This is a genomic window from Pseudophaeobacter sp. C1-32P7 (assembly GCF_041008775.1).
In the GTDB taxonomy this organism is placed as follows: domain Bacteria; phylum Pseudomonadota; class Alphaproteobacteria; order Rhodobacterales; family Rhodobacteraceae; genus Phycobacter; species Phycobacter gallaeciensis_A.
This window is the reverse complement of the sequence record NZ_JAXGFR010000010.1, coordinates 112,953-170,623: the sequence shown is the minus strand read 5'-3', so window position 1 is coordinate 170,623 and position 57,671 is coordinate 112,953. Positions and strand designations below refer to the sequence as shown.

At 60.5% G+C, this 57,671-nt stretch carries 48 protein-coding genes, 2 tRNA genes, 2 pseudogenes and 1 riboswitch (2 of these 53 cut by a window edge); of the genes and pseudogenes, 22 read left to right on the top strand and 30 right to left on the bottom strand.

What is annotated here, in order from left to right; translation table 11 throughout:
* The 3 genes from SM763_RS15575 to SM763_RS15565 all read right to left on the bottom strand — a co-directional run.
* Positions 1-624, bottom strand: partial view of a prephenate dehydrogenase/arogenate dehydrogenase family protein gene (locus SM763_RS15575; RefSeq protein WP_368999098.1) — the 5' portion only. 132 nt of this gene lie to the left of the window's left edge; 624 of the gene's 756 nt are visible here — the first part of the coding sequence; its start codon is at positions 622-624; the stop codon falls past the left edge of the window.
* Positions 625-833: 209 nt separating this feature from the next.
* Complete coding sequence (locus SM763_RS15570; RefSeq protein WP_368999097.1) at positions 834-1,328, bottom strand: DUF2244 domain-containing protein; 495 nt, start codon at positions 1,326-1,328, stop codon at positions 834-836.
* 160 nt (positions 1,329-1,488) lie between these two features.
* Positions 1,489-3,192, bottom strand: a complete 1,704-nt coding sequence (locus SM763_RS15565; protein WP_065271198.1) for a cytochrome c oxidase subunit I — start codon at positions 3,190-3,192, stop codon at positions 1,489-1,491.
* A gap of 241 nt (positions 3,193-3,433) precedes the next feature.
* On the opposite strand from SM763_RS15565, the gene SM763_RS15560 reads away from it, so the two are divergent.
* Complete coding sequence (locus tag SM763_RS15560; RefSeq protein WP_274829652.1) at positions 3,434-3,856, top strand: HIT family protein; 423 nt, start codon at positions 3,434-3,436, stop codon at positions 3,854-3,856.
* Positions 3,857-4,221: 365 nt separating this feature from the next.
* Here SM763_RS15560 and lipB read toward each other — a convergent pair whose 3' ends face one another.
* A complete protein-coding gene (gene lipB / locus SM763_RS15555) occupies positions 4,222-4,905 on the bottom strand; it encodes a lipoyl(octanoyl) transferase LipB (RefSeq protein ID WP_368999096.1) in 684 nt (227 codons plus the stop codon).
* A gap of 133 nt (positions 4,906-5,038) precedes the next feature.
* Between lipB and SM763_RS15550 the strand changes: the two genes are divergently transcribed.
* The 4 genes from SM763_RS15550 (at position 5,039) to SM763_RS15535 (ending at position 9,916) form a co-directional block, all read left to right on the top strand.
* Entirely contained in the window at positions 5,039-6,670 is a 1,632-nt protein-coding gene (locus SM763_RS15550) for a peptidoglycan-binding domain-containing protein (protein WP_368999095.1), read from the top strand.
* A 170-nt stretch (positions 6,671-6,840) separates the two neighbouring features.
* Positions 6,841-6,927 (top strand) — tRNA-Leu (locus SM763_RS15545).
* Positions 6,928-7,225: 298 nt separating this feature from the next.
* The gene (locus SM763_RS15540; protein ID WP_368999094.1) at positions 7,226-8,203 is read left to right on the top strand and encodes an ABC transporter substrate-binding protein; all 978 of its coding nucleotides are present in this window, start codon (positions 7,226-7,228) and stop codon (positions 8,201-8,203) included.
* 3 nt (positions 8,204-8,206) lie between these two features.
* Positions 8,207-9,916: an ABC transporter permease gene (locus SM763_RS15535; RefSeq protein WP_368999093.1), complete on the top strand. Its 1,710-nt coding sequence runs from the start codon at positions 8,207-8,209 to the stop codon at positions 9,914-9,916.
* Positions 9,917-9,929: 13 nt separating this feature from the next.
* Here SM763_RS15535 and SM763_RS15530 read toward each other — a convergent pair whose 3' ends face one another.
* From SM763_RS15530 to SM763_RS15520, 3 genes are all read right to left on the bottom strand, one after another.
* On the bottom strand, positions 9,930-10,448 hold the full coding sequence (locus SM763_RS15530; RefSeq protein WP_368999092.1) for an HD domain-containing protein: 519 nt from the start codon (positions 10,446-10,448) through the stop codon (positions 9,930-9,932).
* On the bottom strand, positions 10,435-11,508 hold the full coding sequence (locus tag SM763_RS15525) for an ABC transporter ATP-binding protein (protein WP_368999091.1): 1,074 nt from the start codon (positions 11,506-11,508) through the stop codon (positions 10,435-10,437). The genes SM763_RS15530 and SM763_RS15525 overlap by 14 nt, the downstream gene beginning before the upstream one ends.
* A 106-nt stretch (positions 11,509-11,614) precedes the next feature.
* Positions 11,615-12,325, bottom strand: a complete 711-nt coding sequence (locus tag SM763_RS15520; RefSeq protein ID WP_368999090.1) for a GntR family transcriptional regulator — start codon at positions 12,323-12,325, stop codon at positions 11,615-11,617.
* 237 nt (positions 12,326-12,562) lie between these two features.
* On the opposite strand from SM763_RS15520, the gene SM763_RS15515 reads away from it, so the two are divergent.
* The 5 genes from SM763_RS15515 to SM763_RS15495 all read left to right on the top strand — a co-directional run bounded on the left by SM763_RS15515 (position 12,563) and on the right by SM763_RS15495 (position 17,271).
* Positions 12,563-13,546: an ABC transporter ATP-binding protein gene (locus SM763_RS15515; protein WP_368999089.1), complete on the top strand. Its 984-nt coding sequence runs from the start codon at positions 12,563-12,565 to the stop codon at positions 13,544-13,546.
* A 57-nt stretch (positions 13,547-13,603) separates the two neighbouring features.
* Positions 13,604-14,869 carry an ABC transporter substrate-binding protein gene (locus tag SM763_RS15510; protein ID WP_368999110.1) on the top strand — a complete coding sequence of 422 codons (1,266 nt, stop codon included), beginning with the start codon at positions 13,604-13,606 and terminating at the stop codon, positions 14,867-14,869.
* A 71-nt stretch (positions 14,870-14,940) separates the two neighbouring features.
* On the top strand, positions 14,941-15,789 hold the full coding sequence (locus SM763_RS15505; protein WP_065271181.1) for an ABC transporter permease: 849 nt from the start codon (positions 14,941-14,943) through the stop codon (positions 15,787-15,789).
* 3 nt (positions 15,790-15,792) lie between these two features.
* Complete coding sequence (locus SM763_RS15500; RefSeq protein WP_347510299.1) at positions 15,793-16,629, top strand: ABC transporter permease; 837 nt, start codon at positions 15,793-15,795, stop codon at positions 16,627-16,629.
* A 3-nt stretch (positions 16,630-16,632) separates the two neighbouring features.
* Complete coding sequence (locus SM763_RS15495) at positions 16,633-17,271, top strand: aspartate/glutamate racemase family protein (RefSeq protein ID WP_368999088.1); 639 nt, start codon at positions 16,633-16,635, stop codon at positions 17,269-17,271.
* Positions 17,272-18,079: 808 nt separating this feature from the next.
* Here the strand turns inward: SM763_RS15495 and SM763_RS15490 are convergent.
* Both SM763_RS15490 and SM763_RS15485 read right to left on the bottom strand, forming a co-directional pair.
* On the bottom strand, positions 18,080-21,193 hold the full coding sequence (locus SM763_RS15490) for an efflux RND transporter permease subunit (protein WP_368999087.1): 3,114 nt from the start codon (positions 21,191-21,193) through the stop codon (positions 18,080-18,082).
* A 12-nt stretch (positions 21,194-21,205) separates the two neighbouring features.
* On the bottom strand, positions 21,206-22,354 hold the full coding sequence (locus SM763_RS15485) for an efflux RND transporter periplasmic adaptor subunit (protein WP_368999086.1): 1,149 nt from the start codon (positions 22,352-22,354) through the stop codon (positions 21,206-21,208).
* Between the two features lie 1,079 nt (positions 22,355-23,433).
* On the opposite strand from SM763_RS15485, the gene SM763_RS15480 reads away from it, so the two are divergent.
* From SM763_RS15480 to SM763_RS15470, 3 genes are read left to right on the top strand one after another with little or no spacing between them, the layout of a single operon-like run.
* On the top strand, positions 23,434-24,780 hold the full coding sequence (locus SM763_RS15480; protein ID WP_368999085.1) for an efflux RND transporter periplasmic adaptor subunit: 1,347 nt from the start codon (positions 23,434-23,436) through the stop codon (positions 24,778-24,780).
* Positions 24,777-25,511 carry an ABC transporter ATP-binding protein gene (locus SM763_RS15475; protein WP_274832757.1) on the top strand — a complete coding sequence of 245 codons (735 nt, stop codon included), beginning with the start codon at positions 24,777-24,779 and terminating at the stop codon, positions 25,509-25,511. The genes SM763_RS15480 and SM763_RS15475 overlap by 4 nt, the downstream gene beginning before the upstream one ends.
* Positions 25,508-26,743, top strand: a complete 1,236-nt coding sequence (locus tag SM763_RS15470) for an ABC transporter permease (protein WP_368999084.1) — start codon at positions 25,508-25,510, stop codon at positions 26,741-26,743. Before SM763_RS15475 ends, SM763_RS15470 begins: the two co-directional genes overlap by 4 nt.
* A gap of 122 nt (positions 26,744-26,865) precedes the next feature.
* Here the strand turns inward: SM763_RS15470 and SM763_RS15465 are convergent, their stop codons facing one another.
* From SM763_RS15465 to SM763_RS15455, 3 genes and pseudogenes are all read right to left on the bottom strand, one after another.
* On the bottom strand, positions 26,866-27,129 hold the full coding sequence (locus SM763_RS15465; RefSeq protein WP_065271174.1) for a hypothetical protein: 264 nt from the start codon (positions 27,127-27,129) through the stop codon (positions 26,866-26,868).
* 233 nt (positions 27,130-27,362) lie between these two features.
* Positions 27,363-27,956: a helix-turn-helix transcriptional regulator gene (locus SM763_RS15460; protein WP_197492340.1), complete on the bottom strand. Its 594-nt coding sequence runs from the start codon at positions 27,954-27,956 to the stop codon at positions 27,363-27,365.
* Positions 27,957-28,297: 341 nt separating this feature from the next.
* Positions 28,298-28,522 (bottom strand): annotated as a pseudogene (locus SM763_RS15455) (IS3 family transposase); the annotation flags it as partial.
* Positions 28,523-28,634: 112 nt separating this feature from the next.
* Between SM763_RS15455 and SM763_RS15450 the strand changes: the two are divergent.
* Positions 28,635-28,796, top strand: a complete 162-nt coding sequence (locus SM763_RS15450) for a hypothetical protein (RefSeq protein WP_274834793.1) — start codon at positions 28,635-28,637, stop codon at positions 28,794-28,796.
* A 137-nt stretch (positions 28,797-28,933) separates the two neighbouring features.
* Here SM763_RS15450 and SM763_RS15445 read toward each other — a convergent pair whose 3' ends face one another.
* The 10 genes and pseudogenes from SM763_RS15445 to SM763_RS15400 all read right to left on the bottom strand — a co-directional run.
* Positions 28,934-30,232 (bottom strand): O-antigen ligase family protein, encoded by a 1,299-nt coding sequence (locus tag SM763_RS15445; protein WP_368999083.1) that lies wholly within the window; start codon positions 30,230-30,232, stop codon positions 28,934-28,936.
* 91 nt (positions 30,233-30,323) lie between these two features.
* The gene (locus SM763_RS15440; protein ID WP_368999082.1) at positions 30,324-31,832 is read right to left on the bottom strand and encodes a GumC family protein; all 1,509 of its coding nucleotides are present in this window, start codon (positions 31,830-31,832) and stop codon (positions 30,324-30,326) included.
* Positions 31,829-33,097 carry a polysaccharide biosynthesis/export family protein gene (locus tag SM763_RS15435; protein WP_368999081.1) on the bottom strand — a complete coding sequence of 423 codons (1,269 nt, stop codon included), beginning with the start codon at positions 33,095-33,097 and terminating at the stop codon, positions 31,829-31,831. Before SM763_RS15435 ends, SM763_RS15440 begins: the two co-directional genes overlap by 4 nt.
* Complete coding sequence (locus tag SM763_RS15430; protein ID WP_368999080.1) at positions 33,097-34,638, bottom strand: nucleoside/nucleotide kinase family protein; 1,542 nt, start codon at positions 34,636-34,638, stop codon at positions 33,097-33,099. Before SM763_RS15430 ends, SM763_RS15435 begins: the two co-directional genes overlap by 1 nt.
* Positions 34,638-36,155, bottom strand: coding sequence for a lipopolysaccharide biosynthesis protein (locus tag SM763_RS15425; protein ID WP_368999079.1), 1,518 nt, complete (start codon positions 36,153-36,155; stop codon positions 34,638-34,640). The genes SM763_RS15430 and SM763_RS15425 overlap by 1 nt, the downstream gene beginning before the upstream one ends.
* A gap of 90 nt (positions 36,156-36,245) precedes the next feature.
* Positions 36,246-38,480, bottom strand: a complete 2,235-nt coding sequence (locus tag SM763_RS15420) for a DNRLRE domain-containing protein (protein ID WP_368999078.1) — start codon at positions 38,478-38,480, stop codon at positions 36,246-36,248.
* A gap of 184 nt (positions 38,481-38,664) precedes the next feature.
* Positions 38,665-39,486, bottom strand: a complete 822-nt coding sequence (locus tag SM763_RS15415; RefSeq protein WP_368999077.1) for an AAA family ATPase — start codon at positions 39,484-39,486, stop codon at positions 38,665-38,667.
* Entirely contained in the window at positions 39,483-40,649 is a 1,167-nt protein-coding gene (locus SM763_RS15410; RefSeq protein WP_368999076.1) for a glycosyltransferase, read from the bottom strand. The genes SM763_RS15415 and SM763_RS15410 overlap by 4 nt, the downstream gene beginning before the upstream one ends.
* A gap of 40 nt (positions 40,650-40,689) precedes the next feature.
* Entirely contained in the window at positions 40,690-41,409 is a 720-nt protein-coding gene (locus SM763_RS15405) for a sugar transferase (protein ID WP_368999075.1), read from the bottom strand.
* 550 nt (positions 41,410-41,959) lie between these two features.
* A pseudogene (locus SM763_RS15400) lies at positions 41,960-42,339 on the bottom strand (transposase); the annotation flags it as partial.
* A 597-nt stretch (positions 42,340-42,936) separates the two neighbouring features.
* Here SM763_RS15400 and SM763_RS15395 point away from each other — a divergent pair.
* A complete protein-coding gene (locus SM763_RS15395) occupies positions 42,937-44,460 on the top strand; it encodes a fasciclin domain-containing protein (protein WP_368999074.1) in 1,524 nt (507 codons plus the stop codon).
* Between the two features lie 92 nt (positions 44,461-44,552).
* On the top strand, positions 44,553-44,879 hold the full coding sequence (locus SM763_RS15390; RefSeq protein ID WP_368999073.1) for a hypothetical protein: 327 nt from the start codon (positions 44,553-44,555) through the stop codon (positions 44,877-44,879).
* 51 nt (positions 44,880-44,930) lie between these two features.
* Here SM763_RS15390 and SM763_RS15385 read toward each other — a convergent pair.
* Positions 44,931-45,016: transfer RNA gene (locus SM763_RS15385), tRNA-Leu, on the bottom strand.
* Between the two features lie 336 nt (positions 45,017-45,352).
* On the opposite strand from SM763_RS15385, the gene SM763_RS15380 reads away from it, so the two are divergent.
* The 6 genes from SM763_RS15380 to SM763_RS15355 all read left to right on the top strand — a co-directional run bounded on the left by SM763_RS15380 (position 45,353) and on the right by SM763_RS15355 (position 51,489).
* Complete coding sequence (locus SM763_RS15380) at positions 45,353-46,123, top strand: helix-turn-helix transcriptional regulator (protein ID WP_368999072.1); 771 nt, start codon at positions 45,353-45,355, stop codon at positions 46,121-46,123.
* A 118-nt stretch (positions 46,124-46,241) separates the two neighbouring features.
* Positions 46,242-47,303 (top strand): ABC transporter ATP-binding protein, encoded by a 1,062-nt coding sequence (locus tag SM763_RS15375; protein ID WP_368999071.1) that lies wholly within the window; start codon positions 46,242-46,244, stop codon positions 47,301-47,303.
* An 11-nt stretch (positions 47,304-47,314) separates the two neighbouring features.
* Positions 47,315-48,256 (top strand): ABC transporter permease, encoded by a 942-nt coding sequence (locus SM763_RS15370; RefSeq protein WP_368999070.1) that lies wholly within the window; start codon positions 47,315-47,317, stop codon positions 48,254-48,256.
* 22 nt (positions 48,257-48,278) lie between these two features.
* Complete coding sequence (locus tag SM763_RS15365; RefSeq protein ID WP_368999109.1) at positions 48,279-49,091, top strand: ABC transporter permease; 813 nt, start codon at positions 48,279-48,281, stop codon at positions 49,089-49,091.
* Positions 49,092-49,140: 49 nt separating this feature from the next.
* The gene (locus tag SM763_RS15360) at positions 49,141-50,172 is read left to right on the top strand and encodes an extracellular solute-binding protein (RefSeq protein WP_368999069.1); all 1,032 of its coding nucleotides are present in this window, start codon (positions 49,141-49,143) and stop codon (positions 50,170-50,172) included.
* 93 nt (positions 50,173-50,265) lie between these two features.
* Positions 50,266-51,489: a serine hydrolase domain-containing protein gene (locus SM763_RS15355; RefSeq protein WP_368999068.1), complete on the top strand. Its 1,224-nt coding sequence runs from the start codon at positions 50,266-50,268 to the stop codon at positions 51,487-51,489.
* A gap of 9 nt (positions 51,490-51,498) precedes the next feature.
* Here the strand turns inward: SM763_RS15355 and cobF are convergent, their stop codons facing one another.
* The 7 genes from cobF to cbiE all read right to left on the bottom strand — a co-directional run.
* Positions 51,499-52,260, bottom strand: a complete 762-nt coding sequence (gene cobF / locus SM763_RS15350; protein ID WP_368999067.1) for a precorrin-6A synthase (deacetylating) — start codon at positions 52,258-52,260, stop codon at positions 51,499-51,501.
* Positions 52,261-52,337: 77 nt separating this feature from the next.
* On the bottom strand, positions 52,338-53,015 hold the full coding sequence (locus tag SM763_RS15345; protein WP_065271157.1) for an energy-coupling factor ABC transporter permease: 678 nt from the start codon (positions 53,013-53,015) through the stop codon (positions 52,338-52,340).
* Between the two features lie 58 nt (positions 53,016-53,073).
* A riboswitch (cobalamin riboswitch) is annotated at positions 53,074-53,289 on the bottom strand.
* Positions 53,290-53,358: 69 nt separating this feature from the next.
* Positions 53,359-54,090, bottom strand: a complete 732-nt coding sequence (gene cobA / locus SM763_RS15340; protein ID WP_368999066.1) for a uroporphyrinogen-III C-methyltransferase — start codon at positions 54,088-54,090, stop codon at positions 53,359-53,361.
* The gene (locus SM763_RS15335; RefSeq protein ID WP_368999065.1) at positions 54,087-55,421 is read right to left on the bottom strand and encodes a cobyrinic acid a,c-diamide synthase CobB; all 1,335 of its coding nucleotides are present in this window, start codon (positions 55,419-55,421) and stop codon (positions 54,087-54,089) included. Before SM763_RS15335 ends, cobA begins: the two co-directional genes overlap by 4 nt.
* Positions 55,414-56,208 (bottom strand): precorrin-4 C(11)-methyltransferase, encoded by a 795-nt coding sequence (gene cobM / locus SM763_RS15330; RefSeq protein ID WP_368999064.1) that lies wholly within the window; start codon positions 56,206-56,208, stop codon positions 55,414-55,416. The genes SM763_RS15335 and cobM overlap by 8 nt, the downstream gene beginning before the upstream one ends.
* Entirely contained in the window at positions 56,205-56,582 is a 378-nt protein-coding gene (locus tag SM763_RS15325; protein WP_368999063.1) for a cobalamin biosynthesis protein, read from the bottom strand. Before SM763_RS15325 ends, cobM begins: the two co-directional genes overlap by 4 nt.
* A protein-coding gene (gene cbiE / locus SM763_RS15320; protein ID WP_368999062.1) for a precorrin-6y C5,15-methyltransferase (decarboxylating) subunit CbiE crosses the window boundary here: on the bottom strand, positions 56,579-57,671 show its 3' portion. The gene runs 107 nt beyond the window's last position; only the last 1,093 of its 1,200 coding nucleotides appear in the window; the start codon falls outside the window, past its right edge — the gene reads right to left on this strand; its stop codon occupies positions 56,579-56,581. Before cbiE ends, SM763_RS15325 begins: the two co-directional genes overlap by 4 nt.

Genomic DNA, 57,671 nt, shown 5'->3' with positions numbered 1-57,671 from the left:
CTGCACCGCTTCGACCAGTCGGTCAAAGCTGGCAGTCGTCATCCGGGCGGGCAGGGGGCCCATGTCGGACAGGGTCCGGGCAATTAGGTGCGTTAGCCCCTGAACGGTGGCGGCCTCAATATCGTGCTGCTCGGCCGTGGTCAGAATCACCTGTAGGCCCAACACCGTTCTGAGAAAGGCCGCCAGGGGCAGGTGAGACCTGCCGCGTATGTTGCAAAGGGCAATCTTGTGACCAGCGAGGCCAGCGCGGGCGCTTTGCGGGCCAAAAAGAGGGTGGGTGCCCACGAGGTCAACATGATCCGGCAGGCGGCTTTGCATGATTTGTACCGGCTCCAGCTTGACCGAGCCGACATCCGCGACAATGGCGCCGGGCTGAAGGTATGTGCGGATCTCACTACATACGCTCCCGATGGCATGAACCGGCACCGCGAGGATCACCAACGGGCAACCAGCGGCCGTGGCCAGATCGCCGGAGCGCTGGTTCGGTCCTGAGATGGCGTCCGGTGGCAGGGCTGGATCGCAAATCACGAGCGGTACATGCGGCGACAGGTGGCGGGCGATCAGCTTACCGAATTGGCCAAAGCCGATCAGGCCAACCGTGTGGATATGAGGCATTGAAGTCATCGAAACGCTCCGGTGTGCCACGATACCGGAGGAGTGTCTGATGCTGCTGCTGACCGCCGGATCGCGGCGGGTGAACATCAAAACAGGTGTATGCGGCCGCCGTTATTGAAACAGCGGATAATAAACGGTGCTGAAAAGAGGCGTCGTTTTACACATGCAGGCTGAGTAGCCCGCGGACCGGGGAAAGTCAAAACCCGATTTCAGCAGGCTCAGCCCCGCAGTGCCGATTGCAGGTCGTCATAGAGTGCCTTGCGCTCATCCTCGGACAGGAAGGCGCCGATCTCGACCTCCCGGCCTCCGCCGCGCAGGGTCACGTAATTGGGCACTGGTCCATCATGGGCGTGCAGTTGGACGGTGGTCCAATGGCGGTTGCAATGCCAGCTTTGATGTCCGCCGCGGGGGCCGGTGCGCTCCAGCCGGGCCTCTTCTGGGCCCAGCGTCAGGACCTCCAGGATCTGCCGGTCGCGTCGGCTGCGGTCCAGCGCCCATTTCATGCCGAAGAGGGTGATCAAAAGAAACGGCAAAAGCCCCCAAAGAACGAAGGATCCAAGCAGCGGCAGCAGGGGCACCGAAATCAGAACGGCAGTCAGGGCCAGAAACCGCACGTAGCCTTCTACGGGCAGGGATTGATGCGGCCACAGGTGCAACTCACGAGGGGCACCGCCATCTGCGGCGCTGTCGGTGGGGGTCCAGTTGTAGGGCATGAGACGAGCAGGATGTAGGGATTGGATAGAGCTTTGAAGTATGGTCCCGGCGGGCAGGTTTTCAAGGCGCGCTTTGTCGCAAAAGAGAAGATTGAATCTACGAAAAAAGGCCCCGGAGCAGATGCTCCGGGGCCTTTTGTTTTACTGTGTCATCCACCTTTTAGTGGGAGTGGGAACGATCCCAGTCTTCCTGTTTGGGCAGGATTTCAAAGGTGTGCTCGGGCGGCGGCGAGGGCAGCGTCCACTCAAGCGTATCGGCATATTCGTTCCAGTAGTTGTTCTGGGTGATACGTGCGCCGCGCAGCAGCGAGTAGATCACGACACCGAAGAAGAACACGAAGGATGCGAAGGACAGGAACGCGCCGTAGGACGAGATCTTGTTCCAGTAGGCGAAGCCTTCGGGATAGTCGATGTAACGACGCGGCATGCCCTGACGGCCCAGGAAGTGCTGGGGGAAGAAGGTCAGGTTTGCACCGATGAAGAACATCCAGAAGTGAATCTGAGCGCCGATCTCGGAGTACTGCTTGCCGGTCATCTTGCCGAAGTAGAAGTAGATGCCTGCGAAGATCGCGAAGACAGCACCCAGCGACATCACGTAGTGGAAGTGAGCAACCACATAGTAAGTGTCGTGATAGGCACGGTCCACGGCGGCCTGCGACAGAACCACACCGGTCACACCACCAACGGTGAACAGGAACAGGAAGCCAAAAGCGAACATCATGGGCGCTTTGAACTCGATGGAGCCGCCCCACATGGTTGCGATCCAGGAGAAGACCTTAACCCCGGTGGGAACCGCGATGACCATCGTCGCCAGCATGAAGTAGGCCTGCTGGTTCAGCGACATACCGACGGTATACATGTGGTGCGCCCAGACGACGAAGCCCAGAACACCGATCGCAATGATCGCCCAGACCATCGGCAGGTAACCGAAGACCGGCTTCTTCGAGAAGGTCGCGATCACGTGGGAAATGATACCAAAGCCCGGCAGGATCACGATGTACACTTCCGGGTGGCCGAAGAACCACAGGATGTGCTGGTACAGGATCGGGTCACCACCGCCTGCGGGATCAAAGAAGGTAAAGCCGAAGTTACGGTCCATCAGCAGCATGGTGATGGCGCCGGCCAGAACCGGCAGCGACAGAAGGATCAGCCAGGAGGTAACGAAGATCGACCAGGAGAACAGCGGCACCTTGAACAGGGTCATGCCGGGGGCACGCATGTTCAGGAAGGTGGTGATCATGTTGATCGCGCCGAGGATCGACGAAGCACCCGAAACGTGGACGGCGAAGATCGCCAGGTCCATCGAGAAACCGCCTTCATTGACCGACAGCGGCGGGTAGAGAACCCAGCCCACGCCAGACCCCATCTGGTCGTTGCCGCCCGGTGCCAGCACCGAGGCAACTGCCAGCGAGGTACCAGCCACGTAGAGCCAGAAGCTGAGGTTGTTCATCCGCGGGAACGCCATGTCCGGCGCGCCGATCTGCAGCGGCATGAAGTAGTTGCCGAAACCGCCGAACAGTGCCGGGATGACCACGAAGAACATCATCAGGATGCCGTGCGCGGTGATTAGAACGTTCCAGAGGTGTCCGTTCGGGGTACATTCACCCGGAACAGATGCCGCCATCGTGCTCAAGAAGCCGCTGATGAGACCTTTGTCCAGGTGCTCCATGCACATGTACTGAACGCCGGGGTCCATCAGCTCAAGCCGCATGAACACGGTGAACGCGACGGAAATGAAACCTGCAAGCGCCGAAACGATCAGGTAGAGAATGCCGATATCCTTATGGTTCGTGCTCATGAACCAGCGGGTGAAAAAACCGCGCTCGTCTTCGTGGCCGTGACCATGAATGGCTGCGTCTGCCATTTAAGGTGCCTCCTGTTGCAAAACTTAAGGCCACTGGGAGGGTTTCCGGGCGGCCTAGACTCGATGTTGGTTTTAGAGCGCCCTTAAAGGGCCTTCAATGGCGGAGTTTGATCTGGATCAAGAATAATTGTCGCGGGGGGGGGCTTTTCTGGGGGGCATTCCTATCGCGGATCGGCAATGTTAGACCTGCGCCAGCCCGGCGCGCAAAACCGGGAGACCGCTAAGGATGGAGAGACAGCCGATGCCCGCCTATGATTCTGACAATATCTTTGCAAAATTGCTGCGCGGGGAAATCCCCTCGGCGCGGGTTTATGAAGATGATGATACTCTCGCTTTCATGGATATCATGCCCCGGGCAGATGGGCATCTGCTGGTTATCCCGAAAACACCCTGCCGCAACGTTCTGGATGCCAGCCCCGAGCAACTGGCGGCCGTCATGCAGACCGTGCAGAAAATGGGCCACGCGGTGCTCAAGGCTTTTGACGCGGACGGTGTCACCATCCAGCAGTTCAACGAGGCCGCAGGTGGGCAAGAGGTGTTCCACCTGCATTTTCACGTGCTGCCACGCAAGGAAGGCGACAAGCTGCGCCCGCCGGGCAAAATGGGCGACATGGAGCAGATCCAGGAACACGCGGCCAAGATCCGGGATGCGGTCGCCGGTTGACCGGCTGACGCAGTGCTGAACGACATCGCTGCCGCATCTTTTTGAAGGGCGGCGGCGAATATTAACTCGACCGAAAACTGGGCGTTGTTCGGGGGCGGACCGACCGGGTGCTGGTCAGGCGTTTTGCCTGTGCCTAAGATGGCCGTCCATGCCCGCCTCCTGCCTCTGGTTCTTCGGCCAGCCTTCTGGGGGCGGGGGCACAACAAATTGGTGGGTTTGGGCGGTTCTCTATTGCATTGGTCTGCCGACGCGGCTTCCCTGACAGTCAATATAAGGTGGCAAAGCGGTCACTTCCTGTGACTGTGCCGACCTCACACTGATTTGGGGTGTTTTTGCTCGATCACGCCGGGGCAGCAATCCTGGGATCAGGCGGAGCAGGATGCTCCGTTGGCGGCGGCCTCTGCCCCGAAGACCTCATCGAAGCTGCGGCGCAGGGCGACATCGACATCGGCCATGGTGACGGGCAGGCCCATATCCACCAGACTTGTGACGCCATGCTCCGTGATGCCGCAGGGCACGATTCCGCTGAAATGCTCCAGATCCGGTTCCACGTTGATCGAAATTCCGTGGAAACTCACCCATTTACGCAGGCGGATCCCGATCGCGGCGATCTTGTCTTCTGCGATTTCTCCCGTCGCGGTCCGCGGTTTGTCCGGGCGTTCGATCCAGACGCCGACACGGCCGCAGCGGATGTGTCCGGTCAGGTTGAACTCCGCCAGCGCGCGGATCACCCAGTCTTCCAGCTGCTGCACAAAACGGCGCACATCATGGCCGCGTTTACCCACGTCCAGCATCACATAGACAACCCGCTGACCGGGGCCGTGATAGGTATATTGCCCGCCGCGTTTTGACGGGTAGACCGGAAACCGCTCTGGGTCGGTCAGGTCTTCCACCCGCGCCGAGGTTCCGGCAGTGTAAAGGGGCGGATGTTCAAGCAACCAGATGCATTCATCTGCCTCGCCTGCGGCGATGGCAGCGGCCCGTGCCTCCATGAAATCGGTCGCTTCCTGATAATCGACGGGGGTGTCGGATGTGATCCAGTCAACCATTGCAGGGCACCTCTGATGGAGTTTTAGGAAAATGGAAGTCCAATGCTGCAGGAAAAAATCTGCAGAAAATCAGCATTTTCAGGGTATCCTATTTGCAACGATTCTTTTTGTTGTTCAATAGAGGGCCTGTTTCATGTTCCGTACCCCGATCAAGACCGCGCTTGCGGCGACCCTGTTTCTATCTGCCCCTTCTGGCCCCGTTGCTGCTGATAATCTTGGGGCCGCTCTTCTGGGCGGCATTGTCGGCGGCGCCATCGTCAATGAGGTGAACCGCAACAAGAAACGCCGCACCGTCAGCCAAGGCTATTCGGCCACGCGGGCGCACAACCGTGAAACGCAGGCTTCTCTCAACTACTTCGGCTTCCCGGCGGGTACGCCGGATGGCGTCATGGGGCGTCGGTCCCGGACTGCCATCAGCCAGTACCAGGTCCATATGGGTTTTCCGGCAACCGGTCAACTGACCGCCTATGAACGGGATTTTCTGGTCTCATCCTATAATCGTGCCCAGATCGGTGGCCCGCAGGTAATCAAGGCGATGCAAGGCCCCAACGGCGTGCGCGGCTTGCTGCACACCTGGCGGGATGAGGCCGCAGGCGTGCGCAGCGCCAGCACCGGCTATGCCGGACTGCCGATCGAGGTCAGCGATGCTGTCGACGAAATCGCCGCCTCTGCCGAACCGAGCGCCGAACAACTGTTGCAGCGCTCCGGGTTCATGCAGCTGGCGGACATCAACGGCGACGGCAAGAACGATTATCTGATCGACACTTCCGTTTCGGGCAGCTCTTTCTGGTGCGGCGCCTCGCATTGTTCGGTCATGGTCTTTGCCTCGACCCCGCAGGGGTACCAGCGCAACGATTTCATGGCGCGCGGTGTCACGACGGCGAGCTTCTCCTGCCATCAGGGCGTGTGCCGCATGAATGATGCGATGCAGGCCTCGGGCCAGGGGGCAGGGCAGGCGGTACCCGCAGCCCCGGCGCCTGCAACACCTCCGGCTGCGTCGCAGCAGGGCGGCACGGTGATGGCATCGGCCGGTGGTCAGGCGCTCGGAGCGATCCCGACCTTCAACGCGCCTTCGCAGGCGGCACAGACGGCCTCTCTGGCAAGCCATTGCAGCAAGGTCAGCCTGCTGACCAATTCGAATGGCGGTTATATGACCGTGTCGACGATGACGGACCCTGATCTCGCGCTGGGAGAGCAGTTCTGCATCGCGCGCTCCTATGCGATGAATTCCGGCGAAGCCATCGTGGCGACCCTGACGAATGTGACCTCGGCGCAGGTGGACAGCCAGTGCGATTCCTTTGCCCCGGCGATCCAGCCTTTCCTGGCGCGACTGGACTCTGACAACAGTCAGGCCGTCATGGCAGATGTGCAAAAGTTCGTGCTGCAATCCAACATGTCGATTGATCAGCTGGCCAACACGGCGGCCGTTTGCATGTTCTCGGGCTATCGCCGAGACAAGCTGGATATCGCGATGGGATCGGCGCTGATCATGGTCGCCATCGGCAAACGCCCCTACGCCGAGCTGATCGGCCACCACATGTCGCAGGGGTTCGGTGCAGCCAAATCCGTTCCTGCGGCACAGGATTGGTACGGCGTTGCTGTCTCGGCTCTGGAAAATGGCGCCGAAGCGGTCTTTTCGCCCGGCCAGCCGGAGCGCGCTGGTCTGATCAAGGCGGCAGCTGCGCAACTCGGTCGTTCCGGCCAACTGCAACCCGTACCGGCCTCTGGAGCCGCGGCGGCCTTGCCGACATTCTCGAATAACTGATCTCCGATCCCACTGCGGAAAGGGGCAGTCAACCGGGCGATTGCGGGCCAGTTGAAGTCTCGTTTCAGCGGTCACAAATTTTCGAAGAGGCAAGATGTCAATTTCGGCATTTTGCCTCTTCACATCACCAGGCGGCTCGTCTATACGCCCCTACATCAAGCCTAGGCAGTGCGGTCGTGGCGGAATTGGTAGACGCGCAGCGTTGAGGTCGCTGTTCCTTAACCGGAGTGGAAGTTCGAGTCTTCTCGACCGCACCAACTATCTTCCCTGAGTTGATTGATCTGAGCGTTCCCATGTCGAGGAGCGTAATCGCAGCGGGTCGTTTCCTGCTTGCAAATCAACCAAGCGGTCTGTTCACCCAATGAGACGGGCGCGGGCGTTGGTTGGCATCTGTACGCATGCATGGGGCTGGCAGCAATGCAGGCCATCTGATTGGCAGGGCCTTTGGGTTTGCGGAAATAAGCGCGCTGTCGGCTTTTCAGGCCTTCCGTCGGAATGTTGTTACACGGCACTGCTAGCCCGGTGAGCAATCGTAACCACTCTACGGAGACTCACATGCGTTTCGCTCTTTCCGCGCTCGCCGCCGCCTTGCTGTCCACGTCTGCGTTTGCCGCCGATGTGTCGGGCAAGCTGGTTGTCTATACCTCGCAGCCCAACGCCGATGCCCAGCAGACCGTCGATGCATTTCAGGCCAAATACCCCGACATCGAGGTCGAATGGATCCGCGACGGCACCACCAAGATCATGGCCAAGCTGCGGGCAGAGTTCGCGGCCGGTGCGCCGCAGCCCGATGTGCTGCTGATCGCAGATATGGTCACCATGGAAGGGCTCGAGGCCGAAGGGCGCCTGATGGCCTACCCCGAGGCGGACACATCGGCCTATGACCCGGCGTTGATGGATCCGGAAGGGCATTATTTCTCGACCAAGCTGATCACCACCGGCATCGTCTACAACACCGGCGCCGAGATGGTGCCGACCTCCTATGCCGATCTTCTGAAGCCCGAAGCCAAGGACAAGCTGGCGATGCCTTCGCCGCTGACCAGCGGCGCCGCGACCATTCACATGGCCGCGATCACCAGCAACCCCGATCTTGGCTGGGACTTTTACGAAGGCCTCGCGGCACAGGGTGCCAACCCCAAGGGCGGCAATGGCGGCACCTACAAGGCCATCGCCGGTGGTGAGAAGCTTTATGGCTTTGTTGTCGATTTCCTGCCGATCCGCAACAAGCTGGCCGGTGCCCCGGTCGAGTTCGTCTTCCCCGAGGAGGGCGTGTCGGCCGTGACCGAACCGGCCGCGATCCTGTCGACTGCCAAGAACCCCGACGCGGCCAAGGCCTTTGTAGACTTCCTGATCTCCGAGGACGGCCAGCAGATGGCATCGGACATGGGGTATCTGCCCGCGCATCCAGGCATCACCCCGCCGGAAGGTTTCCCGGCGCTGCCCGATATCAAGCTGCTCGAATTTGACCCGGCCAAGGCACTGGCTGAAGACACCGAGAGCAAGATGAAGTTCACCGAGATTTTCGGCGGCTAACCCTTGTCCCGATTGAATTATTTCCGCAGCGGAGAGGGGCTGGCCCTTGCCGCTGCGGTGCTTTTTGCCTTGTTGGTTCTGGTCTATCCCCTCAGCCTATTGGCGCGTGTCGGGATAACGCAGGACGGCATGCTCAGCCTTGCGCCGCTGCTGGAGGCCCTTGGCTCCCGCTCGGTCTTGCGCGCCTTCTTCCATTCTCTGGAAAGCGCCTTTTTGTCTTCTATCCTGTCATTGGTCGCTGGGACGGGGATCGCGCTGGTCATGGGGCTGACCGATATCCGCTGGAAGGGGGCGTTCACCTTCCTGCTGCTGATCCCGATGATGGTGCCGCCGCATGTGACCGCGATTGCCTGGATACAAGCGATGGGGCCGTCCTCGCCGATCCTTCGCAGTTTGGGCATGGCGCCCGAACTGGGGGCGACCCATCCGCTTTATTCCAAGGGGGGCCTCGTCTTCCTTCTGGGCGTGCAGCATACGCCACTGGTTTTTTTGGTGGTGCTGGCCGCCCTGCGCAGCCTGCCGCGGGAAATGAGCGACGCCGCACGGATCGCCGGGGCCCGCAGTATGGGGCTGTTGCGGCGGATCATTCTGCCTTTGCTGGCGCCAACGCTGATCGCAGCCTTTGCGCTGGCCTTTGTGTCGTCGCTGGGCAATTTCGGCATTCAGGCGCTGCTGGGCATTCCGGCCCGCTATATCACACTGCCGGTGCTGATCTGGCAGAGGCTTGCAAGCTTCGGACCTTCGGTCCTGACCGATGTTGCGGTGATTGCTTCCCTTTTGGCGGTGCTGGCGGTGACGGTCATTCTCGTTCAGACGCTCTTGCTGCGCCGTACCCGCAACACGCTGATCGGGCCGCCGCAACCGCCACTGCAGATCCGGCTCGGCCGGTTGCGGATCTGGACCGAAGGCGCGCTGGCGGGGCTGGTCTTTGCGACGCTGGTGCTGCCGGTTTCGGCGCTGCTGGCGACCGCTCTGGTGCGCACCTACGGGCTGCCGCTGAATGCAGAGACCATCACGCTGGACAATTTCACCGAGGTTCTGTTCCGGCAGGCTGTCACGGCGCGGGCGTTTCTGAACTCCTCCCTCAGCGCAGGTGTCGCCGCCGTTGTGATTTCCGTGGGCTGTATCTTTGTGTCGCGGTTCATGGCCTCCCGCAGGGGCGCCACGCGGCGCACCGGGATGGGCATCGCTACCCTGGCCGAGATGACCTATGCCATTCCGGGGTTGGTGATCTCGATCGCTTTCATCCTTGCCTTCCTGAAGCCGCTGCCGGTTCTGAACATCGCGCTCTACAACACCTTCGGGATCATCTTTCTTGCGTATCTTTGCGCGTTCTTTTCCGTCGGGTTGAAGCCGGTCAGTGCCGCCTTCGTGCAGCTTGATCCGGCGCTGGAAGAGGCCGCCCGCATCGCTGGGGGCGGCTATATGTTCCGGATGCGCCGCATCTTTGTGCCGCTTGTCGCACCGGCAGCGGCCTCAGGCGCGATCCTAGTGTTCCTGACGGCCTATAACGAAGTGACAGTCTCGGCTTTGCTGTGGTCCTCGGGCAATGAAACCATTGGCACCACGATCTACAATTACGAGGATGGCGGCTACACCACCCTGGCGGCGGCCATGGCAAGCGTCACGATTGTGGCGACGGTCGCGCTGATGGTGGCGCTGGACCGGCTCGGCAAGAACGCTCCGCGTGGCGTGGTGCCTTGGCGCATCTGACCGGACCCGGGGATCAGTCGAGCAGCGGGGCGAATTCGGCGTCGATGGCTTCGAAAACCGGAAGGTAGGCTTCTGTAGTGTCCAGAATGGCCGCGTTGCCCGCGTGCCGGACCCGGATGTCGGCAATCCGAGCGGCAAGGCTGAGGCTTTCACCCCTGGGGCCGGAGCGGTTGTCGCAAAAAGTCAGCGCGCGGCTGAGCGCCGTTTCAGTCGTTCGACAGTCCGGGCCGTACATATGCATCAGATCGGGTCTGCTGCGGCTGGCCAGTCCGCGCGCGCCGGAATGATGCAGCACCGCGTCGACGATTTCGCCGTCAAACCCATCCTTGCGGGCAATCTCGGCGCCATCGACGGGGTGGAATCCGGTTGTGGCCAGAGAGGGGGCATAACCGATGTCGTGATAGGTGGCAGCGGCGATCAGGCGACCAGAGAAGGAGCGCCGCGCCTCAATCGCCTGGGCTGTCCTGATCACCTGCTGGATGTGGGCCAGCCGGTCATTGTCCGGCGCGAACCAGTCTTCAGGCAGTCTCATCCAGCTCTCCACGGGTTTGCATTTGCGGCAGCACCCAGGCTTGATCGACGGCGAGCGACAGGGGCTGGCCGATGTGCAGCGCCGTACCATGTGTCAGCGACAACAGCGCGCCCCCGGCGATTTCAACCTCTGCGTCCCATATGCCGCCGCGGTAAAGGATACTGCGGACCGTGCCCTGCAAGCCGTCCTTGCCTGCATCCGGCAGGATTTTGATCCCTTCGGGCCGCAACAAGGTCTGCGCCGGGCCATTCGGATGGCCGGGCAGGGCGGAGGCGGGGAAGCGATACCCGGCCAGTTCGGCGCTGCCATTCTGATAGGTGACGGGCACCACCGCGCCCTGACCGATGAAACGCGCCACCTCGGGGCAGGCCGGGCGGTCGTAGATCTCTTGCGGTGTGCCGATCTGGAGGAAGCGCCCGTCCTGCATCACCGCCATCCTGTCGGCCAGCGCCATGGCTTCGCGCTGATCATGGGTGATGTAGATGGTGGTCGCCCCCGAAGAGCGGTGGAACCGCAGCAGTTCCTTCTCCATGGTGCCGCGCAGGTGCGGGTCCAGATTGGCAAGCGGTTCGTCCATAAGCACGGTTTTGGCGCCTCCGGCAAGGCAGCGCGCCAGCGCCACCCGCTGCCGTTGACCGCCGGACAGGGCCTCGGGCTTGCGATCTGCCAGCGCCTGCATGGAGACCGTTTCCAGGTGTGGTTCGGCCATCCGGGCCGCCTGTCTGCGGGACATGCCCGCGGCTTCCAGCGGAAAGGCAACATTGCCCCGCACCGTCATATGCGGCCAGAGCGCGTAGGACTGAAACACGAAACCGGTGCCGCGCTGTTCCGGTGGCACCATGGTCCCGTCCCCGGCAACCAGATCCCCGTGAAGCCGGATTTCGCCCTGATCCGGGGTTTCCAGTCCGGCGATCAGCCGCAGAAGCGTGCTTTTGCCGCAACCGGACTGCCCGACGATGACAAAGAATTCATGCTGGGCAATGTCGAAGGAGACGCCATCGACGGCGGGTTTGCCTGCATAGGTCTTGCCAATCGAATTGACCTGTATTCCGCCTGCCATCCGTCGCCTTTCGGGAATCAAGAGTTCACCTGTCCGGGCTACATGGTCGGCTGGGGTAACCGTTTTATGACAGGGCGCGTTTCCATGCCGGAAGCGGGGTGGGGGCTCAGCCCTTCAGGATCTCTTTCAGGCTTCCGGTCGGCTTGGGCGTCTCGCTGAGGTCGAGCCCCGAAACGATATCGAGCAGATGGCTTTTCATCAGCTCTTCGGCGTCTTGACCGTCCCCCCGCCGGAAGGCATCGACCAGCGCGTGATGGGCGTGTTTTTCACACAGGGCGCTTTGCCGTTTCCAGTACAGCGCGATGATCAGTGAAGAGCGCGCCACCAGCCGCTCGATAAAGCCAGCGATGGTGGATTGATCCGCAATGCGCGAAATCTCGATGTGGAAATGCCCCGACAGGCGCAGGGCCTTGCCGACCTCGCCCTCGGCCAGGGCCTCGTGTTCGGCGGCGATATGCGCCTCCAGCCGGGCTACGTCCTCGGGCGTCATGCGCTCTGCAGCCGAATGGGCGGTGCGCGGTTCCAGCAAGGCGCGTGCCTCGAAGACTTCGCGCGCCTCGCGCACGGTCGGCTGCGAGACAAAGGCGCCGCGGTTGCGTTTCAATTCGACCAGTTCCACATGCGACAGCGCCTGAAGCGCGCTGCGCACCACGGTGCGCGAGACATTGTAGATCTCACTCAGCTCATCCTCGCCCAGTTTGGTGCCAGGCAGAAGGCGATGCTCATGGATCGCCTGGCTGAGAGAGGCCACGAGATGGGCCGAGGGGCCGTTCACAGCGGGTTGGATAAAATCGGGTTTGTCTACGAATCGCGTCATGGGGTGCTCCTGCCACAGACATGAGGGCTGGCGGATTCCATGACAAGATGAAGTCATATCGAATACGGCATATGAGTTAATTGTATACAATATTGTGCGCAATATTTGACCAAAGCCCGCACAACTGCGGTCAGATTGCAGGCAATTGCGATAATCGGCCCTTTCCGTGACCGGTAGGCTTTGCGCAATGCGTCCGGCTTCGGCGTTTCTGGCTGCAACTGAACGCTGGGGACGCAGATGACCGGACATGCTGATCTTGAACTTGTTGCGCTGACCAAACGCTACGGCGGAACCGTTGCGGTCGATGCCATCGCGCATCGTTTCAAGGCAGGGGTCTATGCCTGCCTTCTGGGGCCTTCGGGTTGTGGGAAATCCTCGACCCTGCGCATGATCGCCGGGCACGAAACGGTCAGCGATGGATCGATCGTGCTGGCGGGGCGGGATGTTTCGCATTTGCCTCCGGCGCAGCGGGGCACGGCGATGATGTTCCAGAACTACGCCTTGTTTCCCCATCTCAGCGTGCGCGACAACGTCTCTTTCAGCCTGCGCATGGCAGGCATTGAGAAACCCACCCGGGACAAGCGCGCCGATGAAATGCTGGAGCTGGTCGAGATGACTGCGCTGGCAGACCGCAAGCCGGACCAGCTATCGGGCGGGCAACAGCAACGTGTCGCGCTGGCCCGTGCCCTGATCACCCGTCCACAGGTGTTGCTGCTGGATGAGCCGCTCTCGGCGCTGGATCCGTTCCTGCGCATCCGCATGCGGGCCGAGCTGAAACGGCTCCAGCGCGAATTGGGCATCAGCTTCATCCATGTCACTCACGGTCAGGACGAGGCGCTGGCGCTGGCCGATGAGATCATCGTCATGAACGATGCCCGCATCGAACAGGCAGGCCCGGCGCGCGATGTCTTCAATCGGCCCAAGACCGCCTTCGTGGCGCGGTTCATGGGCGGGCATAACGTGTTGAACCTGCCGCAGGGCAATATTGCGCTGCGTACGGATGAAATGACGGTTACCGCCGCGCAGGCAGGGCGCATCGACGGGCGGGTCATTGGGATCGAATACCAGGGAACCCATGTCGCGCTGACGGCCGAGGTCGCCGGCGGTCAGGATGTCACGGCGCTGATGCCGGACACGGATTTCCTGCAAACCCCAAAGGAACTGGGAGAGGTCATCGGCCTCGACTGGGAGGACCGGGTCGCGCACCCGCTCTCCGCATGAACAACACAACGCAAATAACGCAAAACGCATAACAGAGAGGGAACGACCATGACGACAATTTCGAAAATTCGCTATAGCCGCCGGGCATTGCTGAAGACGGGTGGCGCGGCGCTCGCGGCCTCTGCGCTTCCGGCGCCAATGGTCTGGGGGCAGGAGAGTAAGAACATCACCCTGCGCCAGTTCGGCACCGGCGTGTCCAACCTCAATGAAGTGGCGACCAAGGTCAAAGAGGACCTCGGTATTACGCTGGAAATGACTGCGCTGGATACCGACAGCGTCACCCAGCGCGCTGCCACCCAGCCGGACAGTTTCGATATTGCCGATATCGAGTATTTCGTCTGCAAGAAGGTCTGGCCGACCGGCAACCTTCAAGCCATGGACGCCTCCAAGATCACCAATTACGACAAGATCGTCGGCATCTTCCGCGACGGTAAACTGACACCCGATAGCGAGATTGCGCAAGGCACCGCGCCGCATACTGTCGGTTTTGTCGATGGGCCGGGCGGCACCGATTTCGTCGATAGCGAATCCGGCTGGATGACGCTGATCCCAACGATCTACAACGCCGACACGCTGGGTATCCGTCCTGATCTGATCGGCCGTCCGATCGAAAGCTGGTCCGAGCTGCTGAACCCCGAGTTCAAGGGCAAGGCCTCGATCCTCGATATCTCCTCGATCGGCATCATGGATATGGCTATGGTCTGCGAGGCGATGGGCGAAATCAGCTATGGCGACAAGGGCAACATGACCCGCGAAGAGATCGACAAGACCATCGCGATATTCACCGAAGCAAAGAAGAACGGCCAGTTCCGTGCGTTCTGGAAGACCTTCGACGAAAGCGTCAACCTGATGGCCTCTGGTGAGGTAGTGATCCAGTCGATGTGGTCGCCGGCCATCACGGCAGTTCGTTCGCGCGGGATCGACTGCGTTTATCAGCCGCTCAAAGAAGGCTATCGCAGCTGGGGCGGTGGTATCGGTCTGTCGGCCTCCCTGTCCGGCATGGAGCTGGATGCAGCCTATGAATACATCAACTGGTATCTCAGCGGCTGGGTCGGCGGCTTCCTGATGCGTCAGGGCTATTATTCGGCGGTGCCGGAGACCTCCAAGAACTTCATGTCCGAAAACGAGTGGGGCTACTGGTTCGAAGGCAAGGAAAGCACCGACATCATCACCTCGCCCTTCGGAGACAAGCTGGCCGGAGCGGGCGAAGTGCGCGACGGCGGCTCCTTTTATGACCGCATGGGCGCAGTGGTCTGCTGGAACTCCGTGATGGAGGAAAACCAGTACATGGTCCGCAAGTGGAACGAATTCATCGCGGCCTGACGCAACACCTGCGGGGGCACCTCTGCCCCCGCAACCACTTCCTGCATTTCATTAAGGACCGGACCCCGGATATGAGCAGACAGATCATCGCATGGATCCAGGCCGCGCCGATGGCGTTGGTGCTGCTTGGTTTTCTGGTGGCGCCCATCATCATGATCGTGATCGTCAGCTTTTGGGGCGCGACGGAATATTCGATCTACCCGGCGTTCCAGTTCGACAATTACGAATTCCTGTTCGGATCGCCGGTCACCTACACGGTGTTTTTCAACACCTTCAAATATGCCCTGCTGACCTGGGCGCTGACGCTGGTGATCGGCTTTACCGTTGCCTATTTCCTCGCCTTCGAGGTGCGCAGCCTGAAATGGCAGATCGGACTGTTCCTGCTCTGCACGATCCCGTTCTGGACCTCGAACATCATCCGGATGATCAGCTGGATTCCCTTTCTGGGTCGCAACGGGCTGGCCAACTCGGCGCTGATCAGCTGGGGCGTCATAGACGAGCCGCTGGAGTGGTTGCTGTTCAGTGATTTCAGCGTCGTTCTGGCCTTTGTGCACCTCTACACCCTGTTCATGGTGGTGCCGATCTTCAATTCGATGATGCGCATCGACCGGTCCCTGCTGGAGGCCGCACGTGATTGCGGTGCCAGCGGTCTGCAGACCCTGTGGACGGTGATCGTGCCGCTGTGCAAACCCGGGATCATGATCGGTACGATCTTTGTCTCAACCCTGGTGATGGGGGATTTCATCACCGTGCGGTTCATGTCCGGATCGCAGCGCGCCAATGTCGGTCGACTGATCTCAAATGACATCAGCCTGCTGCAATACCCTTCGGCCTCAGCCACGGCAGTGGTGCTGCTGTGCACCGTTCTGATCGTGATCGCGCTGCTCTTGCGGCTGGTCGATATTCGCAAGGAGCTTTGATCGATGGAAACGCGCAGCCGGTCCTTTTACATCCTCGCCGCCTTTTTCGGTCTCTTCGTGCTCTTCCTCTACGGGCCGATCCTGACCATCGGCATCCTCAGTTTTCAGGGGCCGCAGGGCGGTCTGACATTCCCGATGAATGGGGTGTCGCTCTATTGGTTCCGCGATCTGTTTCAGGAACAGGCCGTCGGTGATATCTGGGGCAGCTTCCGCCGTTCCTTTGCGCTGGGGCTGATGGTCATGGTGACAACCGTGGTGGTCTCGGTTCTGGGCGGCCTTGCCTTCCGCAAGCGTTTTGCAGGCTCCGGGCTGCTGTTCTACCTTGCCGTCACCTCACTGGTGATCCCGTCGATTCTGGTGTCCCTTGGGGTGGGGCTGATCTTCAACCAGTTGGGTTTGCCGATACATTGGGCGAGTTCTGGCTATGGCAGCCAGCTGACCTGGACGCTGCCCTTTGGTCTGCTGATCATGTTCGCCGTCTTCAACCGGTTCGACAAAAGCTATGAGGAAGCCGCCCGCGATCTCGGCGCCACTGCCTGGCAGACCTTTGCGCATGTGGTCCTGCCGATCATCGCGCCGTCCTTGCTGGGGGTGGCCTTGTTCGGCTTCACGCTCAGCTATGACGAGTTTGCCCGCACCCTGATGACGGCGGGCAGCTATAACACCCTGCCGCTGGAAATCTTTGGCATGACCACCAATGTGACCACGCCAGTGATCTTTGCCCTTGGCACCTTGACCACGGGGTTTTCGCTGGTGGTGATCGGGGTCTTTTTTCTGACCGTCTGGCTGATGGCACGCAAAAAGGATCGCGGATCCGATGCGGGCAAGGGGATGGTCTGAGCAATGACGGTGATCGTGATCAATCCCAACAGCACCGAAGCCATGACCGCCAGCATTCTGGCCGCCGCCCGCCATACCGCGCCGGACATCCGGTTCGAAGGCTGGACCTCGGTCGGTGGACCGCCCGCCATCGAGGGGCCTGAGGATGGCGCGCGGGCAGTGCCGCCCTTGCTGGAGTTGGTCCGCAAGGCCTCGGATGCAGGGGCGCGGGCCATTGTGATCGCCTGTTTCGATGATACCGGACTGGACGAAGCCCGGCAGCTTGCCACCTGTCCGGTGCTCGGGATCGGGCAGGCCAGCTATGTCATGGCCGAGCTGATCGGCGGGCCGACAGCGGTGATCACCACGGTGCAGGCTGCCGTGCCGGTGATCGAGGCCAATATCGACGCGCAGGGGCATGCCTCGCATATCGACACGATCCGAGCCGCGAATGTTCCGGTGCTGCTGCTAGAAGATAGCCCCGCTGAAGCCGCAGCAGCTTTCACCGCTGCCGCCCATCAGCTTCCGCCCGACACCGTAAATGTAATCATCGGATGCGCCGGCGCGGTGTCGGTTACCGGCCATCTGGGGGATCTCCCGGGACTGACCGTTATTGACGGCGTGACTGCGGCAGCGAAGCTCAGCCGCGCGTTGGTCGGTTGAGCTGTGCGGTGCGGGCGGCTAGCCTTGAAAATCTATATAGCTTTCGCAGATGAGTTCAGCCGGTACATGGTTTACCGCCTTTCTCTCTAAGCTCTGTATTCTGTCTGACCTGGGCCCCCAATTTCCTCCACCTCCACGGAAAGCCATTGGGGTCGGTTTGATGGCCTCGTGCGGCCAGTGTATCTATCGTTCTTTTCTCAGAAAAACTCACACGGGGCGTACTGGACGCAATACTAACGGTAACCTATGAGCGCCAATATGTTCCATCATGTGGTGGGGGTATGGAAGGAAAAGTATTGAAAAACAGGCGCTTAGGTTAACTTCGAGTGACGATTGGTGCTATGCTGCGGCTATCTGCATTGGCAGGGCTGTGTTCGTTTCTGTTAATAGCTGGCGTGGTTGCCAAACGGAGATCTTGGCGAGTGGGGGGGGCGCCCTAGCGCTCGGCATTATCGTGTGGGTTTCAGTTGCTTCGGTTCCTGTTTCAACATCCCTCGAGAAATTGCGATCTGAAGTTCTCGAAAAGGTAAGCAAGTCAGGAAAGATACTGTCGCGTCTAAATTCCTCGGTACGCCGGGGGCTGGCCAACGGTTGACGCTCTCGCCTGGGCTGGAATTCACTGAAGTCGGCGGAGTTGATGCCTCGACTTTTTAAGGTCGGAAAGCTGCGGAAGATTTAGCGCGGAGGTTTCGTGTTCCGAACGGCTTTGTTGTTGGCATCACAGAAGGAGGGAGCATCCACCCCATCAACAAAATCCAGCGTCACTCTCAATCAGCTCGGACCATCGCTGGCTTCACAGCCCTTGATTTCAATTGGCATTCGCTTCGCGCAGTTCGCGATGCAACCGTGCCTCCTCCTCGGCCTTGGGGGTCGAGAACCGTGCCAGCAGCAAATAGGCCGCCGGGGTCAGAAAAAGCGTCGACAGGGTTGCGAGCCCCAAACCACCGACGATCACCCACCCCAAGGCTTCGCGCGCCTCGGCGCCCGCCCCGGTTGAGAAAATCAGCGGTATCCCCCCGAGAACCGTGGACGTCATGGTCATCATGACGGGGCGCAAGCGTATGGTGGACGCGTCATAGATTGCCTGATGTACGTCTGTCCCGCGGTCCCGCAACTGGTTTGCGAACTCGACGATCAAGATGCCGTTCTTGGCCATGATACCGACCAGCATGACAAGGCCGATTTGGCTGTAAACATTCAGGCTTAGCCCGGTCAGAGCGAGGGCAAAAGCAGCGCAAGCCAGACCGAATGGCACGGTCGACATGACGACGATGGCGGAAATGAAGCTTTCGAATTGCGCTGCAAGGACCAAAAGAACGACGATGATCGCAAAGCCGAAAATAATGCCAATCCCCGAGTTCGTCTGATCCAGCGTCGCGGCCTCGGCCAGCGGAACGACCCTGTTGTTTTCGGTGATCAGATCCGCCGCCAGATCCTGCACCTGGACAAAGGCATCGCCCAGCGCAAGCTCCGGCGTCAGGCTGGCCGCGATCTCGACCGAGCGGTTCTTTCCTTCGCGGCTGAGTTCCGGAGCAACGGCGCGTTCCTCAAGCCGGACAAAGGACGACAGGGGAACCATCTGGCCATCGGACGCACGTACAAAGATGCTTTCCAGATCACCAGGATCATCAACCGGCATCGAGGTCGAGAGCATCTGGATATCATAGCTGGTGTCATTGATGAAAACCGACCCCACGCTTCGCCCGTCCAGAACGGCCCGCAAGGCATCCCCCAACCCGGAGATTTCGACGCCAAGGTCCGATGCCCGTGCGCGGTCGATTTCGATAAAGAGCTGTGGCTGCGTCGTTTCATACTCAAGCCGAACCCTGCCAAAGTCGGGATTTTGCTGCATCCGCTCGACCAGTTGCTCGGCCACGCCCGCCAGTTGGTCGTAGTTGTCGCCCGTGATCGCAAACGCCAAGCCGCGTCCGGCGCCGCGAATCCCCAAGGAATTGCGCTGGATTACGAAGACCCGAACTCCGATGATCGAAGACAGCCCCCGGTTAATATCGTTGACGATGTCCTGCTGACCGCGGCTGCGCGCCTCCCATGGTGCAAGCGTGGCAACCATGAACCCCCGATTGTCGGCGCTATAGCCCGTAATCGAGAAGACATTGCGCAGCTCGCCGGTTTCGCGAAGGGGAGACAGCGAGCGCTCGATCTCGTTCATTTTTGCCATGGTATAATCGAGCGACACCCCCTGAGGTGCCGTGACGGACATCAGCACAAGCGATCTGTCTTCAGGCGGGGTCAGCTCCTGTTTGATACCAGAGCCAACCATAAGCGCAGTTGCCGCGAACAGCAGCGACGCAAGGACAACTATTGCCGGAGCGCCCAAGGCCATCCGCAATGTGGCTCCGTAAAGCGCTGCAAGCCGGTTGCCCAGCCAGGTGATCGGTCCACGCCCGCTGTTATTCAGCTGCACGCCATCCAGCAGGCGGCTGGCCATCACCGGGCACAGTGTCAGTGCCACAACCGATGACAGCGTCACGGACATCGCCAGTGTAAAGCCGAACTCGCGGAAAAGCCCCCCGGCCTGTCCGGGAAGGAACGACAGGGGCACGAAAACAGCCGCGAGGGTGGCCGTCGTGGTGATGACGGCAAAGAACACCTCCTGAACCCCCAGAACGGCAGCCGCGCGGGCGCCCATCCCCTCGGCGCGCCGCCGCACGATGTTTTCCAGAACCACGATGGCATCATCCACCACCATGCCCGTTGCCAGAACAAGCGCCAGAAGCGTCAGGATGTTGACTGAGAACCCGACCAGATAGATCCCGGCCAGCGTTCCGACCAATGCGACGGGAAGTGTCAGTGCAGGAATGAGGGTGGCACGGAAGCTGCGCAGGAAGAGAAAGATCACGGCAACAACAATTGCGATAGCCAGGCCCAGCGTCTTGAGCACCTCCTCGATCGAGCCATTGATGAACACCGCATCATCAGAGGTGATGAATATATCCACCCCTATCGGCAGGGTTTCATTCAATTCTGCAACCACCTGGTGCACGGCTGCCGAGATTTCCAGCGTATTGCTGGTTGCCTGACGGATCACCCCGATGCCAAGCCCTGTCTGGCCATTGGCGCGCAGGATGGTTTCATTCGGCGCGGGGCCAAGGGTAACGCGTGCCACATCCCCCAGTTTGACATTGTCGCGGATTTCCAAGGCTTCAAAGGCTTCAGGTGTCGAAACAGAAGCCGTTGTGCGGACATTGATCGACTGGCGCATACCGCTCAGATCGCCCGCCGGAGCATCATAGGCTACATCCGCAAGCGCACGGCGCAAATCCGCAAGGCTGAGCCCCCTGCTGGCAAGCTCCCACTGGTCGATATCAACCCGGAATATCGGATCACGATTCCCATAGATCTGCAAATCAGCAACGCCCGGTATCGAAATCAACCGGTCTTCCACCCGGTCATGCACGATTTGTGTCAGTTCCTGCGGCGAGCGGCTGTCCGAGGTCACCGCCACCCGGACCACAGGCTGCGCGTTGGCGTCGGCCTTTACGATGCCGGGGGTCTCGGCATCCTCTGGCAGGGTATTGGCGATCCGGCTAACCGCATCACGGGCATCCGTCGCGGCGACATCCAGATCTACACTATCCTCAAATTCCAGCGTGACCCGGCTGCGGCCATAGCGAGATTGCGACGAGATCGTCCTGATCCCCGAAACCCGCCCAACCGCGCCTTCAATCCGGCTTGTGACCTCCTGATCAACGGTTTCGGATGACGCGCCCGGGAAATAAGTCGTCACCGTCACCACGGGGCGGTCCACATCCGGCAATTCGCGGATCTCGACCCCGAACAATCCAGCCACACCGGCAATCACGATCAACGCGTTGAGCACAAAGGCCAGTACCGGCCGTTTGACGAACAAGATGGTGCCCGTGCCATGCTGCCCATGTAGAGTCTCGCCAAGTATACTCACGACGATACTCCCTTAACCGTTGGTCTCAGATGGTTCTGTGCCCTCGACAGCTTCAACCTCAGCCCCCGGCCGGATATTCTGAACGCCTTCGACGATGATGGCATCCCCGGCATTCAGCGCGCCTTCGACCAGGACAGAGCCACTGTTGCGCTGCAATATCTTCACAGCGACCCGTTGTGCCTTGCTGTCTTCGATCTTCCACAGGAAAGGCCCGTCCGAAGACCATTGCACCGATAGCGGATCCACTGCCAAGGCCATTTCGCCGGGAAACGAAAGCGCGACCGAGAACGCCATCCCAGCCCTGAGCGTATCGCCCTCGTTTTCAAGCTGCCCCTGAACCCGCAAGGTGCGGCTGTGCCGGTCGACGATATTGTCGATCGCGTTGATCTTCCCGACAAGCTGCTGATCCGGGTTCGCCAGGGGAACGACCTGCATCGGCATGCCAAGCGACAATTGGCTGATCGCCCGTTCAGGCACCCGGAAATCGATCAGGATATGCGAGCGGTCCGTGATCACCGTCAGGACATCCTGCACGGAAATGCGGTCGCCAACCTCGATCTCCGACAGACCAGCCCATCCCGAGATCGGCGCGACGATGGTTCGCTGTGCAAGGTCAAACCGGGCCTGCTCCAACGCCAGTTCGGCCGAGCGCAGTTCCAGTTCAGCCTCGCGGAAACGCACAGCTGTTACCGCGCCGGTTTTCTGCAACTGCTTGAGCCGGTCGACATCCTCTTTTGCAGCCTCCACCTGCAATCGCGCCCGCTCGACTGCGATCTTTTCGGCTGCGTCTTCAAGGTGGTAAAGCTCATCCCCCTTGCTCACATAACCGCCGGCCACAAACCCCGTCGACACGATGCGCCCCGTCGCTTCGGCGCGCACTGTAACGGATCGAATGGCCCGCCCGTCCCCAATCGCGCGCACCTGGTCATTCATCGGTTGTTGCGAAACCTCTCCCGCAACCACGCGAACCGGCCCGCGCGGACCACGTTTCGCAGTCGTTTCTGACGCTTCGTCCGAGGGAAGGGGCGCAACCTGTTCAATGATATCCAGCACGCCCCAGCGTTCGAGCAAGGGGCGCGACGCAGGCACATAGGCAGCCCAAAGATACAGCGCCCCGCATACAAGCAGCGCTCCCGCAAAAAGTTGCTTGATGAGCTTCATGGAGTTTCCTGCGCTGGGTGAACCGGCGTGGTTGCCGCTGAAAATTGGGTTGTGTGTATCATTGTGAAAAACTGCCTACAAAAAACATGCAACCGCAAGCAAATTCTAGCCGTTCCCGAAGCCTACCGGTGTCGAGATGTTGCTTGTTTTTGCACAACAAAATGCACACCTCAGTATCATTCCGAAAATGCACAAACTATGCAGCTCATCAGGCTAAGTTCGTCGGCTCTGCTTCAAGCAGACATAGCGTGGAGAATTACTTTTCAAGAGCGAACACGGATAGCGATCAAACACCGGGCCAGGGCGCGCTGAGCGGTTCGCCTGATCGGGCTCGAAGCGGCTATTTTCCACGATCAACGTCAACGTCGGCTGTGCACGCTCATGCCTCCCTGTGTGCCCTGCAGGTCAAACTTTTTAAAGCCGGTTTTTGCGCCTAACAAACCCGGGCGCAGTGAACACTCCCTTGGGTTGTGCCGCGCCCATTCCGTCACACTTTGCGCTTTGGGGTAATAGCTTTGCTCAGTCACACCGATCTCTCTGACCGCATCGATGCGTGGTATTCCTTGCCGAAACTTCACGAAAAATTCGTCAGGTTTCGGTTTCTTCGCACATCTTGCTGTTGTTGGGCGATGGACTTGAGGGGGGTGATCCAGTGCATTTTAAATTGGAAAACGGTGCCTTATTCATTGCCACCTTCCTGTAACTGCCGTTTACACGGATGGGCCAGAGCGAAGGATGAGGCCGTTACGTGAACGCCTTCCAAATTGAAGGAACCCCGGCCGGACATCGTGACTTTTTATGGGGCCTAGGCCGTGTTTTTCCAGACCAGGGGTGGACTGGAGATCGCCGAGCGCAGATATCGGACTTAGTCAAGCCGGGTCCTGCAGAGAGTTAGGGCAGGAATGGCCGAACCAAACCGGCCATTTAGTTTCCCGCCTAATACTGCGTTGCAGCCCATTGGAGCTGCCATTCGTGCATCGTGCAGTATTTTCGTGGAGCGGGTGACGATCGCGTGGTGCGTTTGCTGCGCGCCTTAGCCCAGTCCACGCTCCAATAAAAATTGAAATTTCTGCGAAAAAATGGCACCATCGGCCATCATGCTCAGGTTCCTTACCGTTTTGCTGGTGGCAGGAGCAACATTCGCGTACCTCGCATCGGATCTCAGCGCTCCTTCTGCAAAGCCCACATATGTGACCGCCCCTGTGGAATTTGGACGGCTGGAGGAAACTGTGTCTTCAACCGGTACTGTGGATGCCCTTTTTACGGTGGATATCAGTTCTCAGGTGTCCGGGCGGATTACCAAAGTCACTGCAGATTTTAATGACAGCGTAGAGAGCGGCCAGCCGCTGGCGCAGATTGACCGACAGGGATTTGAAGCGCGGGTTGCCGAGGCTGAAGCTGCTGTCAGCATTGCCTTGTCCGCAGTTGAGGTTCGCAAAGCGGCGTTGAGGCGGTCGAAAGTTGAAATCGACGCGATTGGATTGGAGCGGAGTGTTCATCAGGCTCGGGTGGATAAGGCCAAGGCAGAGTGGCTCTTGGCACAGTCCAATCTTGATCGAAAAGAAGGGTTGCACCGTTCTGGGACCGTTTCAGAGGCGGACATCGACAATGAGCGCACATCAGTGCTGACTGCATCCGCAGCCCTGCGGGAGGCCGAAGCCCTGATGGCCGTCAACGAGCAGAGGATTGAGACCGCGCGCGCTGATTTTGCGAAAAACCAAGCCGAACTTGCGGGTGCACGTGCAAATGTTCCACAGCGGCAGGCCGCGTTAAAGCTGGCTGAGGTTGAACTGGAGCGCACCACCATACGCGCGCCGATAGATGGGGTGATCATCAACCGCAGCATCGAGGAAGGGCAGACCGTTGCGGCGGCTCTGGAGGCGCCGACCCTGTTTACGATCGCCAAGGCTCTCCGGAATATGGTGGTCTATGTCAGCGTGGATGAAACCGATATTGGCCGTATCCGCATCGGACAGGCGGCTGGGTTCACTGTCGATGCTTTCCCGGATCGGATGTTTTCAGGTGTTGTGACCGAAATCAGAAAATCCGCCAAGGTGATCCAGAACATTGTGACCTATACCGTCGTCCTTGAGACTGAAAACCCCGAAGAATTGCTTCTTCCTGGGATGACAGCATTTGTCAAAATAACGATCAAAAGGTCTGAACCTGGGCTCAAAGTTCCGACCAACGCACTGAGTTACACCCCAAGCACCTATTCGGGAACACCCGAAACGACTGCGGTGATCTGGCGATTGGATGAACTCGGCAAGCCTGAGCCGATGGCGGTCGTGCCGTTGGACAGCGATGCAAGCCATACGCTTATTGCTTCGGAGGAGATCGAAGAAGGCGATCTTGTTATCGGGGCCGAAATTGAACAGCCGCATGAACGGTCGCTGTTTGGGAATTGGATCGGAGCGAGGCTGTGACCACGCTGATCAAAGCAGCGCATCTTGGGCGGAGCTATAGCAGCGGCGGAACATCTATCGATGCTTTGAAGAACTGTTCCATTTCGGTCGCCGCAGGGGAATTCGTGGCCATCATGGGCCCGTCCGGGTCCGGGAAAACCACCTTGATGAATCTGCTCGGTCTGCTTGACCGGCAAGACGCCGGGACGCTCGACATTCTGGGGCGCCGGGCCAGCGGTCTGACGGACGCACGCAGGGCTGAAATCAGGAACAGGATCTTTGGGTTTGTGTTTCAGTCGTACAACCTGCTGCCGCGTCATTCTGCGGTCGAGAATGTCGAACTGCCGATGATCTACGCCAGTATCCGGGCCGGGGAGCGCCGAAGGCGGGCAGTGAAGGCGCTGGAGGATGTGGGGTTGGCCAAACGGCAGGGCCATTATCCGCACCAGCTTTCTGGCGGAGAGCAGCAGCGCGTTGCCATTGCGCGGGCCCTGGTGAACCAACCGCGCCTGATCTTGGCTGATGAGCCAACGGGGGCCTTGGACAGTCAAAAGGGCCGACAGATCCTCGCCCTGTTCCAGACAATCAACCGTGCAGGTCACGCTGTTGTGGTTGTGACGCATGACGAACGGGTCGCCCGGCATGCGCAACGCATCCTGCGGATGGCAGATGGTGAGATCATCTCGGATGAAACCGTGCCAAACCGTCTTTGGGCTGCGGATGCTGCATCAGAGGTTCTGGTGCTGAGATGATCGTGCTGGAAAGTTTCAAAGTGGCTCTGCGGGCGCTTCAGGCGAACCTGCTTCGCAGTTTCCTGACCATGCTTGGCGTCATTGTCGGTGTGGCTTCGGTTGTCTCTATGGTCGCATTTGCAGCCGGGGCGCAGCGACAGATTTCGGAGCAGATCAAAACGCTGGGCGCGAATGTTCTGATGATCGAACCGCCCAGAAGCAGCCGTGGAGCGGGACAGACCGGCCGCGGTGCGGTCTCGCGGCTGACAGAGGAGGACGCGGAGGCTATAGCGGCCAATATTGCACAGATCGCTTTGACCGCTCCTGCGCTTCGCGGCAACGTGCTTACGGTTCATAAAAACCGGAACACTTGGACAACGGTGAACGGCACCACCTCCAGCTATTTCGCAATTCGTGAATGGCCCTTGAAACAGGGGCGCTATTTTTCCCAGCAAGAACAATCCGGAGCGGGAAAAGTTGCGGTGCTGGGGCAATTGACGGCCGAGCAGCTTTTTGGCGACACGGACCCGATTGGGCAGGTCATTCGCGTACTGTCGGTTCCCTTTGAAGTGATTGGTGTGCTGGAAGAAAAGGGCACCTCGGGTTGGGGGCGAGCGCAGGATCAGGTTGTTTTTGTACCTATCCGCACAGCAAAGCAAAGGCTGATCGGCAGCTCCAACGCGGTTCACCGGAATTCAGTTGAGTACATTCTCGCAAAAGCGGTCTCTTCCTCTGCGGTCCCGGTGGCAGAAAAGAGAATGACGGCTCTCCTGCGGCAAAGGCACAGGATTGGTTCGGGGGCGGCCAACGACTTTCTGGTTTCGGACCCGGCCTCAATGATGGCGGCTGAAAATGCCGTAAAGAGAGCGTTAGGCTGGCTGTTGTCGGGCATTGCATCGGTATCGCTGATCGTGGGGGGGATCGGCATCATGAATATCATGCTGGTGTCTGTGACAGAGCGCACCCGCGAAATCGGCTTGAGGATCGCAATAGGTGCCAGCCCAGGGCATGTGCAGCTGCAATTTCTGATGGAGGCTGTCTTGCTCTGTGTCTTCGGTGGGTCGATTGGATTGGCGATCGGTGCATCTGCAGCAGTATTGGTGGGGCAATTGGCTGGCTGGCCGGTCTTTTTGAGCCCTCTATCCGTCATTGGCGGGGTGGCGGTTTCAGCAGTGGTCGGTTTGATATTTGGTTATTTTCCGGCGCGTAAAGCATCCAAAATGGATCCGGTCGCAGCCTTGAAATTTGAGTAGGCACCAAACTACGCAGGGTGGGCGCGCTGCATGGAGCAACGGGAGCGGCAGAAGGCAACCCAGCCGCCGGATACAGCAAGAGCCCCAAAGGGGCTCTTGTTCAAAAGGCTCAAACGTAAATGTCAGCTGGGTTGGCCCACATTGCACTGATCACCGACTTCGGTACCTGGAGTTTTGCCGTTGCCAAACGGATCGTTGTTGGGACCCGGGTCTTTGGCTGTGGTCCGGAAAACGGATCCTGGCGGAACGCACAAAGCTTTACGGCCATTGGTTTTGGTTCCGTCAGGATAGGCGTTTGCATTGGGTTGGCCGCCGGTATCTGCAAATGCCATGCTTGAGGTGCCAAGTGCCAGTGCCCCGGCCGCAATAAGTGTGACAAGTTTCATGATAACCTCCCAGTTTTGTGAATACAGGCTGCAAGATTTGCATAATTCCGGGAGTCCAACATCGCTCACCCGAGTGAGTATCCGCGGCATTTTTCTAACCCGAATGGGGTATGCGTTCTCGTCAGACGCAGGCCGCGGTAGCCGCCGCAGTATCTGACTGGCAGGCACATCTGGGTTTCAAGGCTAGAGTTTACTGCTCTGCTTGGCCAAATTATTCGCGCGATCCGACGGCGTTAGTAATCGGCATGGGCTAACAATGCCACCAGTTCTGCCTGTCGGTGGGTGTTGGTTTTCTGGAAGATAGAGCGTAGATGGCTGCGTGCAGTCCAAATCGATATATTCAGCTGTTTGGACGCTGCTCTCAGGCTTGCCCCCGCTGCAAGCCGGATTGTGACCGAGGCTTCGGCAGGCGTCAGGTGATACTCCTGCTGCAGGAACTCTTTGAAATAGTCAGAGGCGTGTGCGACTTCCCGGATATAGAGCAACGCATGCGCCCCATTTAGCTGTTCTCGCAACTGAATGGGCACCGGCACAGCATCAATGTACAGGACGCGGCCCGTCTCTGTTTCCAGCTTGACCGGGGGCGGCAAAGGGGTACTCCCCTGCTCACCGAAATCCAGGGAGGCTTGAACAAGCCGCGAGAGTTTCGCTTTCTGGTGTGGGTCACAGAGATGGATATTCCGCCAATTCAGCATCACTTGCCACAGCGGCTCTTCGGCGCAAGCCTCATCGAATGACACGGCGTCACCATTTTCATTCAGAAAAATGATACAGTGGCTTTTGTCACCCAAAAGCGTAATCCACTGGGATAACGAAATAAAACTCATGTCGCATGTCCCAAGCCTGGAGTGTTTCATCCAGCTCGACCCAGCCTCCTCTCGAGAGTGCAATCTGGTTTTTACCCACTGCTCACAGTGTGATTGCATCAGGCCAGCCAGTATCCGCTACCGCCTGCGATTGGAGGCGGACGAGAAACGAGGGGGCCGAGATGTATTGTGATACCTTAACGATAAATCAAGCCGCGATTCGTGTAAACTGACCCAGCTTTCTGCCAAGTTTCCCTATGGCGGCGCGAGTGGCGGACCCAAGGGGACCGGGCAGCAGGGGCGGGGCCGGAGCCGCCAGAGACATGTCGGCTGCGACCTTTGCTACTCGACGAGCTACCCATACGCTTCTTCAGAAGACGCAGCTCCGGTGCCTGCTCGGCAACGACCTCTTCCAGATCACCCGCCTCCCTTCGCAGATCCGTGGTCTCACTCTACATCGCCGCCCGCGCCGCGTTGCCCGCCAGGCGTTTCTTCACAGCCTCGAGGAATTCATTGCACCAACTGTAATAGAGGCTCAGAGCAGTGCCCTCCGGGCGGCACATTTCAGCAATGCTGCGTGTAGACCTGTCGCGTTTCTGCGCCGCCCCAAGTGCTCGTTTTCCTCTCTGGACCTGTCGCGGACTGTGCCACTCCTTTGGGTGTCGGAACGTGGGGAGAATTCTACAATCGGATAGGTTGATGCCCGGCATCTTCCGCCGCGCGCGGAAGATTGATGAAACCGAGAAACGTGCGAAGATTGTTGACCGGATGATGGAACAGGGCCGGAAGCTGTTCGGTCGTTCAGATTTGCCCCAGAAGGTCGAACAGGAGGCGCTCGATATTGAGAGAGCGCGGGAATGATAGAAAACTTCCGTTCCCCACAGGCCTGGATTTTACGCCCCCGAAACCTCGTGGCCTGCTCCCGGTACAGGGACAACTGTAGGAAAGTTCAAGCTGACCGGCGCGCCAGGCTGATCAGGCGAAGAATCCGGCGGTGCTCAGTCGTTTTCGAAGAGCTTCTGAAGCGTAGGCTCGGTACTCGATCCGCTTTCAGGGAACCTCCCAAGATCATCTTGCGACGATGAGCCTGTAAGTCGGCGTGCAGCGAAAGCGAGGTAGGTGAAGAGCCAGAAATAGGGGCTTGTCGAGGGGCCGAATGAATCGCTCGACATGTTCGCCGCGATATAGACTAGGGTGCTGAGCGACAATCCGATGCAGATCATCCGGGCCGATGTCGTGCCCCGTGTCGCGCGTAGCATTCCGACGATTGACCACAGGCAGAGGGTCACCACCGCGCCGATCATGATCGCGACGCTCAGCAAGCCCGGCGCGCCAAGGGTGCGCATGTAGTCCAGAAACAGGTTGTGACTGTGGGAAACGTCGGCTTGACGGTAAAAAATATCGATGCGCTGGCTCGCTCCTTGGCCGAGGAACGGATCGGCGAGAAACTGGTCGATACTGTAGCGCCACAGGAACCCCCGGGTCATCAGGGATTCCAGCTCTTCCTGACTGTAGAGGAACTGGGACAGAAGCCCCAATGCACGCGGGTTGAGAACGTTGAGCGCGAGAATGCCAAGCCCCGTCATCACAAGGGTGAGGACAAGGTATAGAGCCATCATGCCGATCCGTCTGACGCCGGAATATGCAACGATGGCATAGGCCAAGAGCATCGTCAGGATCGACGCCCAGGCCAGCATCAGATTGGTCTTGGAACCCGACGCCAGCAACCCAAGCAATATCAGGAACAGGCAGAGTATCCGGAACGGGCGCCGCCGCCGCACGGACAGAAGCAGCGCCATGAGGGCCGGGATCGTGGTGGAGATCGCCATGCCGAACTGATTTGGGTTCTTAAACATCCCTGCGGCGCGGTCGGTTCCTTTGAAAACCATCTGGTGCAGCGGTGCGATGTCATAAGCGATCAGGCTCAACAGCGCGGTCGCCGCCAGCGCAGCTGCAATGATGTCAATGTAACGCAGGATTTGCTGCCGGGTGACCGTGCTACGGACAAGGAGATAGATTGCGAAACCGGAAACGAGGGTGGACAGATAACGGCTCGCCCGTAAGGGTTGGGCGGCCCCGAAGGTCGACAGCAGCGACCAGACGATGAGAAACCCGGCACAGGCAAGAACAATCGCGATGGTGCGCGTGGCCGCGACATCGAACGGCGTGCGCCGGGCCCGGGCGGCCTCGAACCAGACCGGTAGCCCGACCAGCATAACCCCAAGGGCCAGCGGCGCCCCGGCGGGAAGGCTGACAAGCGCCGGGGCGGCAAGCAGCGCGACATAAAGATACGCCACATAGGCAGGGAGAGGGGCTGCGCTCGATCGGCGCGCCAGTGCGAGGGGCCGCCCTGCCGGAAAGGGCCCTGCGCCGCTGCCTGACGGCCAATCAGACCCGCGCACGTTCATTGCGCTTCCATTCGGAAATCCCCGCGAGCCCCACTCCCACGAAAATACTCAGGGTAAGAGAGATCGCCAGCACCACCATCTGGTTCGGCGAACTGGGCAGGGTTGGAGCTACGGCATCGGCGACGATGCGCAGGTCGGAATGACTCTGCGGGGCGTAGCGGGTGGTCTCGAGCTGGCTCAGGTATTCCTGATAGGCGCCGTCATAAAATATTTTGTCACGCCGCGCCGCCTGAAGCGCGGACCAGGTCTCGCTTGCGACATAGGCGTTCAGCTGACTGATCTGGTCGCTGACGCTTTCCTGTTCGGCCACCGTGGTTTCAAGCTCCACTTCAATCGCGCTGGCGGCGAGGCGAACCTCCTGTCTGAGACTGGCTTCGAGTGTCTTGATGCTGTCGGTGATGGCAGACACGGATTGCGGCTGGGAGCCGGGCTGCTGCTGAATCCCGGCAAGCCGGTCCCTGGCTTGTGCGAGCTCGGTAAGCAGCTGTCGGCTAGCCGGGCTGTCAAGGGTGATGACCGATGTATCGCCCGTGCGTTCGTAGGCCGCGATCAGCGACAGCTTGGTCTTCAGCGCTGCCGCCTTGGCCTCGAGCATCGAGAGTTGCTGGCGCAGGGCGAAGGTTTGCTGTTGGATCTGCTGTGGGTCGGCGGCCACCCTGCCGGTTCCGCGCAGGAGAGACCGGACATTGCCGTCGGCCTCGGCCGCCTTCTGCCGCGCGCGTGCCGCAAGGGTTTCCAGCTGGGCGATCCGTTGCACCTTTGCCTCTTCGTCGCGGGCTAGTGCCCCGGCCAGGTGGGCGCGCGCAAACGCATTGGCGATATCCGCCGAAAGCGCCGACGAGACCGAGCTGTAACGCAGTTCGATGAGCCGCGTATTCCCCTTGCGAGAGACACTCAGACCCTTCCTGACCTTGCCGATTACCATCGGCATCGGATCAGCGGGTTCGTCTGGGCTGGCGCGTCCGGCCCATTGCCTCAGCGTGTCGACCACCGCCGCAAGGGTGCTGGCCTCAGGTGCGAATTCCGGCAGAGTAGCAAGATCGAGTTCGCGGATCACGGCAGCGGTGGTTTCGTCTGAGCGGATCAGTTCGGCGTTGGTGTCGAGGTCGATCGCCGTTCCCAATTCGGAGCGCAGATCGCCCCCGGTGACGGACCCGAGATAGAGCGAAACACGCGCTGCATACATCGGCGTGGAGAAGACGATAATCGCCAGTGCCAGAAAAATACCGGCAGCGAGGCAGATCAACAGTGTCTTCGCTTGCCGTCGAACCGCCGCCAGAAAGGATGCGATGGTCGGCGGAGTTGCCTGCCATTCGAATTCGAGAGGATCGTCTGGTAAGTCGGAGCCATCCATTGCTTCCCTGCCTTCAGTTTCTTGTTCTCCGTCCCCGCGCACCCTTCGCACCAGCCTGATGAAAGATTCGGCTGTGGGCGCCTCGTAGAGCCAGTAGTTGTCGAGCGGATCTTCGGTTTGTTGTGACCCTTTCATTGCGTTTCTATCCCCTGCTTTCCGGGCTCCACGGCCATGCCGGGGGGCAGGACGTGAAGTTCGACGATATCCCCTGGCATCAGGGCCATCGCAGGCTTGGTCTGAGCCCGGGCGAGCGTCACGCCGTTTCGGGTCACCGTGGCCGTTGGTTTGATCCCGTAAAGCTGCCGCAGCGGGTCTCCGGCACTTGCCGTCAGGGTCGCCAGGTTGGCCTGCCGCTGTTGGGCGCGGGCCACGGCTTCGCCTAGGTCCTTCCAGGCGGTGATGCGCGCATCGCTGTCGATGGCGTTGATTTCAGCTGAGAGCTTTGCCGCCTCGGCGCGGGCTTCTTCCAGGGTGACGTCGATCTGCAACGCCCGGCTCGCCGTGACCAGAGCGGCGCGGCGCACCTCGGAAACGCGCGACATCGGCGCCAGCCCCTTTTCCTGCAGCGCGCGGATGTCTTCGAGATCCTTCTCGTCCATCGCCGCGCCGTTGTCCTCGTTCTGCTTTTGCTCACTCAGAACGCCGATGCGCTTGCGAACCCTTTCGATTTCGTCCTGCAGGTGTTGTTTCTGCGTCTCGATGGCCACGCGGGTTTCTTCGAGGATAGACCGCTCGACGTTGACGATGCTGTCGATCGCGGGGATATGGGCCACAAAGATGCGTTGGTAATCCTGAGGCGTGTCGGTCCTGAGGAAGGTTTTCAGGCGCCATATCCGGGCGTATTCATTGGCCAGCGCGGTCACGGCGGCCGCAATTTCGTCGCTGGAGGCCGGTCGCTGGGTATCGCGTGGCGGTCCGCTGCTTGCCAGCGTCATCACGTGGTGCAGGGTCATGCCGCCGCGGAACGGGATTTCATGCGCGCCACCGGCATCTCCCGAGACATAGATCGGCCGGTAAGAAGCCACAGTGACAAGAACCTGATTGGTTTCGATGATCTGGGGCAACCCGCCACCGGGAGCGACCCGTCGGGTCAGGCTCATCTCGGCATAGGCCTCGGCGGTCTTGCGGCGGACGTCGTCAAGCGTTCCCCCGCCTACAGCGATCGGTCCCACCAGCGGGAACCAGGCCGCGCCACTCATTTCGATCGGCACGTCGACATTCAGTTCCGGCGCCCCCACGACAAGCAGACGCAGCACGTCACCCGGGGCCAGCCGATAGTCATCGGCCGCGATCGGGAGTGCCGTCAGCAACAGCGCCATGAGGGAGAGGACAGCTGCAAGCCATGTTCGGGTCTGGGGCTGCGACCGTGTTTCGGCAGGGCGGTTTGGTGCGGTATGCATCACAGGACCTTCCAGATCACGCGGCGGACGGATCGCACAACTTCGTCAAGAGGCTGGTCGGCGTCGATTTCCGCCACCAGCGTTTCGTCGGGAAAACGAAGGGCGCGGACCACTTCGATCCGGTTTTCGATTTCCTCAGCGCTCATCTCGGGGCGACGGGACAATGCCACCTCGGGCGAGGCGATGAGCTTGATCACGACGTCAGGTGGGTAAAGCCGGGCGTCAGCATAGGCGCGGGCTTCCCACCGTGCCAGCGCCTGGGCGAGGCGGGAAGACGAGCTTGCAAAGCGGCCAAGCAGGCAGCCATCGTTGAAGCCTTGGAACTGGTCTTGCGGGTAGCGATCGCAGATGACCACCAGACCACGGTTCCGGGCGCGGATCATCCGCCGCAGCTTCGCGCGTTTCTCAAGGCTGAGGCTGAGCGCCCAGGGGATCAGCGCGACGGCCCTGAGACGCCCGCGCAAACCGCTGCGGCGCTGGCTTGGCGTGCGGCTCGCGGTGCGCCGGTCGACAAGGCCCCGGGCAATCTGCAGTGGCAGTCGCAGCAGCGAACCGGGACCGTCACCGCTTCCGAAATAGATTGGAACCACGTCGAGTTTCTGTCCAAGCCAGGACATCGTGTCGGCGCGCATCGTCGACTTGCCCGCTCCGTCGGAGCCGAGAAAGGCGACAACGATACCGCCCCGTGGCGATGTGCGGCGCAGCGGGATCGACCAGTGAAACCGCCTGCGGCTCAATCCGCCGAGAATCCAGAAGACCTCCCGCACCTTCATGAACAGCGCCGCCGAGATGCCGCCGTAGGTCCGGTGCGGGCGCAGTGCGGCGCGCACCACCCTGGCAAAGGCCGCACGGTCGGAGTGTCGGGCACCTTCTGCGAGGATACGGCGCAGCGGCGCTTCGGTCTTTGGTCCGATCATACTGGCCGCGAGCGAGACAACCGCATCGGCTTCGGTGCGCTCGACCAGCCAGGCGAATTCGCGTTCGAAATCATCGTTCCCGCCTTTGACACGGAGCCATGCGGCAACGGTTGTTCTGATCCGTCGCTTGAGGGCGTCGCGGACGAGAAGCAGCAAAAGCTCCATTTCGGGGGCGGTGACATAGGCGCCGTAAGTGGGGTCAAACCCGCGCGTCGCGAGGGCCTGCGCTTCCCACGGTAGGCGGTAGCCCTTGAGGTGCTTCTGGCCAAGCGTGAGACGGTGATGCAGATGAAGGTGAACCAGCGTTCCGGTCGCGTCGTCAACGGCAAGATAATCCTCGACCGCCGGATAGGCGGTGAGCGCGGTCGCCTGGAACCGGCGGAAACCGCTTTCGGCGAGAATGCGCTGCAAATCGTCGCTGCGCCACTGTTCGACCAGAACGTCCAAATCCGTAAGGCCCCGCATCCCGGCATCGAGGTGTTCATTGCTTTTCCAGTGGCAGTACTGCAGGTCGGCAGCATGCAGGCGGTCAAAAAGCTGCTGAACCACGGCGAGGCCGATTTCGGGTACGGGCGCGCCGCCCCAGGTCGCGCGTTGCAGCAGGTTTTCACGATCATCTTTCATCACGATACCCGCCTTTGAAGCAGTGCGATGCCGCGCCGCATGCGCATGGGGCCAACATTGGCGAGGGCGAGCAGCAGGCGCTCTCGATCCGGCCCGAGAAAGAGCTGCGGGCGCATCCAGATCAGAAGCGGTACCAGCAGCGCGGCAACCAAGACCGTGCCGCCGACGACCGGAACCGATCCCGCGCCGGAGCCCCGCAGGCCGGTTGCGATGGTGAAGCTGCTCCCGCCGAGGATCAACGCGAGAAGCGCGCCAGGCAGATGCGCCTGTCCGAAGGTTCGCCAGCTCATGGCGGACAGGCGCAGGCTAAGCTGCGCCATCATCAGGAAATTGAGGGCGAGGGCGCATAGGACACCGATCGCCACGCCGACCAGCCCCCAATGCTGCCCGGACAATGCACCGACAAAGACGGCCATGGCGAACACTCCCTGACGCCAGGCGCGGGCATATACGGCGCCGGTGGCGCGCACGATGGAGTCGCTGATCTTGGAACTGGTGCGGAACAGCATCCCGAGGGCAAGGAAGCGCAGCGGCACCGCCGCGCTCGCCCAGTTCGGCCCCAACAGGATGTGCACGATTTCGGGGGCGAGGATGGCAATGACGACACCCGCAGGCAGCATCACCGTCGCACAGGCGAAAATACCGCCACGGTAGGCTCGGGCCAGACGTTCGGGCTGGCTCTGGACGCTGGCCATGGTCGGGAACAGCACCCGGTCGAGAGCCTGCCCCACCAAGATCGCGGGCGCGGCCATAAGTTGATAGGCATGACCGTAGAGCCCAAGAGCCACCGGCCCAAGCCAGCGCCCGACGACCATGTTGTCGGCCTGGGACGCGAAGTAGTTACAAAACTTGGCGATGGTGAAGCCCGTGCCGAAATAGAGAAGCTCACCGACGGCACGCGATTCCAGCATGAGCCGGTTTTCATGCGGTTGGCCGAAAAGCAGTATCAGTGTCCGGGCGATATTCTGCGTCAGGTAGGCGCCGACCAGCGCATAGACTCCGAAGTCCATCAGCGTGAGTACCGGTGCCACCACGATGAAGCCGAGCCCGAAAGCCCCCGCCTCGACCAGTGCGAGCCAGCGAAAGCGGAAGGTGCGAAGGGCTAGCGCCTCAGCCACCGTCGCGAGGCCGCGTAGTGGGAAACCGAGTGCCATGATCCGCACCACTCCCGCCAGTTCGGGCATCTGGAAGAAACTGGCGATCGCATCCGCCAGGAGATAGGCGACCAGCCCCACGACCAGCCCCATCGCCACCGACAGCGTGAACCCTGTGCGGATATGTCGGGGCTCAAGCGCGGGGCGCTGAACGATGGCTGGGCTGACCCCGAGTTCGGAAATGATCGCGCAGAAGCCGCCGACGACCATCGCCGCCGCGAAGAGGCCGAACTGTTCAGGCGCCAGCAGCCGCGCCAGGAAAATGATCGCGACCACCTGCAACAGCGCCCGCGCGCCGACCGCCAGCGAGGTCCAGCCGAAGCCGGAAATCGTCGTTTCGGTGAGTTTTCGTCCGCCCGTCATCGCGTCACTCTCCGGAAACACGGGGGATATCGGCTTTGGTGCCAGTTACCCTTTGGCCAGTCACCCGCTGGTCCTTCTCCCGTTGACCCGTCATGCAATGGCCCAATCGTTGTGCAGGTTGATTTCAAACAGGCGCCCGTCCGGTTCCTGGTCGTAGCCGTAATCGACGGCATAAAGCGACATCTTGTCCCCGTCATTCGGGTCGCTGCTCGGCGCGAGTTCGAGCCCCTTCAGCTTTGGCTTGCCGCCAGTGATCGGGCTTCTGTAATCGTTCAGCAGGTCGGTCGAGGCGAGAATGTTGCACTGGCGATCAACTTCAAAGATGGTGCCGCGCGTGCTGCCGCTTGAGATATAGAAGACATCCTGCGCGGCATCGTAGGCCAAACCCTCGGTATCTTCGATTTCGCTGGGCAGAACGGTCCGTTCGATCAAGTCGCCGGTTGCGGACAGTTCGACAAGTTCCCGGTTCGCCCCGTTGAGCAAAAAGATGTGGCCCGTTGCAGGATTGATCACCGGATCTTCGGCGTCTTGGATGTCGAGCGCGCCCACGTCGATTTGACCGAGCAGGACCGTCGGGTCGTTTGGATCGGTGATAAAGATTTTGTTGGCGTCGTCGTCGGTGATGTAAAGAAGGCTGTTGAATGGATTATAGGCCACTCCCGTCGGCTCATCGGTGTAGCTGATCAGGGAGAAGGCATCGACATATGTCCCGTCCAGCCGCGTCGCGAACAGGTTCACGGGGCTGTAATACGGGCTTTCGTTATGCTCGGAATCCACTATGAACAGCAGGTCGAGTTCGGGCACATAGGCAATGCCGGAAGGATCACCTGATCCATAGCCCGAGGGGTCGCCTGGGAAATAGTCGGTCGTGTTATGGATTGCGACGACGGCGGGGGAAAGGGGCTGCACCACGGCGTCGTTGTCGATCACCGAAACCGAAACGCTGGACGTCCTGCCATCATAGGCGGTGTCGGGGCTTGAGGTCGTCAGGATCAGGGTGAAATTCTCTGTCCCTTCGGTAATCGTGTCGTCGATCGCGCTGAGCTGGATCGTTTGCGATGTCTGCCAGTTTTCGGAGGTGAAGGTCAGGGTTTGGGGCGTGAACCCGATATCGTCCGGACCCGAGGTCGAGACTGTGATCGTCACGTCCGCAGTTGGCGCAGTTTGCAGCGAAACGGACAGGCTGTCTCCTTCTCCGTCCTCGGTGACGATCGTCGATCCATCGCTTTCGGTGACCGTGATGCCCGGCACCGGATCGGTCGGGATAGAGTAGGTCACCGACAGGGTCGGGGCGGTGCCGCTCTCGGATGATCCGAAGCGCAGACCGTTGTCGCCGCCGACAGTCATCAGCCAGCCGTTGTTGGCCAGCCCATCAGACCACGCTTGCAGACTCTGCGTCACATCAATCAGCTCGGTCCCCTTATTGAGACGGCTGAGCGCAACATCGGGGGTCGAAAATGCCTCCACGTCATCCGTCTGAATGCCGTTGCCGAAACCGTTCCAGGTCATTTCCGGCTGGCTGGTCCAATCCCCCGCCATGAGGTGGAACGCCACCGAATCCCTGGTGCCGTTGGACAGCACAAGCGTCAGGGTCGCCGAGGTGATCGTCGCGCCAAGTGGAATCTGCCCCGGCCCGTTTCCGAAGATCTCCGAGAACCGGATGAGCCCCTGCATCTCGCCGCCTGCCTTGTCGGCGCCATCGACATAGACAACAGGCTTGGTGTCATAGCTTCTGTCCGCGCGGCTTTCCCGGATGTAGGTGTCGATCGTCCCCAAATATCCCCCGACATTCTGCTGGAAGCTGGTTGTCACCTCTGCGGCATTCTCAGCCGCAGGAACATAAGCCGCGGCGGCTTGTTCGATCATCGTATAGGTTGGGGAAACGTCATCCTCATGCAATTGGACGCTCCGGTCGGTGCCGCCATTGCCGCCGAACAGCCAGCCGAAACTCTCAATGCCATAAGACCAGCTTTGCAGGCTCCGCATCACCTCAATGACACCGGTGCCGGAGAAAAGACCGCCGGAGGAGCGGTGCGCGCTGCTGTTATCCGTCAGACTGCAAGCGCCGGTGGTGTCCCAGTTCCAGTTTGCCAGGCCGGTCCAAATAGAGGAAATTATCGGTCCGAACGGGATTTGGTCTTCACCGTCCCCGAATGCATTCGAGAAGTTGACGAAGCCCAGTGTTTCGCCCGGAAAATTGTGGAAACCGTCGACGTAGACATCGGGGGTGGAATCATAACGGTCATCCGACGCATTTTTCCAAATAAATGCGTCTATCGGGTCATCAAAGTCATATAGATATTTCTGATTTGCAGTTGTCGACATTTTTTCACCTATTTAACAAGCAACATTTCCCCGAAACCAAAAGCAAACGTAAAAGGCTATACAATTGCAATGTTTCCGAGAATCTGAGAAGGATTTTGCATCAGGGCGCTTTTCGAGAGCCCGATGAATGGGGTTTTTGGGGTCAAGGGATGAGGAATTGTGCGTCGTGTTGCGCCAATTATTGTTATGCATGCAGCCCCCTTTCTTCCATGCGCCGACGTGGCACCCGTCGGGTCCCGTCTGCCAGCAATTGCGTCACGATCTGGTGCGCTGTCTCGTCTGGCCTTGCGGTGCCGTCGACGGTGATGATCCGGGGCGAGATGCCGCGCGCGTGGCCGACTGCCTTTAGGGTGTTGAGAAGAGACCGGCGCAGGAATTCCGCTCTCTCCCACGTGCGTTCGGCGTCGGTGGCGTCTCGGACTTGCAGCCGCGAATGCTTGGAGTGCCGGGCAGCAAGGCGGTCGGCGCAAATCGTTGCTGGGGTTGCGACCGATACGTAGATCCGGCTGTTGGTGACCGCACTAGATAACCCGTCACCCATCAGCGACTGGGGGTCGCCATTCAGGGCGCGCAGTTGGACCGACCAGAGCGCTTGCAGCAACCCCTGGTCGAGGACCGCGCTCATGCCGTGGCGTTCGAGCCGAGCATAGAACGCCATGATCGTGGCAACAGTGGAGACGGCGCGGAGCTTGTCTCGCAAATGCGGCTGCTGGATCGCCAGAGTCTGTCTTACCGCGTTGCGGCTGCCGCCGTCATGACCAAGGTTGGATAGGATCAAACGCAGCTTCGCGGCCGCACGGGTTGTTTTGCCTGCTTCGTCCCTGAAAAAATCGGGGGCGAAGATCAGGTCAGGGTGTATGCGTGCCAGTGCCGCGTGAACTTCGCGCGCAACAGTCGTCTTTCCCGACCCGGGCAGGCCGAAAAACTCGATCTTCAGCCCGCGCATCAGCCCGTGTCCCGGCGCGGTGGCAATCCTTGATCGCTGCGAGTGAGGCAACTGGTTCATGCCGGGGCCTCCCTGAGCAGGCTGCGCGGCAGCAGCTCTTCGTAAATTTCAAGCGTCCGCCTCGCCATGAAATCCGCATCCCAACGGTCCAGCGGCGTGGCGCGGGCTTCGGCAGCCATCGCCGCCCGCCGCTCGGGAGACGAGACAAGCTGTCCGAGCCTTTCACGGAAACCCTCCCAGTCTTCCTGGGGGACAATGAAACCGTTCACGCCATGGGTAATGATCTCTTCGATGCCGGGCAGATCGAACAGGACAACCGGCCGCCCCACTGTCAGGGTTTGCAGCACCGTTCGCGGCAATCCTTCGCGCTCGGCGGTGTGGATGCAGAGATCGGCCATGGCGATGATCCGTTCGGGATCGGTGCGGTATCCAAGCAGCGTGACCTGGGTTTCAAGGTCGAGGTCCCTGATCGTGTCCTCAATCGCTGACCGAAGATGCCCATCCCCTGCAAAGACGAGGTGCAGCTCCGGTAACTGTTTGAGAAAAATTGCGATTTCCCGCAGGAGTTCGAGGTGCCGTTTGCGCGGTTCAAGCACGGCAAGCATGGCGATGACGACCGGGCGAGGGGCGTCTGAGCCGAGTCCGAGAAGATCGCGCCAGCCCTCTGGTGGCACGGCCTGCCGAAACCGCGAGAGCTCGAATCCGGAGGGGACGACAAAGTGCTGTCGGCTTGCGCCGACTTTGTGGTCTTGGCAGGCGCGCCGCATCCCCTCGCTGACATGGATAAAGCCATCGGTCATCCGCGCCGTGGCCCGTTCGAGCCCGAGATAGACGGCCTTTTGGGCTGGTCCGACGCCGAGAAATGGCAGGATATGAACGCCATGCACGACAAGCGGAACACCGGCCGATGTTGCGGCGAACCGGCCGATGATGCCGGCCTTTGACTGATGCGTATGCACCACGTCGGGCTGGATTTCCCTCAGCAGACGACGGATTTCGAGGAAAGCGGCCGGGTCCTGAACCGGGCTGAGATTTCGTACCAGGTTGGGTACCGCTACAAGCTCCGCTCCCGGGGCAAGCGCCCGTGCGAATTCGGGCAGGACGTCACGGCCATGCATAAGGATCACCTCATGCCCGGCCGCGACATGGCGGGCGGCTGTCAGCAGCGTGTTTTCCTCGGATCCGGCGCGAAGAAGGCGGGTAAGGATATGGACGATCTTCATTCCATCGCCCCGCTCTTGTGTGTCTTAAGCGTTTTCAAGGTCAGGCCCCCGTCATCCGGAGAGCCGCCGGCAAGGTCATGAACAGGATCCTGAGATCCTCAAGAAGCGACAGGTTTTTAGAATAGAGATGGTCGAGTTCGACCCGTTCTTCGTAGCTGATATCGTTCCGACCCGAAATCTGCCACAAGCCAGTCATGCCGGGACGTACGCTCATGTAGCTGTCGATGACATGCCGGTAGAGCGGCAGTTCATCCTTGGTCACAGGGCGTGGCCCGACGAGGCTCATATCCCCGCGAATGACGTTCCAGATCTGCGGCAGCTCGTCGAGGCTCGTCTTCCGCAATATCCGGCCCAAGCGCGTGATCCGCGGGTCTTTGCGCAGTTTGAAATCCCTGTTCCATTCGGCTGCTGCTGCCGGATCTTCGCGCAAAAGCTTCTTAAGGCGGGCCTCCGAGTCAGCGACCATTGTGCGAATTTTGAAGCATGGGAAGGCGCGGCCATTCTTGCCGACGCGGCGGTGTGAGTAGATCGGCTTGCTTCCATCGATGGCGACGAAGGCCGCCAGAATCAGGATGAGGGGCAGAGCTAGTGGCAGGAGCAGGAAAGCGCCGACGATGTCGAAGCACCTTTTGCCCCACAGCGCATAGAGATGGGTCGGCGTCGTTCGACCGAGTTTTCCGATAGGATTGGTGCCTACGGCGGGGGCATAACTCGTATTCGAATAGCTGAAATAGTTCTTGTCTTTGGGTACGCGAAACATAATACATCTCCCCTTGGCGAGGAATTGTACTTCCAACGCCAACTAAAAGCGTTCAACGCCAAATAAAGGCGTTCCCGCGATACGCGAAGTGTCGCATGCATTTTAGATTTGGAGTGATTGCAGTCGGATCCGAAGATTGATCCGTAATCTCTTATTGTACTTTTTAATTCACCGTAAACGCTCGGCAAAAGAAGGGCCGAGATAGTTTCTTCGATTTACGGGATTGCGCCTGTATTATTATTATACGGAAAGGCTCAAGCAAATTAGTGAGCCCCGCAATCCTCCGTAGAATTAGTCACAGTTTCTAAACGGTGACAGACTTCCCAGAATGAGTCAATCATTTAGTCATAAATTTGACACATATCTGACATATTCCTGTCGCAATCTATTTGAGTGGGATGTCCGGGTAAGGATATGTGGGTGCAAACCGAAGCATAGACGTGCGCAAGGAGTGTCAAGGGGGAGACATCGTGATCGGTGCGTGTCGAGCGTCCCGCTGACAGCCACTGATTGAGCCGATTGGACGGGGTTCAGGATGCATTGAGTTGCAGAAGTATGTGACGGTTGCGGCCAGGGCGATTGGCGAGAAAAAGACATTCGGGCAACGGTCATAGTTATTTGTGACACGCCGCCAGTCCTTCAGTCTTCCGAACGTGATCTCTATGTGGTTGCGCTGTTTGTCGCGGTGCTTTTCGTATCTTGCTGTAGTCTGTTGTTGCTTCTTGCCTAGGGGGCAGGTGCGGATCCCATTATCTTGCAACGCTTCTCTGAATCAATCGGCGTTGTGCCCGCGATCACCAAGACGCCAATCCAAATTTGATGAGCCCGGCACGCTGTCACGAACAGGTTCAGTGGGCGTCTTTTGCTGCCGCAAACTGCGTGCAGTTTCGTGTTCGTGTCGCCCTTGGTGCGTCTGATCAGGCGGCCACGCCTCTTGTTGTTTCGACGCCTAGATATCCGCTTTGAACCAATCTGAGGCTTATCCATGACATTGATCCAGAGGAACAGCCATATAGGCGACAATTTAGTCTGGCCGTGTGTGAGCGGCGGCAAGGAGCGGAAAGCGGTCAGTGCTCAGATGGGCAGGAAACGCATGGCGCCTTGTTTGCAGAAATTCCGTAAGGCGCAATGCCAATAGGATGATTCTCAGATCGAAGCTTCGACGTGCTGCCAGATCGTCGGCTACGTTTGATGATCACGTTTTGTTGATCGAATTGATCCGCTCACCGAGAGTGGCCGTAACCAAGGGTGCATAACCAAAGCGGACACGTTTTGCCGAAACTGCTTATCTCGTGGCACTATCACCGCAATGGCTACCGCCTTGACCGAAGTCGCCCAAGAGTGCTCGGAGCCGAGGGGGCGTGGCCTTGCAGACTGCGAGTGTCACCACCGCCGACATCAGGACTGGAAAGGCGTCATAAGCGAGATCGAAGAGGCGCTCCCGCCGAAGTTAGCGATAACGAGCTCTAGGGCTGACAGGAGGCATGCTGGCCTTCTGTGCGTCTGAGTAAATGGGAGAGAGAGACCATGACCACCATTGCAGGAATCGCATCAAGCGATACGACCTTCAGCATTCTTGTCTCAGTGATCGAGTTCATCGATGCTGAGAAAGGGACTGCCTATATCGACACCCTCAACAACGCGGCTGCAGACCTCACCGTGTTCGCGCCGACGAATGCGGCCTTTGGTCAACTGGCCACAGATCTTGGCTTCGCAGGGGATGCGGCCGACACCCTCGCGGTGACTGAATTCCTTACCACGCTGGGTGCGGACACGCTTGAGGCCGTGGTGACCTACCATGTTTCGGTTGGGACACAGTCCTCCGGTGATATTGCAGCGGCCGGATCCGTGACGACGTTGCAGGGCGGCATTATCGATGCCTCCGAATTGCCGACGCTGGGCGACAACGAACCGGATCTGATTGATCCCTCGCTGATTGCGACGGACATCATGGCGGACAATGGCGTGGTGCATGTGATCGACAGGGTGCTCTTGCCTATTGATTTGCCCGACAATGATGCCCCGACCGTTACCGGTCTCGTGCTCGAAACGAGTGGTGCGGAGGGCTTTGACGGCAACGGCGCAGACTTCGACATTCTGCGCGATTCCGTGATTGCCGCCGATCTTGCAGGGGTTCTGGACGATGACACACAGGATTTCACAGTGTTCGCGCCGACCGACTCGGCGTTTGTCGGTCTGTCCCAGACCCTCGGGTATGAGGGAAGTGACGAAGCAGGCGCTTTCGGCCATTTGGTCGATGCGTTGCGCCTGCTGAACGAAGGCAATGACCCCATCGAGCTGTTGTCCACCGTTCTGACCTACCACGTAGCGGGCCAGAGCCTGCAAGCTAGCCAGGTGATTGCCACTGGAGAGGTGGAGACGCTGCAAGGCGGGACACTTACGCTCGACGGCCTCAGTCTTGTCGATGCCGATCCGGATCTTTCGAACCCCAACCTGATCTCGACCGATCTTCAGGCTTCTAACGGTGTCGTTCACGTCCTAGACGGCGTTCTTCTGCCTGTCGACCTGTTGCCAACTGATGGGGCGAACGACGTTGACTTCGTGATTGCTGATGATGGACGCGATTTTTTGCGCACGGGGCGGGACAATGACCTGATCGATGCAAAGGGCGGCAAGGACGTCGTTTTTGCCGGGGCGGGTGACGATCTGGTGTTGGCGGGTGCGCAGCGCGATAAGGTTTTCGGTGGCAGCGGCAACGATACGTTGAAGGGCGAAGCTGGCAGCGACTTCATAAAGGGCGGCCGGGGGAATGACCTGATCGACGGAGGAAAGGGCAATGATTATCTCTTTGGCGGCCGGGGAGCGGACACCTTCGTCTTCGCAGAGAACGACGGTCACGACCTGATTGTTGGTTTCCGCTCAGGCAAGGACAAGATCGACCTCAGCGCGTATGGCTTCGAAAGCTTCGATGAGATCGAAGGTGCCATCAGCGAGCGGGGTTTCCGTACCGAGATTGACCTCGATGACACGGAGATTACGCTCCTCGGCCTTCGCGGGCATTCGCTGGACGAAGGCGATTTTATACTCTGACAGGGCAAGACACCCATGGTCCCCGCCCGGATGCCTATCCGGGCGGGGGATGTAGCGGTTCTGGATGTCCGGGCTGTTCAGCGGCTTTGTTGATGGCATGGATGCCGCCTCACGGCGGCATCACAATGTGCCAAGGTGATATTGGCGAAAGACATCGCGGAAGGAGAGACCTTCCTGGGCCATGGTACAGAACAGCGCGACCGGTGCTGTCTGAAACCGCCACCTTGGAAGAGAAGCTTGCCCATCAAGCTGCTCCAGAGGTGGAATTCGACGAAATGTTCAAACCTTCCATGGATTTATTGGCAAGCCTTTGGAAGATTTTGGAAAAAGGTTTTTGCGAACTCAAGAGAATGGCATTGCGAATGGCCTTTACAGACCCCATCAGTGTATCACGCGAAATCGGACTTCGAACTGCATAACCACCATGCCGTTCAAGAAGTTACGTTTTCTGTCTACCTCCGAAAGTCAAATGGTGCGGGCGGTGGGACTCGAACCCACACGGGCATACGCCCTTCAGATTTTAAGTCTGATATGTCTACCATTCCATCACGCCCGCATCCGGCGCCGAGTGTGAAGCGGGCTTTTGGGGCCTGAACAGAGCGACCCCCAGACCAACCTCAAACAGCGCGTTTCAACACCATGTTTCGTATGCAGATTTTCACGCATGTACAAGCGTTTTTGGGACCGCATTGCGCACGGAAGTGCGCCGGAACGCGGCATCGATCTGTTTTTATGCGCGCATTCCCGGCACCGCACTGGCTGCGCCCGGTGCAGTGGCCGAAGGTCTCATCGTCAGTGTGGACGGGGCGCCCTATAACAGGGCAGACTACGCTGGGAGTGGCTGTAAAACGCTGCCCGGATAAACCTGCCACAAAGAGCCAGATCGGTTGAGATGACCCAATCCGCAGCCACGTCCGATGAACTTGCCAGCGCGATCCGGTCCATCGGAACGCCGGATTTCCTGCCCGCGTTGTTGGATTTCATGCGCACAGCAACGCCGTTTCGCGGGGCCTTTGTCAGTCGGCTCAGCCCCAGCAGGCTGCCCGAGCATATTTATGACAATGTGCGGCAGGAGCGGCGCTCGATCGTGGTGGACCGCTGGCTGGACCGGGCCTGGCTGCTGGATCCCTTTGTGGTGAGTTATATCAGCGGCAAATATGATCCGGTCATGGTGCTGGATCATGTGGCGCCGGACCGGTTTTCCCAGACCGATTATTTCAGCATCTATTACCGATCCGTGCGATTGAAAGACGAGATGGCAGTGTTTGTCACCCTGCCGGAGAGCACCCTGTTTCTGTCCCTCGGGCGGCTGACGGGGGAGATGCGGTTTTCCAAGCGGGATCTGGCACGGCTGCGCAATATACATCCGGTGATCTCCGCCTTGTGCGAGCAGCATTTTCACCGGCGTCCGCAGAGCAGCGACGAGGCGGCGGGCGGCAGCGTCAGCCTTGAGAGCATGATCGAGCAGGTCTGCGAAGGATTGACCTGCCGCGAAATCGAGATCGTACAGCATCTGCTGCGCGGGCATTCCAGCCAGTCGATTGCGTTGCTGCTGGATCTTTCACCCGCAACGGTGAAGGTGCACCGCAAGAACATCTACCGAAAATTGGGGATTTCCTCGCAATCGGCTTTGTTTTCGATCTTTCTGCAATCGGTGACCTGACGTGTGGCTACCCCTTTGGGGGTAGGGCCGACACCCCCTCCTGGAGGTATTTCCCCATTGCCCTTGGGGCTTTAGTCTGACCGGACAGACTGCCAACAGGAACGTGCCGGAACAGATTATGATCAACGTGAAAGAAGTGACAAAACGGTTCGGCATCGGCGCCTCTGCTGTGACGGCGCTTGAAACCGTGTCGCTGGATGTGCCAGAGGGCAGCTTTTTCACCCTGCTGGGGCCGTCGGGCTGCGGCAAGACCACGCTGCTGCGGCTGATTGCCGGGTTTGAGCTGCCCAGCGAGGGCGCGATCGCACTGGATGGGCAGGAGATCGGCCATCTGCCGCCGCACAAGCGTCCGGTGAACACCGTGTTCCAGAATTACGCCTTGTTTCCGCATATGACTGTGGCCCGCAATATCGGGTTCGGGTTGGAAATGCTGAACCGCCCGAAGGCGGAAATCGCCGCCGCCATCGATGATATGCTGAATCTGGTGCAGATGGATGAATTCGCATCGCGCCGCGTTGATCAGCTGTCTGGCGGGCAGCAGCAGCGGGTGGCGCTGGCGCGCGCGCTCGCGCCGCGTCCCAAGGTGCTGCTGCTGGATGAGCCGCTGTCGGCGCTGGATCTAAAGTTGCGCAAGGGCATGCAAAGCGAGCTGAAACGCCTGCAAAGCGAAACCGGCATCACCTTTGTCTTTGTCACCCATGATCAGGGCGAAGCGCTGGCGATGTCCGATCAGATCGCGGTCATGTCCGCAGGCCGCGTGCAGCAGGTGGGCACCCCGCAGCAGATCTACACCGCGCCGCAAAGCCGGTTCGTCGCGGATTTCATCGGCGACACCAATATCGTGGCGGCGGACCTCCTTGGCTATGACGGGGCGCAGGCGCGGATCAGTTTTTTCGGCGGGGAGCCTGTACTTGCCAATGCGGCCAGCGACGGCTTGCCTCCTGGGGTAGTCTATGTGGCGCTGCGCCCCGAAACCCTTACCGTTTGCGCGGCGTCCAATGCGGCGGCTGTGCTGCGCGGAACCGTGCTCGACAGCAGTTATTTCGGAGCCGGTTCGCAAATGCGGGTGCGGCTTCAGAACGGCACCGAGATTCAGGTGCAGGTGGCAGAGCCCAGCCCGGCGGGCAGCGAGATCGGGCTGATCCCGGAGACCTCCATGCTGCATGTGCTGGCAGACTGATGGGGCAGGGGATGCAACAGACTTCGCCCACGGCGCAGAATTTGCTGCAGGCCGTCGCGGCCCGCAGCCGGACAGTCCGGCGGATCCGGTTGTTCCTGCTCTTGCCGGCGCTCGTGATCATCGGTGTGTTTGGTCTGGCGCCCCTGTCAATCTCGCTGGTCTATTCCTTTCTGGAGCCGGGTACCTATGGCGGCGTCGAATGGGTGTTCTCGACCGATGCCTATGTGCAGTTCCTGTTCGAGCGGGACATCTTTGATGACACGCTGAGTTTCAACAGCGCCTATCTCCAGATCTTTGGCCGCTCTTTCGGGCTGGCGCTATGCGCGATGATCGGCACTCTGATCCTTGGTTTTCCGGTGGCTTATTTCATCGCGGCCCGCCCGCCGGAACAGCGCAATCTCTGGCTTTTTGCCATTACCCTGCCGTTCTGGACCAACCTGCTGATCCGCACCTATTCCATGCTGTTAATCGTGCGCGACGAAGGGTTTTTGAACCTTGCGCTGATGAAACTGGGGCTGATCAGCGCGCCCATCGAGATGCTTTATACCGATGGGGCGGTCTTGGCCGGGCTGGTCTATAGCTATCTGCCCTTCATGATCCTGCCGATCTATGCCTCGCTGGAAAAGTTCGACTTTTCCCTGCTGGAGGCGGGGCACGATCTTTATGCCTCTCGTGTGCAGGTGTTCCGCCATATCGTTATTCCGATCAGCCGCCCGGGTATTGTGGCCGGATGCGCGCTGGTGCTGATCCCCGCGCTGGGCGCCTATATCACGCCCGAGCTGTTGGGCGGCGGCAAGAAGCTGATGATCGGCAACCTGATTGCCATGCAGTTCGGATCTGGGCGCAACTGGCCCTTCGGCTCGGCGGCGGCGCTGATCCTGATGTCGGTAGTGCTGATCGCGCTTCTGGTATCGCTCCGGGCAGGCGCCGAGAAGGAGAAGGCCCATGGCTGATCTGCTCCGCAAGAGGCTTGGCATGCTGTGGCGCAACAGCGAGACGCGTGAGTTGCGGCGTCAGCCCCTGTTCACGGCGCTTTCATGGCTGGTTCTACTGCTGCTTTATGCGCCGATCGCCGTGCTGATCCTGTTCTCTTTCAACGACAACCGCTCGGTCGTCGTCTGGACCGAGGCGAGCCTCAAGTGGTACGCCAAGGCGTTGGAGAATGACGACATCCGCAACGCGGCCTGGATTTCGATCCGGGTAGCTCTGACTGCCACAGTCATCTCTACCGTCATCGCGACAATGGCGGCGTTGGCGACAACGCGGGGCGGGAATTATCGCGGGCGCGCGGCAGCGATTGCCCTGATCAATCAGCCGCTGATGATCCCGGAAATCGTCACCGCCATTGCCACCCTGTCGTTCTTTTCGATCCTGCGACAGTTGACAGGGATCACCGGGCTGGGCTGGCTCATCCTGGCGCATACGGTGTTCTGTATTCCCTTTGCCTTTATCCCGGTGCGCGCTCGCCTTGCCGATATGTCGGAAACGTTCGAGACCGCCGCCGCCGATCTTTATGCAACGCCCTGGCAGACCTTCCGCCATGTCACCCTGCCGCTGCTGATGCCGGGCATTCTGGCGGGCGCAATGTTGGCCTTCGTGGTCTCGCTGGATGACGTGATCATCACACTGCTGATCGCCGGTCCCGGGGAAACCACCCTGCCGATCTACATCCTGGGCCAGATCCGGCGCGGCGTGACGCCCGAGGTCAACGCGGTCTCCACCATTCTGATCCTGCTGACCGTGGCCATGGTCGCGCTGACCTTCGCCCTGCAACGCAAACGAAAATAACCAGAAGCCCGCACCAGACGGGACCCACCAACCAACAAGAGGAAGATCCATGAAACTGACGATCCTTAAGGCGGGGCTCACCTCCGTCATCGCCCTCAGTGCGGCTGCAGCCCAGGCCGAAGGCACGCTGAACATCTACAACTGGGGTAACTACACCAACCCCGAGATGATCGAGAAATTCGAAAAGCAGTATGACATTGACGTCACGCTGGATGGCTATGACAGCAATGAGACCATGCTGGCCAAGGTCAAGGAAGGCGGCAGCGGGTACGACATCGTGGTGCCGGGCGACTATATGGTCGCCATCATGATCGGTGAAGGTCTGCTGGCCGAGATCAACGCCGCCGAGATGGAGAACTTCAAGAACCTCGATCCCAACTGGGTCGATGTCTACTGGGATCCGGGCCGCAAATACTCGGTGCCGTATCAGTGGGGCACCACCAGCTTTACTGTCGACAGCGCGGTTTACGGCGGCGACATCGACACGCTTGAGATCGTGTTCAACCCGCCCGAAGAGCTGAAGGGCCGCATCAACATGCTCAACGACATGAACGATGTGATCAATGCCGGGCTGCGCTATCTTGATTACCCGCGCTGCAATTCCGACCCGGCCCAGATGAAAGAGCTGCTGGCGCTGCTGCTCAAGGCCAAGGAAGACTGGCGCACCATGGATTACGCGGTGATCGAGAAGCTGACCTCGAAGGATGTCGACCTGTCGCAAAGCTGGAATGGCGCCGCGATGCGCGCCCGCGCCGACCGCCCGACGCTGAAATACGCCTATCCCAAGGAAGGTTTCACCGGCTGGATGGATAACGTCGCGGTGCTGGCGGATGCCCCCAACATGGAGAACGCCAAGCTGTTCGTGAACTTCATGATGGAGCCTGAAAACGCGGCGATGACCTCCAACTTTGCCCGCTATGCCAACGGCGTCATCGGGTCCGAAGAGTTCATGGACGCCGAAATGCTGGAGGCGCCGGAGATCGTGATGCCTGAAGGCGCCCCGGTGCCGGACTTCGTCAAACCCTGCGATCAGGATGTCGTGGCGATGTACAACAAGGTCTGGACCCGCCTGAAGCAGTAACTCAGCCAAACAGAAGGGTGGTGGCCCGCAGGGCCATCACCGGAATTTTTGACCGCAGTCCAGGCGCTGGGCTGCCATGCGGGAGCGTGCCCAATGCACCGGACAGCAGACAGTCTGAAGCCGAAATCGGCGCGGGAAATCGGCATCATGCAGGGATTCCCACCGCCGCCGGAAAAACGGCCGGCGCTGGAAAACTGGGATCTGGCGCCCTTCAACCGCTGGTCCTTTCAGAACATGCGGCGCCTGTTTCCCACGGCGGATGTGCGCAGCGGACCCGGCGCGGCTGCGCCGCTCCAAACGGCCCTGCAGGATCTGTCAGAGGTCTGTTTCGCCACCAGCGAAGGCACCCGCCAGTCGGTCGGCGATTGGCTGTGGCAAAGCTACACCGACGGGTTTCTGGTGCTGAAAGGCGGCGCCATCGTCACCGAGTTCTACGCCAATGATTTTCACGCCGAGGCGGCGCATCTGGGGCAGTCGGTGTCCAAATCCGTGATCGGCATCCTCGCCGGGATCCTGCATGGTGAGGGGCTGCTGGATCTGGCCGCCCCGCTGGAGGAGATCGTGCCGGAATTGGCGGGCACCGGCTACGCAGGCTGCACGGTGGATCAGGCGCTGGACATGCTGTCCGGTGCGCGGTTCTCCGAGGACTACGGGCTGCCGGGCAGCGACATGACCCGGGTCGATATCGCCTCGGGCTGGCGCCCGGTGCGGGACGGGGAGATCAAGCCGACCATACGCGACGTGATCCTCTCCCTGCCGCAGGAGCGGGCGCATGGGCTCAGCTTTTCCTATCGGTCGATTGAAACCGATGTCATCGCCTGGGCGCTGGAACGGGTCAGCGGTACGGATCTGTCTGCACTGCTGTCCGACCGGATCTGGCGCAGGCTTGGCTGCGAACAGGATGGGTTCTTTACCGTCGATGATGCGGGCACGGCGCTGGCCGATGGGGGGTTCAACGCGAGTCTGCGGGACTATGCCCGGTTCGGACATATGGTGCTGAATGGTGGCCGGGCCCACGGTCACCAGATCGTACCCGAAGCTTGGATTGATGGCATTTGCGCGGGCGCGGACCCCTCAAAATTCGGCGCACCCTATGACGTGCTGTCACCGCAAGGCGCCTATCGGCGGTTCTGGTGGGTGCACGATCCCGGGCGCGGCGTGTTCATGGCCCGGGGTGTGTTCGGTCAGCTGATCTTCGTCGATCGCAGCGCTGATGTTGTGATCGTAAAGCTGTCGAGCTGGCCCGACTATCTGATCCCGGCCTTTGGTCTGGATGCCGTGCAAGCCTGCGAGGGTATCGTCAGCGCGCTGGGTTAGGGCAGGCGATCAGGCCCGCGCGGGGCGGCGCAGGATGTAGATATCCATGATCCAGCCATGCTCCGCGCGCGCCTTCGCGCGCATATCAATGATCTCATCCGCGGTTTCGCGCAGCGCGCCGGAAATGGAGATTTCATTCTCCATCCCGGCATAAGCCGCCCACCAGATCTGAACACCTTCGGGGTCGATGGACTGAAAACTGCAGTCGCCGTCCAGCATGATGACCAGCGTGTCGGCACTCTCCGGCCAGCCCGCCTCGCGCAGTTGGCGGCCGGTGGTGATGGTGACGGGATCACCGATTTCGTTGAGGGGGATGGCATGGCTCGCCGTCAGCGCCTGAATCGAGGTGATGCCGGGAATGACGCGCAGGGAAACCTCGGTACGGGCCTGAAGCCGCGCGGCAATGCGCATGGTGCTGTCGTAAAGGGATGGATCGCCCCAGACCAGAAAGCCGACCTTGCCGTCCCGGGGCAGGTGTTGGTCGATGGTCTTTTGCCAGACCTCGGCAATGGCATCGTGCCAGTCGTCCACTCTCTGTCGGTAGCTTGGTGTCGCGGGATCGCGCTGCGGCAGGTCGAATTCGACGATCGCAGGCCCCGGCGATTTGATCACCCGTTTGCAGATGTCCCGGCGCAGCCCGGCAAGGTCGTCCTTACCGGCGCCCTTGTTGGGGATGAGGATTAGCTCCAGCCCGTTCAGGGCTTCGACCGCCTGCAGGGTCAGATGCTGGGGATTGCCGGTGCCAATGCCAACAAGGGTGAGATCAATCATGTCAGGCGCCTTTGGAAAAGAAACACGGCCCCGAAACGGGGCCGCGCTATGTGACACTTCAGATGTCGGCGAGAGGCTTACGCAGCCGCATAAAGGCGGGGCGTGACCAGACCGCTGCGCTCAAGTCCGCGCAGGCTTTTGGCGGCGGCCAGAACGGCCAGATCGGCGAGCGGCTCGATCAGGATGACGGTCATGTAAGCTGCACCAAAGGTAAAGACCGAGGCCATGGTTTCGGCGCCGATGCCCTGACCGTAGAAGGCCCAGAAAGCGACCCAGCCGACAACGCCTGCCTGATAGGCGGTCGACAGCGCCAGCGCCTGAGAATACTTCAGATCAACATAGGCAGTGTTCGGAGCGATGATCCGCTTGGCCAGTTCCTTCATCGCGAACAGCGGCACCAGGAGCGTGGTCAGGTTGATGAAATACTGCGGCAGATCGATCGGGGCAAAGAACACGCCCTGGATCAGAAGTCCCATCGCCAGACCGAAGGCAGCAGGTGCAGCGCCCAGCAGCAGGAACAGGGTCGAGCCGAGGATGAAGTGAACCTCGGAAACGCCCACAGGGAAATGCGGCAGCACTTCGAAGAAGGTGAAGACGCCGACAGTCGCAATGGCCGAACGCGCCGCAAAGGATGCGATGCCGGAGGCGGCCAGATCTTCCATCGTCTTTTTCGCAGCAAAGCCCATGGCGCCAGCGGCGGTGGCATAGGACAGGGCGATTTTGACGCCGTTTACGATTCCGGGTTCGATATGCATGTTCTGTCTCCTTGCCGCCTCACCCGGCGGCATTACATAGGTTATGGTTGGGCCATCCTGGCCACGTCTTCCAACGGCAGGTCTCCTGACTCGCGGGTCGATGCCGGTCCGGGGCCTTCCCAGTCCTGATAGGGACCAGTGGCTATGCCCGGTGGCTCTCCGCTCACAGTTGCGGGGGCAGTCACGGATTTGGCGCCTGATGGCTACACCTCACCGTGTTCCCTTTTCATCCTTGGGTCTTGGACCCGTCGGAACCTTTGGTCTTTCAGAGATGACACAGCGCTTACAAAGCTGTCAACGTGTCTGGCGCGTCATCCGTGTTTCAATTGCGGCATATGGGCGATCAGCGGGGCAGGTCCTCATCGGCCAGGGGACCATAGAGGATCAGTACCGGTGCCTTGGTCTCCATCGCGCGCAGAACCTCGGGGAGTTCCCCCACCGTGTGGCAGGACAGCGACTGATCCGGGGTCGAAACACCCAGCGCGATCAGCGCGTGCGTCTCGGGTGGCAGCCCGGCTACCAGCAACCGTTCGGCGAGCGCTGCAAAGGTGCGTTTCCCCATGTAGACAACGGTCGTGGCTTCGGGATCGGCGAGGGCGGCCATATTCAGCCTTTCGGGCAGGCCGCCGGTCACGTCATGGCCGGTGATGAACTGCAGTCGTCGCGCGGTCAGCCGCCGGGTCAGCGGGATATTGGCCGCCGCCGCCGCTGCCGAGGCGGCCGTGACACCGGGCACGATCTCGAACCCGATGCCTGCCTGCCGCAGCGCGGTGATTTCCTCTTCCAGACGGCCAAAGACGCCGGAATCGCCGGATTTCAGCCGCACCACATGCGCTCCGGTCGCGGCGTATTCGACCAAGAGCTGGCTGACGTGGTCCTGCCGGGGTGAGGGGCGCCCTGCACGTTTGCCCACTCCGACGAGATCGGCGTCCGTGCGGGCATGGGTCAGGATCGGCCCCGAGGACAGATCGTCGAACAGCACCGCATCCGCCGCCTCCAGCCGTTTCACCGCCTTGACGGTCAACAGCTCAGGGTCACCGGGGCCGGAGGAGACGAAACTGACAAAACCGCTCATGATTGCTCTCCGGTAATCAGGTGGAAGAAGGTGCCGGTCACATGCCCCCGCACCGATCCGGTTTCCGGCACCGGGTTGCCATCCGCGTCCATCACCCGGGCCAGTGGGGCATCGGGCTCGTCCAGTATGGTCGAATAGTGGAACTCATGCCCGCGCAAGGCACCGCCTGCGGCAAAGCCCGGCATCGGCGCCTCCAGAACGGCGCGGCGGTAGCCAAGGTGGATTTTTCGCTTTTCATAAGAGGTGACGAGCCCCAGCAGCCCGGCCATGCGGTGACGGTTGCCGTCCTTGTCGATCAGAGCCTCGCCCAGTGCCATGTAGCCGCCGCATTCGCCATGGACCGGCCGGGTTTCGGCGTGTTTGCGCAGGGCGGCGCGGAAGGTCCCGGCAGCGGCCAGCCTGCCGCCGTGCAGCTCGGGGTAGCCCCCCGGCAGCCAGACCAGATCGGCATCCGGGTCCGGGGTCTCATCCGCCAGCGGAGAGAAGGGAACGATCTCGGCCCCTGCTGCCCGCCAGCCTTCCAGAAGATGCGGGTAGGTGAAGGAAAACGCCGCATCCCGCGCCAGTGCGATGCGCTGCGCAGGCGGTTTCGGCAGGGGGGCTGAGGCGGGCGCAGCTCCGGCACGGGCGGCGGATTTGATCGCCTCCAGATCCACGTTCTCGCGCAGGAAGGCGGCATAGCCCGCGATCGCGGCTTCCAGATCCGGGTGTTCGACCGCCTGAATGAGGCCAAGGTGGCGTTCGGGCAGGGTCAGGTCGCCACGACGGGGCAGGGAGCCAAGCACGGGAATGCCTGCGTGCTCCATTCCCAGACGGGTCAGCCTTTCGTGGCGCGGGCTGGCAACACGGTTCAGGATCACACCGGCAAAGGGCAGGTCAGGATCATAGGCGCGAAACCCCAGCGCGGTGGCTGCTGCCGATTGCGCCTGACCGCCTACATCCACGACCAGAATGACAGGCCAGCCCATGCGTTTTGCGGTTTCCGCCGAAGAGCCAAAGCCGCTTTGGCCGCGCGTGGCAACGCCATCATAAAGCCCCATGGAGCCTTCCCCGATGCAGATCTGCGCGCCGTTTGCCTGCCCCGCAACGGCATCCAGAAGGCCGCCATCCATCGCCCAGGTGTCTAGGTTAAAAGAGGCCTGCCCCGCAGCGGCCAGATGAAAGGCCGGATCGATATAATCCGGTCCGCTTTTGAAGGGCTGCACGGCAAGACCATCCTCGGCCAGTGCGCGCAACAGGCCCAGCATCACAGTGGTCTTGCCCGTGCCCGAGGCGGGCGCCGAAATCATCAGACCCGGCGGATAGGATCCGGTCTTGCCCGTTTCAGTCATCGCCTTCGCTCCAATCCGCCCATTGGCTGTCGGCGCTTTGCGGGCGGTAACGCCGGTCATAGTCCTGCGCGTAAAGACAGCTTTCGTCGAAGTGCTCGGCGCCAAGAGCACGGCCCAAGAGGATCAGCGCGGTGCGCCCGCGCGCGCCTTCGGTGGCGTCGATCAATGTGCCTAGGGTGGCCTTGATGATCTTCTGATCCGGCCATGTGGCGCGCCAGACCACCGCGACGGGGCAATCGTCGCCATAGGCCGGAGAGAGCCGCGCCACCACATCGTCCAGCACATGCACCGACAAGTGAATGGCCAGCGTCGCACCGGTGCGGGCGAAATTCTCCAGCGTTTCGCCTTCGGGCATCGAGGAGGCCCGCCCCGAGGTGCGCGTTAGCACCAGCGATTGCGCAACGCCCGGCAGGGTCAGCTCGGCGCCAAGCGCAGCGGCGCCTGCGGCAAATGCGGGCACGCCGGGGGTTACGTCATAGGGAATACCCAGATCGCGCAGACGGCGCAGTTGCTCGCCCATGGCGGACCAGACCGACAGATCGCCGGAGTGCAGCCGCGCCACATCCTGCCCCGCCTCATGTGCGGCCTCGATTTCGGCCACAATCTCATCCAGCGACAGGGAGGCCGTGTTGACGATCCGCGCGCCCTCCGGGCAGTGCTGTAGCAGCGCCTCGGGCACCAGCGAGCCGGCATAGAGGCAGACGGGGCAGGCTGCGATCAGGTCGCGGCCACGCAGGGTGATCAGGTCGGCGGCGCCGGGGCCGGCGCCAATGAAGTGAACGGTCATGAGGTCAGTCTTTCTGCAATGGCCGCAGTGGCAAGGCCATCTGCGGTGACAACGCGGGGAACGAGAAGGCGGGCGGTTGCTGTGGGGCGGCCGTGGCATGCGCCGCAGAGGGCAGCAGCTTCGGCCAGCGATCCGGTTGCGAACCGGGTTTTGATACGGGGCGACATGGTCGGCGTTTCAAGGCCAGCAATCGCCTCTTCCGAGAGGGCGATCATCGGCAGGTTCAACTCGGCGGCAAGGGCTTGAAAGGCGGGGCTTTCCACCTTTGCTGCGAGTGAGGCGAGCGCATCGGGCTGATGCCCGGTCAGCGCTAGGGCGGCGCGCAGGTCGGCGACGGTCGCCGCTTTGCGAAATCCCAGACCCGCGACCTTCATCGCGTGACGCTCCACTGGATGACGGGGCGGGCGCGCTCCCAGCCGCGCATAGAGCCAAGCGGTCCGGCCTCGGCCAATTCCACCTTCATCAGATGCCCGCCGCGTGTGGCATGTGCCTGCATCAGCAGGGCCTCGGTCTCCAGCGTCACGCCATTGGCCACGATCCGCGCGCGCGCGGGCAGCACCTGCCACAGGTGATCCAGCAGCGCCTGGGAGCCGCCACCGCCGATGAAGACGCAATCGGGTGTTTCCTGTCCGTCCAGAACATCCGGTGCGCGGCCCGGAACCGGGGTCAGTCGGTGTTCAACGCCGAACCTGTCGGCATTGGCGCGGATATTGGCGATGCGGTCTTCGCGCGCCTCAAACGTTATGGCGCGGGTACCGGGGGCGGCAAGGCACCATTCCACCGAGACAGATCCTGAGCCGCCGCCGATATCCCAGAGCAACTCTCCGGCTCGCGGTGCGAGTGCCGAAAGGGTCATGGCGCGGATCGGGCGTTTGGTGATCTGCCCGTCGCTTTGGAACAGATCGTCGGGCAAGCCGCTGGCGCAGGGCAAGCCCGTGCTGCCTGCCACCTGAAGCGCGGCCACCACGGGGGCGGCGATGCCGGTCAGATCAAAGGTATCTGCGCGCGCGTGGCGCGTTCTTGCGCGGGGCCCGCCCAGCGCCTCCATCACCGTCAGCGTGGTTGCCCCGAAGCCCTGCGTGGTCAGCCATTCGGCCAGCGCGGCGGGGCTATTGCCAGCGCGCAGGGTGCAAATGATCCGGGTTCCGGCGGCCAGAACCGGCGTCAGCCGCGCGAAGGGGGCTGCGTGCAGACCGAGGCAAAGCGTCTCTTCCAGCTTCCAGCCAAGCTGATTTACCGCCAGTGCAAAACAGGAGGGCGCAGGGTGCGATACCCATTCATCCGGGCGCAGGTGCGCCACCAGCGATCCACCCGCGCCGTGCCAGAAGGGATCGCCCGAGGCCAGCACCACGGCGCGTTGACCGCGCGCCGCAAGCACCGGATCGATGGAAAACGGAACCGGCCAGGGCTGGCCGCGATTACCTGCCTGCACCAGATCCAGATGGCGGGGGCCGCCAAAAATC

Bases quoted from the DNA above. Each gene is read 5' to 3' on its own strand.
- SM763_RS15390 (WP_368999073.1), top strand. From the start codon at position 44,553: ATGGCATGGATGCCGCCTCACGGCGGCATCACAATGTGCCAAGGTGAT.
- cobA (WP_368999066.1), bottom strand. From the start codon at position 54,090: ATGAGCGGTTTTGTCAGTTTCGTCTCCTCCGGCCCCGGTGACCCTGAG.
- SM763_RS15440 (WP_368999082.1), bottom strand. From the start codon at position 31,832: ATGAAAGGGTCACAACAAACCGAAGATCCGCTCGACAACTACTGGCTC.
- SM763_RS15435 (WP_368999081.1), bottom strand. From the start codon at position 33,097: ATGCATACCGCACCAAACCGCCCTGCCGAAACACGGTCGCAGCCCCAG.
- SM763_RS15560 (WP_274829652.1), top strand. From the start codon at position 3,434: ATGCCCGCCTATGATTCTGACAATATCTTTGCAAAATTGCTGCGCGGG.
- SM763_RS15345 (WP_065271157.1), bottom strand. From the start codon at position 53,015: ATGCATATCGAACCCGGAATCGTAAACGGCGTCAAAATCGCCCTGTCC.
- SM763_RS15515 (WP_368999089.1), top strand. From the start codon at position 12,563: ATGACCGGACATGCTGATCTTGAACTTGTTGCGCTGACCAAACGCTAC.
- SM763_RS15335 (WP_368999065.1), bottom strand. From the start codon at position 55,421: ATGACTGAAACGGGCAAGACCGGATCCTATCCGCCGGGTCTGATGATT.
- SM763_RS15530 (WP_368999092.1), bottom strand. From the start codon at position 10,448: ATGAGACTGCCTGAAGACTGGTTCGCGCCGGACAATGACCGGCTGGCC.
- SM763_RS15450 (WP_274834793.1), top strand. From the start codon at position 28,635: ATGCCCGGCATCTTCCGCCGCGCGCGGAAGATTGATGAAACCGAGAAA.
- SM763_RS15495 (WP_368999088.1), top strand. From the start codon at position 16,633: ATGACGGTGATCGTGATCAATCCCAACAGCACCGAAGCCATGACCGCC.
- SM763_RS15365 (WP_368999109.1), top strand. From the start codon at position 48,279: ATGCTGTGGCGCAACAGCGAGACGCGTGAGTTGCGGCGTCAGCCCCTG.
- SM763_RS15470 (WP_368999084.1), top strand. From the start codon at position 25,508: ATGATCGTGCTGGAAAGTTTCAAAGTGGCTCTGCGGGCGCTTCAGGCG.
- SM763_RS15480 (WP_368999085.1), top strand. From the start codon at position 23,434: ATGGCACCATCGGCCATCATGCTCAGGTTCCTTACCGTTTTGCTGGTG.
- SM763_RS15410 (WP_368999076.1), bottom strand. From the start codon at position 40,649: ATGAAGATCGTCCATATCCTTACCCGCCTTCTTCGCGCCGGATCCGAG.
- SM763_RS15505 (WP_065271181.1), top strand. From the start codon at position 14,941: ATGAGCAGACAGATCATCGCATGGATCCAGGCCGCGCCGATGGCGTTG.
- lipB (WP_368999096.1), bottom strand. From the start codon at position 4,905: ATGGTTGACTGGATCACATCCGACACCCCCGTCGATTATCAGGAAGCG.
- SM763_RS15420 (WP_368999078.1), bottom strand. From the start codon at position 38,480: ATGTCGACAACTGCAAATCAGAAATATCTATATGACTTTGATGACCCG.
- SM763_RS15395 (WP_368999074.1), top strand. From the start codon at position 42,937: ATGACCACCATTGCAGGAATCGCATCAAGCGATACGACCTTCAGCATT.
- SM763_RS15570 (WP_368999097.1), bottom strand. From the start codon at position 1,328: ATGCCCTACAACTGGACCCCCACCGACAGCGCCGCAGATGGCGGTGCC.
- SM763_RS15430 (WP_368999080.1), bottom strand. From the start codon at position 34,638: ATGAAAGATGATCGTGAAAACCTGCTGCAACGCGCGACCTGGGGCGGC.
- SM763_RS15325 (WP_368999063.1), bottom strand. From the start codon at position 56,582: ATGAAGGTCGCGGGTCTGGGATTTCGCAAAGCGGCGACCGTCGCCGAC.
- SM763_RS15485 (WP_368999086.1), bottom strand. From the start codon at position 22,354: ATGAAGCTCATCAAGCAACTTTTTGCGGGAGCGCTGCTTGTATGCGGG.
- SM763_RS15540 (WP_368999094.1), top strand. From the start codon at position 7,226: ATGCGTTTCGCTCTTTCCGCGCTCGCCGCCGCCTTGCTGTCCACGTCT.
- SM763_RS15500 (WP_347510299.1), top strand. From the start codon at position 15,793: ATGGAAACGCGCAGCCGGTCCTTTTACATCCTCGCCGCCTTTTTCGGT.
- SM763_RS15380 (WP_368999072.1), top strand. From the start codon at position 45,353: ATGACCCAATCCGCAGCCACGTCCGATGAACTTGCCAGCGCGATCCGG.
- SM763_RS15360 (WP_368999069.1), top strand. From the start codon at position 49,141: ATGAAACTGACGATCCTTAAGGCGGGGCTCACCTCCGTCATCGCCCTC.
- SM763_RS15565 (WP_065271198.1), bottom strand. From the start codon at position 3,192: ATGGCAGACGCAGCCATTCATGGTCACGGCCACGAAGACGAGCGCGGT.
- cobF (WP_368999067.1), bottom strand. From the start codon at position 52,260: ATGATTGATCTCACCCTTGTTGGCATTGGCACCGGCAATCCCCAGCAT.
- SM763_RS15415 (WP_368999077.1), bottom strand. From the start codon at position 39,486: ATGAACCAGTTGCCTCACTCGCAGCGATCAAGGATTGCCACCGCGCCG.
- SM763_RS15375 (WP_368999071.1), top strand. From the start codon at position 46,242: ATGATCAACGTGAAAGAAGTGACAAAACGGTTCGGCATCGGCGCCTCT.
- SM763_RS15465 (WP_065271174.1), bottom strand. From the start codon at position 27,129: ATGAAACTTGTCACACTTATTGCGGCCGGGGCACTGGCACTTGGCACC.
- SM763_RS15520 (WP_368999090.1), bottom strand. From the start codon at position 12,325: ATGACGCGATTCGTAGACAAACCCGATTTTATCCAACCCGCTGTGAAC.
- SM763_RS15355 (WP_368999068.1), top strand. From the start codon at position 50,266: ATGCACCGGACAGCAGACAGTCTGAAGCCGAAATCGGCGCGGGAAATC.
- cobM (WP_368999064.1), bottom strand. From the start codon at position 56,208: ATGACCGTTCACTTCATTGGCGCCGGCCCCGGCGCCGCCGACCTGATC.
- SM763_RS15405 (WP_368999075.1), bottom strand. From the start codon at position 41,409: ATGTTTCGCGTACCCAAAGACAAGAACTATTTCAGCTATTCGAATACG.
- SM763_RS15525 (WP_368999091.1), bottom strand. From the start codon at position 11,508: ATGGCAGGCGGAATACAGGTCAATTCGATTGGCAAGACCTATGCAGGC.
- SM763_RS15425 (WP_368999079.1), bottom strand. From the start codon at position 36,155: ATGACGGGCGGACGAAAACTCACCGAAACGACGATTTCCGGCTTCGGC.
- SM763_RS15550 (WP_368999095.1), top strand. From the start codon at position 5,039: ATGTTCCGTACCCCGATCAAGACCGCGCTTGCGGCGACCCTGTTTCTA.
- SM763_RS15370 (WP_368999070.1), top strand. From the start codon at position 47,315: ATGCAACAGACTTCGCCCACGGCGCAGAATTTGCTGCAGGCCGTCGCG.
- SM763_RS15460 (WP_197492340.1), bottom strand. From the start codon at position 27,956: ATGAGTTTTATTTCGTTATCCCAGTGGATTACGCTTTTGGGTGACAAA.